Origin of the sequence: Oceanobacter sp. 1_MG-2023, from assembly GCF_030689025.1 — a bacterium.
Classification (GTDB): Bacteria; Pseudomonadota; Gammaproteobacteria; order Pseudomonadales; family Oceanobacteraceae; genus Oceanobacter.
In genome coordinates, this window is sequence record NZ_JAUYWA010000003.1 from 167,972 (window position 1) to 225,642 (window position 57,671).

The following is a 57,671-nucleotide window of genomic DNA, read 5'->3' on the forward strand; positions in this document are numbered from 1 at the left end:
TCGCGAAGCTTTATGCCAGCAACGAGTAATGGCTTCCTTTTAGGTGAGAATGAAATAGACCGGGTTTTAAATGAGGGTGGGGGTGTCGGCTTAATATTAGCTCTATTCAAGTGGCTGGTAATTGTTATCGGGTTGCTAAGTGCCTGGAGAATATTTAAAAAAAATAACGAGTTTTTGCCTTTGTCTATTTGGTTGGTAATTGCTATTCAGTTACCTACAGGTACCATTATTGGTCAGCTTTCAATTCATGCCTTTGTTTTGCTTTTACTTGGGTTGGGTTTTTCTACTTTAGCTTGTTGGCAAACTGAAAAAAATAGAAGGCAAGGGTTAATAAAATGAAGATTTTAATTGTTGCCAATTATGCGTTAAGTCATCAAGAGAGTATGCAACGCTTTGCCAAAATGCTTGAAGATGGCTTGTTGACAGAAGGCCATGAAGTTCAAGTGATTCGTCCTGAAGCAATACTATGTAAAGGAAGTCAGGCAGAGCATGGCTTAAATAAATGGCTAGGGTATATCGATCGATTTATTCTATTCCGCTGGCAATTAAAACAAGCAGCCCGATGGGCTGATGTAGTTCATATCTGCGATCATTCAAATGCAATGTATGCCAAATGGGTTAATAGGCCTTCTTTGGTAACTTGCCATGACCTGATGGCTATTCAAAGTGCGTTGGGGTTGATAAAAATAAACAAAACAGGGTTCACCGGGCGAATATTCCAGCAATGGATTGCTTCTGGGCTGCAGGTATGTAGTCATGTAGCTTGTGTATCTAAAAATACACAAGATGAATTAATTAAAACATTAGAAGTTCCAGTAGAAAAAACATCTATTGCCTACAATGCACTAAATTATCCTTATTCTCCCATGCTACAGGATCAGGCCTGGGCATTAATTCACAAACGATTACCTGATTTAAAGCCTCCCTACTTTTTTCACTTGGGGGGGAATCAATGGTATAAAAATCGTAAAGGTGTCGTCGAGATTTATTATAAATTGATTCAACACCCAGAATATAGTGATCATAGGTTGGTTTTGGCGGGTAAACCTTGGCCTGATGATTTAAAAGATAAAATAAGTACGCTTGCAATAAAAAACCAGGTTGTTGAAATCAATGATTTAACCAATGAAGAGATTCGTGCCTTTTACTCAGTGGCTGAAGCATTAATTTTTCCATCTCTTCAGGAAGGTTTTGGCTGGCCAATTGCTGAAGCACAAGCCTGTGGTTGTAAGGTAATTACAACAGGGCGAGCACCTATGACAGAAGTAGGAGGTGATGCAGCTATATATATAGAACCTGAACGCCTGGACGAGGCTGCTGAAATTATTTTTAGCCAATTACATGCCGAAGACAATTTAGAATATAAATCTCTTGAGAATGCCAAACGCTTTTCAATGAAATTTATGATTGCATCGTATGAGGCTGGATATAACCAGATCTACTCGATAGAAGATGAGAATATAAAATGAAAGTATTGCACGTTATTAGCTCTTTAAGTTTGGAAGGTGGAGGTCCTGCACAAGGTGTTAGAAATCTTACATCTTTTTATGCAAGTATGAATGTTTCACCAACTGTATTAACTTTGGATGATAAAGATGATAGTTTAGGAAATATAGATCACTTGGAGGTTATTCGACTAGGTAAAGGTAAAGGTATTTTTTCATATCATCCTGAATTAGTTGAATGGCTCAAGAGACATTCTCATGAATATAATTCTGTAGTTGTGCATGGCTTATGGCAATACCATGGTTATGCGGTTTATAAAGCGTTAAAAAAATCAAATATTCCTTATTATGTATTTCCACATGGTATGTTAGATCCATGGTTTAAACATGCCTACCCATTAAAGCATTTGAAAAAATATATATACTGGTTTTTAGCACAGTATTCTGTTTTGAAAAATTCCAAAGCAGTATTGTTTACTTGTGAAGAAGAAAAGCTGTTGGCCCGTGAGTCTTTTTGGCCTTATCGGGTGAATGAAAGTGTGGTGAATTATGGTACTACAATTACAGAAATAGCCAAAAATTCTAAGTCTGATGACTTTTACACTAAATATCCAGAATTGAAAAACAAAATAATTTTTTTGTTTTTAAGTCGTATTCACGAAAAGAAAGGTTGTGATTTATTAATTCAAGCTTTTGCTAAAATTGCCAAATCAAATTCTGATTTACATTTGGTGATGGCCGGTCCGGATCAGACAGGTTGGCAAGCGGATTTGGAAAAAATCGCTGATGATTATTGCATTGCAGATCGTATTACTTGGACAGGCATGATTAAAAACGAAATGAAGTGGGGAGCGATCAAAGCTGCAGAAGTTTTTATATTGCCATCACATCAAGAAAACTTTGGTATCTCTGTGGCGGAGGCCCTTGCTGTTGGGACACCTGTTTTAATTTCTAGTAAAGTTAATATTTGGCGTGAAATTAAAGAGATGAATGCTGGCCTCGTTGGTGATGATACCCTTGAAGGTACTCAAAAACTTCTCCAAGCCTGGTTGGATTTGTCAGAAAATGAAAAACAAATCATCAAACAAAATACCGTGGCTTGTTATAAGCAAAAGTTTGATATTTCCCAGGCTGCAAAAAATTTAATTGAATTGATTCGGATAAATTAATTGATAAGACAGATTTTTATAGGTGGTTGAGTTTTAATTCATTGATGAGGAGTTGGGTTCTTCCAGTGACCAATGTCATCAGTTTGGTTCGTGATCGTTCAAATATTGTGGTTATTAGTTGGATTCAGGTGGTATGAGTTGATTTTGTAGAAATTTTATTTGGATAATTTTTCAAACTCTGATTTTATCTCATATTTTACATGGATAAGGAAAAATATAATAGGGTGGGGATTGTGAGAGTAGGTATTTTGACATTTCATTTTAGTGATAATTATGGTGCGCTTTTTCAAGCTTATGCATTGAAGCGTTGGTTTGACCAGCGTGGAGATGAAGCTTATTTCATTGAATACCATCCCGAGTATGTTGAGGCTGGAGGGAATATTGGTTTAAATGATTTGTTTAGTAAAGCTGCTCTGAAAGTGATTTTCCTGAAAGTTGCCAAGGTTTATCAAAAATTGATTTCTCCTGATGGTTTTTCTGATTCTATGGATGATTTCCGCTTGAAATACTTAGGAATCAATGATAATGCCGCCAAAGGTATAGGAGACGCACTCAAAGATACTCGATTGCGTGATACGGATATGATTGTTTGTGGTAGTGATCAGATTTGGAATCCTTCTGCTCATTATGGGGTGGATTCAGTATATTTTCTTGATTTTCTTCAGGGCAGTAAAGTACGACGTATTGCTTATGCTCCAAGCTTTGGATCTAATGTCTTAGATGATCAACATTCGGAAAGTGTAGGGGATCTTATTTCCAAGCTTGATGCTGTTTCAATAAGAGAGGAATCTGGGGCGGCCATTATAGAGAAAATTGCAAATATTCAGGTCCCTGTTGTACCTGATCCAACTTTGTTGCCTGTAGATTTCACTCCCATTCTGGAAAAATATCCTGAGAATTATGGAAATTACTGTTTTTGTTATTATTTACGTTCGTCAGTAGGAGTGAAGGAAACAGCTAATTATTTAAAAACAACTGAAAAAATGAGGATTATTTGTCCTAATAATCCTCATCGGCGGTGGAAGGAAGTGGGAGAGACAGTATATCCCTCACCGGGTCAATGGTTGGGTTTGCTTAAGGATAGTAGTATTGTAGTTACTAACTCCTTTCATGGTGTTGCGCTTTCTATTGTGAATCAGAAGAAGTTTGTATATGTAGCATTACGTGGAAATAAAAAGAAAATGAATGCGAGAGCATTTAATTTATTAAAAATGACAGGGTTGGAAGAAAGAATTGTTAATGAATTTTGTGATATAGAAAAAGTGTTGTCTACTCCGATAGATTGGAAAAAATCAGAGAAGTTAATTGTAGATATGCAAAAGAAAGGTGTTAACTTTCTTGAGGAACAAGTCAAAATGGTGGAGGCTGGCTATGAATGATGAACTTCCACGCAAGTTATATTCTAATGAATTATCTAAATCAAATAAGATAGCGCGTTTAATTTGGTCTCTTGTTTGGCTATTATTTTTTCGATTAACCCCCAGGTGGGCATTAAATGGTTGGCGTCTTTTTATTTTGCGCTGCTTTGGTGCGAAAATTGGTATTGGTTGTAGAGTTCTACCAAGTTGTAAAATATGGGCCCCATGGAATTTAACAATGGGGTGCTATTCTGTTTTGGGTGAAGGAGTTGATTGTTATACAATGGATAAAATATCTATTGGAAACTATACGACAGTCTCACAGCGGAGTTTTTTATGTGGTGGAACGCATGATATAGCATATAAATCAATCCCTTTGGTGACATTGCCTATAAGTATTGGTGATTATTGCTGGGTATGTGCAGAGGCATTTGTAGGACCAGGCATAACATTGAATGATTACTCTGTAGTTGCTGCTAGAGCTGTTGTTTTAAAAAATGTCGGGACTAGAGAAGTAGTTGGTGGGAACCCTGCGAAGTTTATAAAATTTCGCACATTAGTTGATGTGGATAAATGAAAATGACTAATAATTTGATTGCTTTGCATGATGTTGTTGATGGTGGCTTCTGTGTTGGATGTGGTGCTTGTGCGATAGGAACAAATATTGAAATAAAATTGAATCAATATGGTGAGTACCAACCTGATTTTACAAGTGTTAGCGAGTATGAAGATCTTACTGCAGCTGGTTTGGGAGTAGTATGTCCTAGCCTTAACCCAAGTGTAAATGAAAATGAAATAGGCAAAAGGCTTTTTTCTAATGAAGCTCAGTATAATGAGAAATTAGGTTATACTATTCAGTCATATGCGGGGTATGTAAAGGAAGGAAAATTCAGGTCCAAAGGTACATCTGGTGGAATGGGGACGTGGATTCTTGCAGAATTATTAAGGCAAGGATTTATTGATGGTGTCATTCATGTGAAAGAGTCTGAACGGTCAAGCGCTTCAGACCCGTATTATGTATATGGAATAAGTAATAATTTGTATGAAATTCAGGAGAATTCAAAAACCAGATACCATGTTGTTGAATTCTCTCAAGTATTAGAGCAGGCTCTTGCTCGGGGGGGGAGGTATGCATTTATTGGGGTTCCATGTATGGTTAAGGCTCTTCGGCGCTTGCAAATTGAAGATGAGAAAATAGCAGATGCTGTCCCTTTTGCAGTTGCTTTGGTGTGTGGGCATCTGAAGAGTGTAAATTGGAGTAATTCTCTTGCTTGGGGGGCTGGAATCAATCCCGAAAATGCGACACATATTCAATATCGAACCAAAGGACCAGATATACCTGCGAGAGCATACGTATTCCAGGCTACGGATTATAATAATAAAGTTTATCAAAAGGACTCTGCTGAAGTTGTCGGTGGAAAATTTAATGCTGGTGCTTTGATGTTACCAGCTTGTGAGTTTTGCGATGATGTTGTTGGGGAGACTTCCGATTTGACTATTGGTGATGCTTGGCTGCCCAGGTTTGAGTCAGATAGTCATGGGACTAACCTACTTGTCGTTCGGAACGTTGAAATCAATAGAATACTTAAAAATGCGGCTAGTGAAGGGCGTGTATCAATCATTTCTTTATCTAATGATGAGGCCGCCAGCTCTCAAAGTGGTGGTTTCCGTCAACGGCGAGAAGGTTTGTCGTATAGACTTCAGCGTGAGGGAGACTCAGGCAGAGCTCTACCAGTAAAGCGGGTCAATCCTTCTGAATATTCAATTAGTAATGAGCGTAAGAAAATATACGACTTGCGGACTACTGTTACGATAAAATCACGAAAATTGTTTTTTGAAGCATTGGAAAAAAATGATTATGATGTTTATGTTAATGGTATGAATAAAGAGGTTGCGTCGTTACGTCGAATGGAAATGCGGAATTCATTTTTTTCTCTTTTTTTTAACAAGGTCAATAGAAAGTTGAGAGCTTTTTTTAGGAGGTGATCAATGATTACTGTAATTATATTGACTTATAATGAAGCTGTTCATATTGAAAGGTGTATTTCTAGTGTTGCCTTGTTGGGGGCCAGGATAGTTGTTGTTGATTCTTTTTCCTCTGATGGAACAGAGGCTATTGCAAGGTCCATGCATGTTGATTTTTATAAAAACAAATTCATTAATCAGTCATTTCAATTTCAATGGGCAATGGATAATTGTGATATAAGAACTGAATGGGTTCTACGTTTGGATGCGGATGAAACCATTGATGCTGACCTGGTTATTAATATTCGTAAATTTATCGAAAATGATGGTTTTGGGAATAATGCTGCAGTTTTTCAGAGAAAACATATTTTTTTAGGGAAATGGGTGAAGCATGGTGGACGTTACCCTTTGCCAATGCTGAGACTGTTTCGACGGGGATGTGCCCATGTTGAGCAGCGCTGGATGGATGAACATATTGTGTTGGATTCTGGTACGTCGACTGTCCTGAAAGGTGGATTTTCTGATGATAATCTTAATTCAGTTGGTTGGTTTATAGATAAACACAATAAATATGCTACCCGTGAAATGGTAGATATAAAACTCCATGAACTTTATGAAACAGGCTCTGAAATTACCAGCTGTACAAGCACTTCGATAAAATTGAAACGCCTTTTGAAGGAGCGTTTATATATGGGATTGCCTTACTTTGTTCGCCCTGTCTTGTATTTTTTGTATCGCTATTTTATTCAGCTTGGGTTTTTGGATGGCGCACGCGGTTTTGCTTATCATTTTATGCAAGGTTTATGGTATCGAGCATTGGTTGATTTGAAATGTATGGAAGTTGATCGGATTTTTAATGGTTGTCAAACGATTGAAGAAAAACATCAGAAATTGGAAGAGTATTCCGGGTTTGGATTGGAGAAACCGATAGAATGAATGTCGTAATTTACAGCCTGAATTACTCTCCTGAGTTAACTGGTATTGGTAAATACAATGGTGAAATGGCTCCTTGGTTAGCTTCTCAGGGATATTCTGTCGATGTGATTACCGCACCGCCATATTATCCTGAATGGAAAGTACATACTGGGTTTTCCAATAAAAAATTTGACTCTAATACACAAAATAATGTCACCGTGCATCGTTGCCCTTTGTATGTACCGACGACTCTTTCTACTATAAAACGCTTGATTCATTTAGCATCTTTTGCCTTTACCTCTGCGTTCAAATTATTTTCTCTGTGGAATAAAAAGCCAAGTGTTGTTTTTGTGGTTGAGCCAACACTGTTTTGTGTACCGATGGCCTTGCTGTTTTGTAAATTGCGTGGTGCCAAAGCCGTATTACATATTCAGGATTATGAAGTCGATGCCATGTTGGGCCTGGGAATGGCGGGGAGTCCTTCCGGCCGGGTTGGCCGTGTAGCGTATGTTATTGAATCCTGGCTGATGAGACGGTTCGACAAGGTTTCCAGTATTTCCTACAGTATGCTCGATAAAGCCAAGACAAAAGGCGTTGATGCAGCGCAGTTGTTGTTCTTCCCTAATTGGTCGGATACGTCGTTTGTGCACCCTGGTGTCGATGGTACTGCGCTACGAAAAGCATGGGGAATTTCTCCAGAAGATCAGGTTGTGTTGTATGCAGGGAACATTGGCGCCAAACAAGGTCTTGAGTTGGTTGTTGAGGCTGCAGAACGTTTCCAATCAAGGCCCAATGTTAAGTTTTTTCTGGTAGGCTCTGGGGCCTACGTTGATGCTCTGAAGTCCATGGTTGTCGAACGAACGTTAGATAATGTGGAATTCAAGCCATTGCAAGCCTGGGAGGATGTACCTGCGATGCTTGCGATGGCAGATGTACATTTGGTTATTCAACGCAAAGGTGCGGCCGATTCTGTGTTGCCTTCCAAATTGACCAATATTTTGTCTGCTGGCGGGTTTAGTGTGATTACTGCAGAAGGACATACTGAGCTGGGTAAATTGGCTGAGGAGTTTCCGGGTGTTTATACATGCGTAGATCCGGAAAACATCGAGGCTTTTTGTGAGGGGTTAACCTCGGAGTTGGCTCGTTCAAGCGGTGTGAACACTGTTGCACGTGTGTATGCTGAAGAAAATTTAAACAAAGATGCAATTCTGGGTCGCTTTGCCAGTGATCTGTCTGAGTTGTCTGCTAAATGCTGATTTGAACTATAGAAAGGATTAAAAAATGTCCAAGAAAGTTGCCTTGATCACTGGTGTTACTGGCCAGGATGGTTCCTACCTTGCTGAGTTTCTACTGGAGAAAGGGTATGAAGTTCACGGTATCAAGCGCCGTGCTTCTTTGTTTAATACGGCACGAGTAGATCATATCTATCAGGATCGCCACGAAGAAAATGTCAGCTTCTTTATGCACTATGGTGATCTGACTGATACATCCAATTTAACTCGCATCCTGAAAGAAGTTCAGCCAGACGAAGTCTACAACCTGGGTGCTCAGTCTCACGTTGCCGTGTCATTTGAAGCGCCAGAATATACTGCGGATGTTGATGCCATGGGCACGTTGCGCTTGTTGGAGGCGATCCGTTTTCTGGGTCTGGAAAAGAAAACCCGTTTCTATCAGGCCTCTACATCCGAACTATACGGCCTGGTACAGGAAATTCCTCAAAAAGAAACGACGCCTTTTTATCCCCGTTCACCTTATGCTGTGGCAAAAATGTATGCCTATTGGATTACGGTCAACTATCGTGAGTCGTATGGTATGTATGCATGTAACGGCATATTGTTTAATCACGAATCTCCTCGTCGTGGTGAAACCTTTGTAACACGCAAGATTACCCGGGCTTTGGCTAATATTTCCCAAGGATTGGAGAAGTGTTTGTATTTGGGCAATATGGATGCACTGAGAGATTGGGGGCATGCCAAGGATTATGTCCGGATGCAATGGATGATGTTGCAACAAGAGCAGCCTGAAGACTTTGTTATCGCTACTGGTACTCAAATTACTGTGCGTGAATTTGTCACTCTGTCTGCAAAAGAGCTGGGTATTACTCTGGGTTTCGAGGGTGAGGGCGTCGAAGAAAAAGCAATTGTTGCAGCGATTGCTGACGAAGCCTTGTGTCCAGGGATTGCTGTAGGGGATGTGATTGTTCAGGTTGACCCTAAATACTTCCGTCCTGCAGAAGTTGAAACATTGTTGGGTGATCCTTCCAATGCCAAAAGCAAATTGGGTTGGGTGCCGGAAATCACGGTCGAAACCATGTGTGCAGAAATGGTGCAACACGACTTACAAAAAGCCAAACAACATGCGTTGCTTAAGTCTCATGGTTACGATGTGAATGTTTCTCTGGAAGGTTAATAGGCAAGTATCATGAAGCGTATTTTTGTTGCTGGTCATAAAGGCATGGTTGGTTCTGCGATTGTGCGACAGTTACAGAAAGACGCCGGCGTTGAGCTGATTACAAGAGACCGTAATCAGCTCAATCTGCTTTGTCAGGCAGATGTTCAGGCGTTTTTTGAAAAAGAAAACATCGATCAGGTATATCTTGCGGCTGCCAAGGTTGGCGGGATTGTTGCCAATAATACTTACCCGGCAGATTTTATTTACGAAAACCTGATGATTGAATGCAATATTGTGCATTCTGCACACTTGGCGGGTGTTCAGAACCTGTTGTTCCTCGGGTCATCCTGTATTTATCCCAAATTGGCAGAGCAGCCAATGGCAGAGTCGGCTTTGTTGACCGGCACGCTAGAGCCGACCAATGAGCCATATGCGGTGGCTAAAATTGCCGGTATCAAGTTGTGCGAATCGTATAACCGTCAGCATGGACGGAATTATCGCAGTGTCATGCCGACCAATCTGTATGGGGAAAATGATAATTTTCACCCAAGTAATTCCCATGTTATTCCTGCCTTGATGCGACGTTTTCACGAAGCCAAGGAACAGAGTGCTGAAGAAGTTGCGGTGTGGGGTTCTGGTAAACCCATGCGGGAGTTCTTGCATGTGGATGATATGGCTGCAGCCTCTGTTTTTGTGATGAATGTTGACCAGGCGACCTATGAATCTTGCACTCAGCCCATGCTTTCCCACATAAATGTAGGCACCGGTGTGGATTGTACGATTGCAGAGCTGGCGCTGACCATGGCTGAAGTCGTTGGCTTTGAAGGGCGTGTGACTTTTGATGCCAGCAAACCCGATGGCGCACCACGCAAGTTGATGAACGTTGATACTTTGCGTAATTTGGGTTGGTCCTACAATATTGATTTGAAGGATGGTCTGGCGAGCACTTATCAATGGTTCCTGGATAATCAGGGTAGTTTCCGAGGTTAATGGGTGATGGTGCCTGATGGATTGGTTAAGCCCAGATTGTTTTAAAAATATAGTAGAGAATACACCTTTAATTTCTGTCGACTTTGTAGTCAGAAATATTAGCGGTGAGGTTCTTTTAGGCCAGCGCCTGAACCGGCCGGCCAAGGGGTTCTGGTTTGTCCCGGGTGGGCGGATTCTAAAAAATGAAACGCTTGCAGATGCGTTTCTTCGCTTGACGAAAGCAGAGTTGGGCCAAGTTTTTGAAATTACGTCAGCTCGATACCTTGGTCTGTATGAACACTTTTATACCGATAGTGTTTTTGGCGTACAGCCTGATACTCATTATGTAGTGAATGCATTCGAGTTGATTGTGACGACAACGCTGAACTTGCCCAAAACGCAACACAACCAATACCAATGGCTGAGCGAGTCTGATTTGCTCCAGCGCGACGATGTTCACTGCCATACCAAGTGGTACTTCGAATCGAATAAAGGATATAAAGCATGATACCTGTCATCATGGCCGGTGGCTCCGGCACTCGTTTGTGGCCTCTGTCTCGAACGGCCTATCCCAAGCAGTTTTTGAAGCTGAGTGGGCAATTAACCATGTTGCAGCAAACAGCGGCACGCCTGGATGGCTTGTCAAATCAGGATCCTGTGGTGATTTGTAATGAAGCGCATCGTTTTCTGGTGGCGGAACAAATGCTGTTGGGTGGTAAAAAGACATCAATTATTCTTGAACCTGTTGGCCGTAATACGGCACCAGCGATTGCATTGGCTGCATTGCAGGTGTTGAAAAACCTGCCTGATGGTGAAGATGCGCCGGTACTACTGATTCTGGCTGCTGACCATGTGATTCAGGATATTGAGGCATTCCAGTCTGCGGCAGAGCAGCTGTTACCGGCCGTAAAAGCAGGCCAGTTTGGTACTTTGGGTATTGTGCCCACTGAAGCGGCGACGGGATATGGTTATATTCAGGCGGGAGCGGAAGTTGATGGTGGCTGTCTGGCTGTACAGCAATTTGTTGAGAAGCCAGATGCAGCAACAGCGCAAACATACTTGGGTGCCGGAAATTATTTCTGGAACAGTGGCATGTTTATGGTGCGGGCTGATCGTTATCTGGAAGAACTGGAGCGCTTCCGTCCGGATATTCATGCTGCCTGTGTGAAAGCGATGTCAGCCACGGCAGAAGATATGGACTTTGTTCGGGTCGATGCTGAATCTTTTGCGGAATGCCCGGATGAGTCCATTGATTACGCCATTATGGAGCCTCTGTCGGCTTTGGATGGCGATGCGGCTCAGGTTGTGGTTGCACCCTTGGATGCAGGTTGGAGCGATGTGGGTAGCTGGTCTGCTCTCTGGGATATTGCTGATAAATGCGAAAACGGTAATGCCACTCTGGGGAGCGGTGACGTTATTCTGGAAGATACCACCAACAGCTTTGTCTATAGCGGTGCTCGCCTGGTGACGACATTGGGCCTGGATGGTGTGGTTGTGGTCGATACACCAGATGCCTTGTTGGTTGCCAGTAAAGACAAGGTGCAAGAAGTCAAAAGAATTGTGGCTCAAATCAAGCAACAGGGGCGCTCTGAGTTCGAACAGCACCGGGAAGTCTATCGCCCCTGGGGTAAATACGATTCCGTCGATAATGGCGAACGTTACCAGGTTAAATGTATTACGGTTAAGCCAGGTGCAAAATTATCGGTCCAAATGCATCATCATCGGGCTGAGCACTGGATTGTGGTATCTGGTACGGCAAAAGTAACCAATGGTGAAGAAACGTATCTGGTGACAGAAAACGAGTCCACTTATATTCCTATCGGTCAGGTGCATGCACTGGAAAACCCCGGTGTGATTGAGCTTGAAATGATCGAAGTACAGTCCGGATCGTATCTTGGAGAAGACGATATTGTACGTTTCAAAGACTTGTACGGCCGAGCCTGATAGGCGCCCTGATTTATCAGTCAGCTTTATAATGGAATATCAAAAACAGATAGAAAGGTGTGGGTAATTGATGTTGTTAACTTCCAATAATATCCTGGTGGCCAGTGGTATCCAGTTTGGCACCAGTGGCGCTCGTGGTCTGGTTGAACAATTTACTGATCCAGTGTGTGCTGCGTTTACACAGGCCTTTCTGCATGTAATGAAGCAGGAGTTTACTGTTGAGCGGGTGGCGCTGGGGATTGATCGCCGCCCCAGCAGTCCAGCAATGGCTGCTGCGTGTGCTGCAGCTGCCGTGAAGCTGGGTGTCGAAGTCGATTATTATGGCGTGTTACCTACGCCAGCGCTGGCTTTGCAAGCCATGCAGGATGGTGTTCCAGCTATTGTGATTACGGGTAGTCATATCCCTTTTGATCGAAATGGCATCAAGTTTTATCGCCCGGATGGTGAAATCACCAAGGTGGATGAGCAGGCTATTCTACAGGCTGAGGTCGAGGTTTCATCGGTACTGCCATTGTTGCCAGACGAATCGGTTAAAGCGCGTCAATTGTATATGGAGCGCTATACACACTTGTTTGCGGCGGATTTGCTACAGGGCAAGCGTATTGGTTTATATGAACATTCCGCCGCCGGTCGTGAGCTGAATGCGGATGTACTCAGAAGTCTGGGGGCTGAGGTGATTTCTCTGGGGCGCACCGATACCTTTGTGCCTATCGATACCGAAGCTGTCTCTGAAGAAGATCAACAACAGGCGCTGGCCTGGTCGGCTGAATACAATCTGGATGCGATTTTCTCAACCGATGGTGACGGCGATCGCCCTTTGATCGCAGACGAGCATGGTCATTGGCTCAGAGGGGATATTCTTGGATTGTTGTGTGCCCGGGCATTGAATATCCAGGCGTTGGCGGTGCCAGTCAGTTGTAATACCGCGATTGAAAAAAGCGGTTCATTTGCTGAGGTAAAACGTACGCGTATTGGTTCGCCTTATGTGATTGAGGGGATGGCGGATTTGGCAAAGCAATTTGACCGGGTTGCGGGTTTTGAAGCCAACGGTGGGTTTTTATTACAAAGTGCCGTGTCTATGGAGAATTCAGTTATTGCTCCACTGCCCACTCGTGATGCGCTGTTGCCTGCACTGATGTTGCTGGCCGGTAGTGCATTGCAGGGCAAACCAGTCAGTGCGTTGTTGGCTGAATTACCCGAGCGCTTTACCGCCAGCGATCGCATCAAGGATGTACCAACCACTAGCAGTAAGGCATTAATTGCCAATTGGGCCAATAATCTTGATGCGATGCTGGAGTCATTGCATTTGCCCGGTGAGGCGATAACGGTGGATACAACCGATGGCTTGCGGGTTACCTTGTCTTCTGGTGATATTGTGCATTTGCGGCCATCGGGTAATGCGCCAGAATTGCGTTGTTATGCCGAGGCAGATGATTATATAAAAGCGAAGACATTGGTTAATCAGTGTCTGGAGCGAGTACAACGGATCGTTAGTGGGTAGGTTGTACTCGTGTCGCTAACGCTTGTGGGCTTGATAATTTTATTTATTGTTTATGGATACATGTTATGAAAATCGCCATTGCAGGCACAGGTTATGTCGGGTTGTCCAATGCCATGTTGCTGGCCCAACACAATGAAGTTGTTGCTCTGGATGTGATTCCAGAGAAAGTCGAGATGTTGAACCGGAAGCAGTCTCCTATCGTGGATGCTGAGATTGAGCATTATCTGGCCGAAAAACCGCTGAACTTTCGTGCGACGCTAGATAGACAAGAAGCTTATGCCGATGCCTCTTATGTTGTGATTGCAACACCTACGGATTACGACACGGCAACCAACTACTTTAATACCTCTACGGTAGAGAGTGTGGTTCGGGATGTGATGGCAATCAATCCTACCGCTGTGATGGTGGTAAAATCGACGGTTCCAGTAGGCTTTACGAAGCGCTTGAAGGAGGAATTGAACTGCACCAATGTGATTTTTTCGCCAGAGTTTTTACGTGAAGGCAAGGCACTGTACGATAACCTGTATCCTTCACGGATTATTATCGGTGAGCGTTCTGAACGTGCCCAGGTGTTTGCCAAATTGCTGTCCGATGCCGCGATCAAGCAGGATATTGATGTACTGTTTACCGATTCAACCGAAGCGGAAGCCGTGAAGTTGTTTTCCAATACGTATCTGGCGATGCGTGTAGCGTATTTTAATGAGCTGGACAGTTACGCAGAAACCCATGGTCTGAACACCCGTCAGATTATCGAAGGGGTTGGCCTTGACCCTCGGATTGGCTCTCACTACAACAATCCATCATTTGGTTATGGTGGTTATTGTTTGCCGAAAGATACCAAGCAGTTGTTGGCCAATTTTGAAGAAGTACCAAGTAATCTGGTGAGAGCCATTGTGGATGCCAACAGAACTCGTAAAGATCATATTGCAGACGCTATCTTGCGACGGAGTCCCAAAGTAGTTGGCATTTATCGTTTGGTGATGAAGTCGGACTCAGACAACTTCAGAGCGTCGGCGATCCAGGGCATCATGAAGCGTATCAAGGCCAAGGGTGTTGAAGTTGTGGTTTATGAACCGGTGCTTCAAGAAGAGCATTTCTTCCACTCTCGGGTCATTCGTGACCTGGATGCGTTCAAGCAGACATGTGATGTAATTGTGGCGAATCGTTTGTCAGCGGATCTTGAAGGGGTTGAAGACAAGGTGTACACCCGGGATTTATTTGGTGGGGATGCTTGATTAGTAACCATTGGTTTTTATTAATATTGCAAAACTCGGCTAACGGACTAGCCAGCAGGACATCTGAATAAAAAAGATCGTACCGTTTGGGGTGATGTCCTTTTGGGTTGTCTCAGGGAGCTGAGGCGACAGCATCCGGCGAGCCGGACAATGAACAGGATCGTACACGTATTGGTTTTGAGGTAGGCAGTGTCCGGGCATTACTGGTCTCGCATTGTCATATTGATCACGTTGGGCGTATTCCTTATTTGCTGGCGGCTGGATTTGATGGGCCAATCTATGCAACTTCGGCAACCTGTGAATTGCTGCCGATGGTGATTGAATATGCACTTAAAGTCGGGGTGACTCGTAATCGTTTGATTATCGATGGGGTAGTCAGGGCGCTGGCGTCGCAACTGGTACCGATGGATTATGATCACTGGTTTGATGTTGCGGGTTTTGAGCAGTCTTCAGCACCGGTGAAGGCCCGTTTTCGGGTGGCTAGGCATATCCTTGGATCAGCATATATTGAGTTGGATATTGGTACTGAGCGCCTGACTCGTGATCGCAAGCGAGTCATTTTTTCCGGTGATCTGGGGGCCCCATATTCCCCGTTATTAGCGGCTCCCAGGGCCCCTTATCGAGCTGATACCCTGGTTATTGAAAGTACCTATGGTGATCGTCTCCATGAAAGTCGTCGGCTCAGGCGACAACGATTGCAGGGGGCGCTGGAGCATTGCTTGCAAGATGGCGGGAGTATCCTGATTCCGGCATTTTCGATTGGTCGCACTCAGGAATTGCTGTACGAGCTGGAGGATATTTTCTACCGAGTGAACCGGTCTGCTGCTGAACCTTCACTGTTGCATGAATATCTGGATGTGATTATTGATTCACCCCTGGCGGCTGAGTTTACACGTCAGTATCGCCGTTTGAGTCGCCTGTGGGATGCGGAGGCGCGAGGGCGTTTGGCGCGAGGTCGTCATCCATTGTCATTTGAGCAATTATTAACGATCAATTTCCATGAAGAACATCTACAAACGGTAGACTACTTGCGACGTACTGGCAGGCCAGCGATTGTCATTGCTGCCAGTGGCATGTGTGCTGGCGGGCGTATTGTGAATTACTTGAAAGCACTGCTGCCCGATAAACGCACAGATGTACTGTTTGTAGGCTATCAGGCCAAAGGGACACCTGGGCGGGATATCCAGTACTGGGGGCCGAAGGGAGGGTACGTGGTTTTGGATGGAGAGCGTGTAACCATTCGAGCCAATATTCAGACCTTGTCAGGGTACAGTGCCCACGCGGATCAGCAAGACTTGATCAACTTTGTCAGGCGGATGCGATATCCGCCGCTGGATATCCGGATTGTGCATGGCGACTCCGTTGCCAAGCAGGCACTGAAAAGCCGGTTACAGACGGTGTTGCCTGATGCTAGAGTGGTTATAGCGGCAGTTGCGGAGTAACTCGTTTTTCGGGAGAGTGAGGGTTTTTCTGGAGGATAATTTCCTGGGCTGTGGTCCGGCGCACGATGTGTGTATCAGAAAATAGTTTCCGTCAGTGTTTTTGGTTGCTGCTACTGGGCTGTCTGAGGAGGAATTGATGTTGTTGCTGTTTTAAAGTGATAGACACTTCACGGTGTAGTCGAGCTAATTTTGCTAGCTGCAGTGGGTAACGACTGTAAGATTGATGTTGTTTTCCATGTGATGGCTGGATTGGACGGGCCGCCAAAGATACCAGCCTGGGTGCAAGTAAAAGCCTGGGTACGGAGAAGTAGGTAAACAGTAAATCAGAAGTAGATGGATAGGCATGGTTATGGATGTGTTCAGGTTGGGTCAAACAATGTTAATGAGAGACGTGTGATGACAGCTCAGGGAATGATTCGATCGTATCAAAATACTTATAGCGCTCTGTTTCGTTTATTGGATGTTGTGCTGATCCTGGGGCTGTTAGCACTGTGTTTGTGGGCTTATAGCCAGCCCATGACCTCCGTGTATGTGTCGACTGGTCTGCTGGCAGCCGTGGCTTACTTGTTGATGGCTGAATCCTTTGGGGTGTATCGGTCCTGGCGTGGCACTTCGGCTCTGCGTATTCTTTCTGTTGCAGGGACGGTGTGGGTGCTGGTTTGTGTCGGTTTGATGGCACTTGCCTTTTTTGCCAAGGTAACGGCTGATTATTCCCGAGTGGTGATGGGGGGTTGGATGTTGTCCAGCCTGCTGTTGTTGATGCTGTGGCGCTTGGGGTTTGGTCGTTTTCTGGGGTATTTGCGAGCCAAGGGGGTTAACACCCGCCGAGCAGCCATCGTTGGTGTTAATGAATGTGCCCTGGCCATGCGCGAGCAATTGGAATCTATCCCTGAGCTGGGTTATGAATTTGGTGGTTTCTTTGATGATCGAAGCAGTAATCGGGTACTGGAAGAGTATCCGGACATTCACTTGGAAGGCCGCATTAATGAACTGATCACCCGCACGCGTAACGGCGAGTTCGAGGTGATTTTTCTGGCGCTGCCGCTCAAGGCCCAAGGCCGCATAGATGAAATTTTGCAGCATTGTGGGGATACCACCGCATCTGTTCATCTGATACCGGACTTTTTTACCTACAACCTGATTCATGCTCGCTTGAGTGAAGTGGGCAATATGCAAACCATCAGTGTTTACGATACCCCTATCTTTGGTTTTAACGACGTCCTGAAGCGCCTGTTTGACGTGACGTTTTCTCTTTGTGTGTTGAGTGTGATTGCTCTGCCTATGCTGATTATTGCTGCTGCGGTAAAGTACACCTCGCCCGGCCCAGTGCTCTTCAAGCAGTATCGATACGGGTTGGATGGCCGCAAGATTCAGGTGTGGAAATTCAGAAGCATGAGTGTGATGGAAAATTCCGATACCGTTGTTCAGGCTCGCAAAGGGGATGCACGGATTACCCGTGTTGGGGCATTGATACGCAAGACATCCTTGGATGAACTGCCGCAGTTTATTAATGTGTTGCAGGGGCGTATGTCTGTGGTTGGGCCTCGCCCCCATGCGGTGGCTCATAATGAAGAGTATCGCAAGCTGATTCCCTATTACATGCTGCGTCACAAGGTGAAACCGGGGATCACAGGGTGGGCACAGATTAACGGCTACCGGGGTGAAACAGACACGCTGGATAAAATGTCTGGTCGCGTGGATTATGACCTTGAGTATATTCGAAACTGGTCATTGTGGATGGATGTCAAAATTGTGTTTTTGACCTTTTTCAAAGGTTTTACCGGTAGTCATGTTCACTGATTCGACCCTTGGGGGTGTCCTGATTCTATGCGGATTATTGTGCGATCGAAGTACAGGAGTGATTGGGTGTCAATGATATTTGCTAGCATTGCTGCTTTTAAGTGTGACGTGTTTTTGACTGGAGTCACTCTCTTTCATATATTGTTCACATCCCGAGCGTAGCCTAACGGTCAGTGTTTGTTTTGTAAAAGCAATGGATAGTGAGTGAAGTTTTGTCGGGATTGGGTTGGTTTTTTCGATAATTAATCATTGTACCCAGCCTCTGAAGGCAAGGTATGGTAGTTTGGTTTTGGTGACGATGCTGTTGGAATTTTATGTACGACTGGGTTGTTTTATTGCGCGATACCAGAGAATGACCTGTTCTTGTGGCGACACTGAAAACTATATTGTCGAAGAGTCGTGTTTTAGTGTGAATGGGAATTTGCTCACTGTTAATTTCTGTAAGTAACGGTCATAATTGCCCGAATTTTGGACGCCAGAGACTCTGGCAGACGTAAAACTTATACAAGCCAGTTATGAGAGGATTGATATGAAAGCTTGGCAGCTACCTTTGTTTGCAGTGGCGTCCGTGAGTACGACGGCATATGCAGTTCAACCAGATGGAATTTTGCTTGGAAGTGGGGTGACTTTGCTGCCTGGTGTGGAAGTATCCATCAGTGATGATAGCAACATCTACTTGCAAGAAAATGATGAAGCAGGCTCAACAATTACCACGATTCGACCTAATGTTGGCTTGGCGGCGGACTTGGGCGCTATTCAGCTGGCGGCTTATTATGAAGTGGAAAGTGCTTCCTACGATGCCGACTCTGATGATAATTACCTTGATCAAAATCTGATTTTGGGCTCTGAGATAGAAATGACTTCTCGTCAGGCGATTAGCCTGGATTTTTCCCTGAAGAAAGGGCATGACCCTCGTGGTTCTGGTTCTCTGGAGGGTGAAACAGTTGTTGATCCCAGTGAATATACAGATACCAGCTTTGGCGGTGACTACACTTACGGTGCAGATAGTGCATTCGCCAATGTCACTGTTTATAGTTCGCTTTATAATAAAGAGTATTCCAATAACGAATCAGCCACCGACGATTTGAACTATGACAAAACCACGATTGGCGCTGAGTTGGGATTAAAAGTCAGCTCTGCAACTCGGGTTTTATTTGAGTTACGTAATGCGACTCTGGCCTACGATACCGATACGGCTATTGAAGCAAAAGATGGTAGCATCATGACGTTGCTGGCAGGTGCCAGTTGGGATATTGCTGGTAAAACTACTGGTAATGTAAAAGTTGGTACCACAACTCGCGACTTTGATGGTGCAGATGTAGATAGTGATAGCCGCTTTGCTTGGGAAGCAGGTATTACCTGGTCTCCTAAAACATATTCTGTGCTGAACCTCACTACCAGTGAGTCAGCGAAAGAGACTACGGGCCCAGGTAACTACAATGCCAATCAATTTACCAAGTTGAGCTGGGATCATACCTTTTCTCCAAGGTGGGCTTTGAATGCCAAGTTATCCTTGAATAAGGATAACTTTGTAGTGGCCGATGGTGATGGTGATGATCGTCAAGATACGACGACGGCTATGGGTGTAGAAGGAATTTTCTCACCCAATAAAATGTTGGATGTAACCGCTGGCTTGGAAAAATCTTCCCGAAGTTCTGATGCTTCTGGTCTTGACTATGAATTGCAAGTCTTGTCCGTGGGTCTTAACTTGGCCTTCTGAGTTAACACCTTTTAAAGCTTGTAAATCATCGGTCAGTTTTATGACCGATGATTTTTTTAGTTAGTTGTTTACAGGATGTCCTAATGCTGCGGTTGCCCAGCCTGATTGTTCTTGTTTTTTTCTCCTTCGTCACATTGGCGGATTCTAGTCAGTATCGTTTAGGTGCTGGTGATGTTATTAAAATCAGTGTGTATGATGAACCGGATTTGAGTCTGGATGTACGTATTGGCTTGTCTGGTGAAATTTCTTTTCCATTGTTGGGTGATGTAACCGTTGCTGGACTCAGCCCTAAAGAACTTGAGTTGAATCTGGTCGAACGCTTGAAAGGTCCGTATTTGCTGAATCCCAGTGTAACGGTGTCTATCGTGGAGTATCGGCCGTTTTATGTCACTGGCGAGGTAGCAAGGCCAGGTAACTATGCTTTTCATCCTGGTTTGACGGTTGATAAAGCCATTACTATTGCGGGAGGGTTCACTGAGCGTGCTTCCAAGGGCAAGATTTTTGTGATGCATGACCAAAGCCCTTACGAGTCTATTGCTGAAGATAGTAAACGTAGTGCCGCGAGGAAGTCGGTCAAACTTTACGATGTTGTTCAACCTGGTGATGTGATTACTGTGGAGCAGAGTTTCTTCTGATTGACTTATGAATATGAATGAAAGGACACAGGGATTTGGCGCTTCAGCTTCCCAGTCAGTCGAAGTTATTGATCTGATGTATTATTGGCATGTATTACGTCGCCATTTAACCAAAATTATTGCTCTCAGTGCTGTGGCGACTGTTATTGCCGCTTTGGTGGTGATGTCGATAACACCGATATATAAAGCCACTACCACATTATTGATTGAGGCAGAAGAAGCCAAGATTCTATCGATTGAAGAGGTGTATGGCCTGAATGGTCAGTCATCTGAATATTATCAGACTCAGTTTGAGATTCTGAAGTCTCGGGAACTGGCCAAACGAGTGGTGCTTGAATTAAACCTTGTAGAAACACCGGAATTTAATCCTTTTCACCCTGCGAATAAAAAATCTTTCTCAATCAAGGATTATCTCTTTGGAGAGGAAGAACGTGAGCCTCCTACTGAAGCCAAGGTTCTTACCGCTACTGTTAATAATTTTTGGCATGCAGTTTCCGTTATTCCATTGGGTAAAACCCAACTGGTAAAAATATCGGTTCAAAATCGTAATCCCAAGCTGGCACAAGTAGCGGCGGATGCAATGGCGAATGCCTATATCCAGTCGCAAATGGAAGCCCGTGTGGGTATGACTCAGCAGGCGGCGGTTTGGTTATCGGAGCGTTTGGGCGGGTTAAAAGAACGCTTGGAAGGCTCTGAACACAAGTTGCAAGAGTATCGTGAAGCCAATGGTCTGATTGATGTAGCTGGCGTGGATACCTTGGTGTCCAAGCAGTTGGATGAAATCACAAAGCGGTTGGTAGATGCCAGTTCCAAGCGATTGGAGGCTGAAACTATTTATCAGCAGGTGAATTCCCTGACCGATCGCAGTTACGACAGTTTGAGTAGCTTGCCAGTGATTCTGAGTAACCCCTTGGTGGTTACGTTGCGGGCAAATGAAACCCAGGCGGAATTAAAAGTATCTGAGCTTTCCAAGCGTTATGGTACCAAACACCCCAAAATGATTGCCGCGCAGTCTGACCTGGATGCCGTGCGTGATTCGATGGCAACACAAATGAAGCGAATTGCCACAGGTATTGAAAAGGAGTATATGTCGGCCAAAGTCAAGGAAGCGGCTTTGGAACGCGCATTGGCAGATAAAATCAAGGAGGTGCGTAATTTGAATCGTACAGAATTCACCTTGAATGAATATACTCGTGAAGTGACTGCCAACCGGACCATGTACGAAACATTTTTTAATCGTATACGTGAGACCACGGAAACCGGTGATTTGCAAACCGCCAACGCCCGTATTTCAGATCCGGCAGTTGTGCCAGAAGTACCAATTAAACCAAACAAGAAACTAATGGTCATTTTGACATTCGTTGTCAGTTTGATGTTCGGAGTTGGGCTGGCATTGTTGTTGGACGCATTGGATGCCACTCTCAAAAATGCTGAAGACGTGGAGCGTAAATTGGGTATGCCGTTATTGGGTATGCTACCTATGATTGAAGACTCTGTACTGAAGAAACTGGGGTTTGAAGATGGACGCTTGGTGCGGGCGTTCTCTGATGATGCCTTGCATGGTTTTTCGGAGTCGGTACGGACGTTGCGTACCAGTTTGACGCTGGCTGGTCTGGAGCATTCAGCCAAGGTGGTGCTGTTAACATCGTCGGTGCCTGGTGAAGGGAAAACGACCACTTCTGCCAACTTGGCTGAAGCTTATGGTCAGATGGAAAAAACCTTGCTGATCGATGCTGACATGCGCCGCCCCACTCTGGCGAAGAAATTGGGCTTGCCTCATAACAGTAAAGGTCTGTCGAATGCGGTGGCGTATCCGGATGCACTGGATGAATGTATTCATCACTTGGAAGATTTGAGTATTGATGTTATTCCGTCAGGACCGATTCCTCCAAACCCGCTGGAACTGCTAAGCTCTCGTAATTTTGAGCAATTACTGAACACCTTGCGTGGCCGTTATGATCGTATCATTATCGATACGGCGCCTATGCGCCTGGTCAGCGATGCATTGTATCTTTCAACGCTGGTTGATGGTGTGGTGTACGTTGTGAAAGCGGATGCGACCAAGGATAAATGGGTGAAAGGAAGTCTGAGCAAGCTGGACGATTCAAACGCTCGTATCTTTGGTGTGTTGCTGAATCAGTTGGATGTAAACAAGGAAGCTCGTTACAGTGGCTATGGCTACTACGCTGGTTATTACGATGCCTATGGTTACACCGCTGATGATAAACCGTCCTGATTCCAGGGCGGTTGCTACTGCGAACGCACCCGCGTGGCTGGGTGTGTTCGGACGTTTCTTTTGGCTTTTAGCCCTTCCCGTTGTTGTTGCCTGCATTTATTTATCGTTTGTACATTCTCTTGTACTGATTGGGGAGCGTGCGGAGGTATCAGCCTCTGGAAGTAATGGCTGGCTCGATACTGCAGAGCAGCTGGATATCGTGGGTATTCCTGATATTTATGAAGCAAAAGGTTCTTTTTTGCATCGACAGGGAGTGCTGCTGAGTGATGAAGCACGTAGCGAGATGTTGATGCAGTCGGCGGCTTATTGGGGTAGGGCCGCAGAAATCCGACCGGATTGGCCTTATTACCCCTTGTCGGCTTTATCCGCAGAAATTGCCTATAACGCTCCAGCAGAACGCATTCAGATGCGCTTGGATCAGCTGATGCACATAGCGCCAAATGAACGCGGCTTATACAGAAATCTGTTCCGGTACGCTTTTATTGCCTGGGAGAAATTGCGTGCTGATCAGCAACGCTGGATTATACGTCAGGTTCAATTACCTGGTGGTGATACGTTTAATCGGGCAATTAAAGCAGCCAAGAGTGTTAATCGAATGCCCTTGCTGTGTGCGACTTTGCCGTGGAGTGTTGCTAAGGATATCTGTTATTAGTACTGATGTATGTTTGTCACCACGGCGTACCGTGGTGTGGAATCAGTCTTGTGGCGAGCCTCAGAAATTCTCTGTAGATGTGAACAGCCCAACACGCAGGTCTTTGGCGGTATAAATTTCGCGACCATCTACTTCCATGCTGGCATCCGCAATACCCATGACCAGTTTTTGTTCCATCACACGTTTGATGCTGATGCGATAGGTCACTTTTTTGGCGGTTGGCAGTACTTGGCCACGAAATTTAACCTCACCGCTACCCAGTGCGCGTCCCCGGCCCGGGTTGCCACGCCATCCCAGATAAAATCCAACCAGTTGCCACATGGCGTCCAGGCCAAGGCAGCCAGGCATAACCGGGTCTGTTTCAAAATGACAGTCGAAAAACCACAGGGATGGGTCAATATCCAATTCGGCAACAATTTCACCTTTGCCATAATGTCCGCCTTCGTTGCTGATGTTGGTTATGCGGTCCATCATCAGCATGTTAGGCAATGGCAAACGGGCGTTCCCTTCACCAAAAAGTTGACCGTGACCGCAAGCTAAAAGGGCTTCGCGATCGTAAGAATGTTGGCGAGTCATGCACGCTTCCTCGTTGTTATGGCATGTTCTTCAAAGTGCCGGGTAAGATGACACAGCGTTTTGTTTAACGCTAATGAAGGTTACTTGAAATAAAGGAAATAATGACAATCAACTTCTTCTTGTGAAGACATGAGTCAATTCCTGTTAGTTGGTGTTTACATCTGCGCTGACGTGTTTTGGGTATGGGGTGTGGTGTCAGCATTTCTCAATCAACAGGCTGCCAATGGAGTAGCCTGCCCCGAAGGAGCAAATCAGCCCTTTGTCGCCCGGGTTAAAATCATCATGATGGCGGTGAAAAGCAATAACTGAACCGGCAGAGGCGGTATTGGCAAACTCATCCAGTACAATTGGAGCTTCATGTGGTTCCGGGAGTCGACCAAGCAGCTTTTTGGCTGCAAACAGGTTCATATTGATATTGGCCTGGTGTAACCACATCCGTTTCAGTTCGCTGGCTTGCAGGTGATTGTGCGTCAGTTGGTTTTCAATCAGGTCGGTTACCAGTGGCAGCAATTCCTTGAATACCTTGCGACCTTCCTGTTTGAAGTAGGGTCGGCTCTCCGGCAGGGCATCCTGACAGTGGTCGGTGTAGTTGCCATCACAGCGAATGTTGTCGGAAAAAGATGTGAGTTGTTGGGTGTCGAGAATTTTGAAGCCGGATTTGGGGTGGGCCGCATCAGCCGGTTCGAGAACGGCGGCGGTGGCGACATCACCAAAAATAAAGTGGCTGTCACGTGAAGTCAGATCGACCTGAGGTGTTACAAATTCCGGGTTTACCAATAATGCACGTTTGGCAGTTCCTGCTTTGAGGGCGTTGTAAGCGCTAATCAGCCCAAAGGTAGCCGATGAGCAGGCAATGCCCATGTCGTAGGCGTAACCTGAGCAGCCAAGTCTGTGCTGGATTTCTACAGCGATGGAAGGGTAAGCGCGTTGGTGGTTTGTGCAGGCGACGATCAGCAGGTCGATATCAGCGGCTTGCAGCTTGGCGGCAGCCAAGGCATCGCGAGCGGCTGCCATGCCCATAATAACAGCCTCTGGTGGTTCTCCTGGCTGGGTGGCTGTAAAGGTTGGCCGCATACGTGATGGGTCCAGCATCCCTTGTTTGTGCATGGTGTAACGATGTTGGATGCCGGAGGCTTTTTCAATAAAGGCGGCACTGGAGAGAGGAGCTTCGGTGGCTTGGCCTGCGGTAATGGCGTCGGCATTACGTTGGTTGTGCTGCTCTGCCCAGGTGTTATAAGCACTTACCAACTCCTCGTTGCTGATGCTGTCATTGGGTGTGTACAGGCCGGTGCCTGTGATCAGGATATCTGTCATGTAGGATTACCTTGTTTTTATCTTATTATCGACAGATTGGATTTATATGCCAGATTTTCACGAATGTTTTTCCTCTGGCGTTTTTTGCTGTGATCGATCATGTGAGTACAAGGGAATTAATCCAGTCAGTCTGATGGGGGCTTCTTGTGGTTCGGGATTATTTGATGTTGCTGCGGACAGTCTGGTTGGGTGGTCTCTGGATCTGTACCTGGTTGGTGCGGCCGCTGCTGGGACAGCAAGGGTATTTTCCACAGCATGGCTTGGTGGTAATGCATGGCATGATACTGGTGGGTATCGCTGTGGCGCTATTGATGATTGCTCTGGCTGTGTTTGATGGTGTTTTACACCCCCAATCAAGGATGACCCAGATACTGCTGGCTATGCTGCTGTTGTCATTGGCGTATTTTGGCCTGATGCCCTGGTGGAAGCTGCAGATGATGTTGATGCATGCCCTGTGTGTGCTGGGGGTTGTCTGGGTCATGATTGCACCCCGATCGGTGCTGTGAGCATTTGTCTCGGTCGGGGTGTGAAGTGGAGCCTTGATATTTACAGTTTGTGGTCGCCACGCTGCAGGTTGGACAAATTGATTTTGGCGCGTGGGTTACGGCGTAACAGCAAGGCGGTATTGCCGATTTGCTGTACCAGTATGGCTTTACTAAGCTTTAACAGCTCGGCGATTACTTCTTTTTTCAGATCCCTGTCACCGACCGAAATCTTGATTTTGATCAGTTCATGGTCGTCCAGTGCCCGATTGAGTTCATCGAGTACGTTCTCGCTCAGGCCATTGCTGGCGACGGTAACAATCGGGTTCAGGTTGTGTCCAATAGCGCGATACGCTTTTTTTTGTTCGTTGGTGAGCGGCATTTGTTTGTCCGGCCCTCGGATGAGAGTGTTAAAATGGTTTGCCCCGGTAGCGGGGCCCCTGACAAGCAGGGCATGATGCAAGAGTATATCTGACCGGAAGGCAAACCCCTATGGCGCGATCGAAATCCAGTGCAGGCTGGTTAAAGGAACATGTGGATGATTTTTATGTCCAGAAAGCACAGCAGGATGGTTATCGAACCCGTGCCAGCTATAAACTGATAGAGCTGGATGAAAAAGACCAGCTGATTCGCCCCGGCATGACGGTGATCGATCTGGGATCGGCTCCGGGTGGTTGGTCACAGGTGGTGGTGCAGCGGGTGGGAGAGCGGGGTGTGGTGATTGCCTCTGATATTTTATCTATGGATGCGATAGCCGGTGTTGACTTTATTCAGGGCGATTTTACTGAAGAATCAGTATTTAATGTGTTGATGGAACGCATTGGCTCCAACCCGGTGAGCCTTGTAATTTCAGATATGGCCCCCAACATGAGTGGGGTAAGTTCGATTGATCAGCCCGGTGCGATGTATCTGGTTGAGCTGGCGCTGGATATGGCGCGGCAAGTGTTGAGCCGTGGCGGCAATTTTGTTGCCAAGGTATTTCAGGGAGAAGGGTATGATGATTACCTCAAAGATCTTCGTTCATCCTTTGACAAAGTGCTGATTCGCAAGCCCAAGGCATCCAGGCCACGGTCTCGGGAAGTCTATATTGTTGCGAAAGGTTTCCGTGGCTAGTAGATGCTTGCTAAGCTAAGAAGAATCAAGGCGTCATAAGCCTGTAATAGAGAGGTAGTGCCACCCATGGCAAAGAATTTCGTACTGTGGGCAGTGATTGCTGCGGTCCTGATGATGGTGTTTAACAACTTCCAGAACGTCGGACGTGGTAACGAACTGTCGTATTCAGAATTTATCACTGCTGTTGAAAGCGGCCAGGTTGAACGCGTCACCATCGCGGGTCAGAACATTACTGGCATCAGCAGCAATGGTGAATCGTTTGAAACCGTGCTGCCAGCGTACGACGATAAGCTGATGGATACCCTGCTGAATAATCAAGTGAAGGTAGTGGGTGAGAAGCCAGAGAAACAAGGCTTCTTTACCCAGCTGCTGCTGGCATCCTTGCCAATCCTGATCATTCTGGCGGTATTCATGTTTTTTATGCGGCAGATGCAAGGTGGAGGTTCTGGTCGGGGCGGCCCGATGGCCTTCGGTAAAAGCAAAGCCAAATTGCTGAGCGAAGATCAGATCAAGACGACTTTTGAAGATGTCGCCGGTTGCGACGAAGCCAAGGAAGACGTCAAAGAACTGGTTGAGTTTTTACGTGATCCAGGCAAATACCAACGGCTGGGAGGCAAGATTCCCCGTGGTGTGTTGATGGTGGGTCAACCCGGTACAGGTAAAACCCTGCTGGCGAAAGCCATTGCTGGTGAAGCCAAGGTGCCGTTCTTTTCGATTTCCGGTTCTGATTTTGTCGAAATGTTTGTTGGTGTTGGTGCATCCCGTGTACGGGATATGTTTGATCAGGCCAAGAAGCAGGCTCCTTGCATTATCTTTATTGACGAAATCGATGCCGTTGGCCGCTCCCGTGGCGTTGGCATTGGTGGTGGTAATGATGAGCGTGAACAGACTCTGAACCAGCTGCTGGTTGAGATGGATGGTTTTGAGGTCAATGACGGTATTATCGTTATTGCTGCAACCAACCGTCCGGATGTGCTGGACCCTGCATTGCTGCGTCCTGGTCGTTTTGACCGCCAGGTGGTGGTTGGTTTGCCAGATATCCGGGGGCGTGAGCAGATCCTCAAAGTACACATGCGCAAAGTACCGGTGGCTGACAACGTCAACGCTTCCTTGATTGCCCGTGGTACACCTGGATTTTCAGGTGCGGATCTGGCCAACCTGGTAAACGAGGCAGCCTTGTTTGCTGCACGCGCCAACAGTAATCGCGTCACCATGGAAGAGTTCGAGCAGGCCAAGGACAAAATCCTTATGGGTGCTGAACGCAAGACCATGGTGATGTCGGAGAAAGAAAAAACCAATACAGCCTATCATGAAGCTGGTCATGCCATTGTCGGACGCCTGATGCCGGAGCATGACCCGGTTTACAAGGTTTCCATTATTCCTCGCGGACGAGCATTGGGTGTCACCATGTTCTTGCCAGAGGAAGATCGACATTCGATCAGCAAGCGAGGTATTGAAAGTAATATCTGCTCGCTCTATGGCGGCCGTATTGCTGAAGAGATGACACTGGGCAAGGATGGCGTGACGACTGGCGCTTCCAATGATATTGAGCGCGCGACCAAGTATGCGCGTAATTATGTCACCAAGTGGGGTCTGTCCGAGAAACTCGGCGCACAGCTGTATACCGAGGAAGAACAGCAAGGTTATCTGGGTTCAGGTGGTGGTGGCCAGTTGTCGCACTTGTCTGATGAAACGGCCCGGGTTATCGATGCTGAAATCAAGGATTTGCTGGATACATGCTACAAGCGTTCGGCGGCTATCCTGGAAGAGCATCGGGACAAGCTTGAATTGATGAAAGACGCCTTGATGGAATACGAGACGATTGATGCTGATCAAATCAGTGAAATCATGGCCGGGCACAAGCCTAGCCCACCGAAGTCCTGGGATGATCGTAACTCATCGGGTCCATCCGCACCTGCCAGCGAAGAAAGTCGCGATATGGCAAAGGATCCAAAGGATGATGCCGAAGGAGAGTCAGTCAGCGATCGCTGACCATCTCTGTGAGGCTTGGCAAGGAGCGGCAATGGCCGCTCTTTCCGTTTCTGGGTATTGCCAATAATGTTTGCTGATTATTCAGCCTGATAATGCGATGGCCGGGGTGGATACGCCGGTTCGGTGACAAGTGTGTGGAAAACAGGATGTTTCTCCACTATATCTGAACGGATAAAAATGCAGTGATTCTTCAATGTGGTAAACGCCAACTGTCTCTGGTTCGCCCGGTGGTGATGGGGATTGTGAATACAACGCCGGATTCATTTTCTGATGGTGGCTGTTATAACAGCCTGGATGCCGCTTTGCGTCAGGCCGAGCGACTGGTTCTTGAAGGTGCCGGGATAATCGATGTTGGCGGAGAGTCTACCCGCCCAGGGGCTGATCCGGTGTCTACGGCGGAAGAGCTGGATCGTGTCGTGCCGGTCGTTGAGGCGATAGCCAGAGAGCTGGATGTGGTGATTTCGGTTGATACCAGCACCGCAGCGGTGATCACGGAATCCGCCACGGCGGGTGCCCATATGATCAATGATGTGCGGGCACTGAGTCGTCATGGTGCTATCGAAGCGGCGGCAGCCAGCAGGTTGCCTGTGTGTCTGATGCATATGCAGGGGCAGCCCGATTCCATGCAGCAAGCCCCTTGCTATGAGTCCGTGGTGGATGAAGTCTGCCATTTTCTTGAACAACGCATTGCCGCCTGCGTCGCAGCCGGAATAGATAAAAGCCAATTGCTGATTGATCCGGGTTTTGGTTTTGGTAAAACCTGTGACCATAACTATGAGTTGATGTGTCATCTGCAGCGGCTGAGCCGGTTAGGCTTGCCATTGTTAGCGGGCCTGTCTCGGAAACGTATGATTGCAGAAGTAACCGGTGTGACGGAGCCGGATCAGCGCATGATCGGCAGTGTTGCCGGAGCTGTGATTTGTGCCATGAAGGGTGCGCGCATTTTACGCGTACACGATGTACGGGAGACCGTAGAGGCAATGCAGGTAGTAGCGGCAACTCTGGGGGTGCGTCATGGCTAGACAATATTTTGGTACCGATGGTATCCGCGGCCGGGTGGGTGAGTCACCAATTACTCCTGATTTTGTCATGCGGCTCGGCTGGGCCGCTGGCAAGGTCTTTTCTCGGCAAGGAAAAAGCAAAATCCTGATAGGCAAGGATACCCGTATTTCTGGCTATATGTTTGAGTCGGCGCTCGAAGCCGGGCTGTCGGCGGCGGGGGTGGATATTGCCTTGCTGGGGCCGATTCCAACCCCGGGGATTGCCTATCTGACCCGAACTTTTCGTGCCCAGGCTGGCATTGTTATCAGTGCTTCCCATAACCCTTATTACGATAACGGCATCAAGTTTTTCTCTGGCGTTGGGCAAAAACTGCCTGATGAGACGGAAGGTGCCATTGAGCATTATCTGCAGCAACCCATGGTCTGTGTGGAATCACAGCAGCTAGGTAAGGCTGTCCGGATCAACGATGCCGCTGGCCGTTATACCGAGTTCTGTAAAGGAACGGCCAGTTCGTTGAATTTGCGCGGTTTGAAGATTGTGCTGGATTGCGCACATGGCGCTACCTATGCGATCGCACCTGCGGTGTTTTCCGAGCTGGGAGCTGATATTGTGGTGTTGGGGAATCAGCCCGACGGATTTAATATTAATCGTGAAACTGGCTCCACTGAACCGGAACGATTGCGGTGCAAGGTGCTGGAAGAAAGTGCTGATCTGGGTATCGCGTTTGATGGGGATGGTGACCGGGTGGTTATGGTTGATCATCGTGGTGAACTGGTTGATGGTGACCAGTTGTTGTACATCATGGCGGCTTATGCACAGCAATCCGGTCGTTTGCAGGGAGGGGTGGTCGGAACCCTGATGAGTAATATGGGGCTGGAGCTGGCGATGCAGGAGCTGGATATTCCTTTTGTGCGAGCCAGAGTCGGTGACCGTTATGTGATGCAGAAACTGGATGAGCATGGCTGGCGTCTTGGGGGGGAATCTTCCGGGCATTTGCTGGCGCTGGATGTTCAGACCACTGGGGACGGCATTGTTGCTGCCCTGCAGGTATTGACCGCGCTGATGGAAACAGGCACTTCGTTGCATGACTGGCACAAGCGCATGGCTAAAATGCCTCAGGTGATGATTAATGTGCCCCGCCGCCGGGAGGTAGATATTCAGACATCGGATGTTATCCGTCATGCTGTGATGGATGCCGAATCCACTCTGGCAGGACGAGGCCGGGTGTTGCTGCGCCCCTCCGGGACAGAACCCGTGGTGCGAGTGATGATTGAAGCAGAGGCAGAAGTATTGGCGCAAACACTGGCCAGACAGTTGGCAGATGTCGTCGAAGCAGAACTGGACATCTGAAATGGTTGGAATACAGGTGGTCGAAGTGAGTGTATCCTTTGTGAATATGCGCTTCGGCTTGTTTCGCAGGCACTTCTTGGATAGTATCTGCGCTCTTTGAATTTGGGAGTGTCCTGTGCGTCGCTTGATGATTGCCGGTAACTGGAAAATGAACGCTGCGAGCGACACAACGGCTGCATGGCTTGATGCTGTTGCCGCAGTGAATGCACCGGAGCGCGATCTGGTGGTTTGTCCGCCGTTTCCGTATCTGGGTCAGGTGGTCGCCGGACTTGAACACAGTCAGGTTCAGGTCGGCGCGCAAAATTGTGCCAGTGAAGAAGCAGGTGCCTTCACCGGTGAAGTGTCGGTCGGCATGTTGGCAGACATGGGTTGCCGCTACGTTATTGTCGGTCATTCCGAGCGTCGTGCCCTGTATGCCGAAACTGATACGCTGGTCTTGGAGAAAACCCGTCGAGTACTGGCTGCCGGCATGAAAGCGATCGTTTGTGTTGGCGAAACACTGTCCGAACGGCAGGCGGGTAATGCCGAGCAGGTGGTTGGCACACAGCTGTCACTGTTGCTGGCATCCTTGAGTGATGCTGAATGGCAGTCCGTGATCGTGGCCTATGAGCCGGTTTGGGCGATAGGCACCGGTGAAACGGCAACTCCGGCACAAGCCCAGGCAATACACTTGTTTATACGTGAGCAGTTGGCAGGGCGCGATGCCAGCCTGGCTGCCACAACTCAAATTCTCTATGGCGGTAGCGTAAAAGCAGACAACGCCGGAGAATTGTTTTCTCAACCTGATATCGATGGTGGTCTGGTGGGCGGTGCCTCACTGGATGCTGACCAATTTCTGAAAATTTGCACGGCTTAGGAAAGTATGGAATCTATCATTCTCATTGTTCACATCCTGTTGGCTCTTGGTATCGTTGGTTTTGTGATGTTACAGCAAGGCAAGGGTGCAGACGCCGGTGCTTCATTTGGTGCTGGTGCATCACAAACTGTCTTTGGCAGTGGCGGCTCCGGTAACTTCCTCAGCCATACAACGGCGTATCTGGCGGCAGCTTTTTTTGTTACCAGCTTGGGATTGGGGCTTTATGCCAAGCAAAATGCCGAAAAAATATCGAATATAGGTATTCCTGCCCAGGAAGTGATTGAAAAGCTTGAGAAAGATACCCCACTTGTGGAAGAATACGCGCCTGCTGTGGATGCACCGGAATTGGATGCATCTGCGAGTGATCAACCAAGCGTCGAATAACACGACTGGTTGATCCTCTGGCAAGTCTTTGATGCGGATGTGGTGGAATTGGTAGACACGCCATCTTGAGGGGGTGGTGAGCAATGCTCGTGCGAGTTCGAGTCTCGCTATCCGCACCAATCCAGCTTGAGTAAAAGCGATGTCGTTCGCTTTTACGGTCGAAACGCCCTATAATAAGTCGACTCAAGCTGCCCTAAAGCCCCTCATGTCAGGGGCTTTTTAGTAGCTGTCGTCACAGTCAAACACCGATTTGTGACGAATACCGGATGATAGATAACGTTCGGTGTAAAGATTTGGCAGATCTGTTGTCTGGTCATCAGGCAACAACATCGGGCTGGGCACTAGGTGCCCAGTTTTTGTTTCTGAGAGGTAAAAAATATTGGCTCGTGATGCCCGCTTGCTGGAAATGTTGGCTCCTGTTGTTGAATCAATGGGGTTTGTCTTCTGGGGTCTTGAGCTGGTCGCTCAGGGGCGCCATACGCTGTTGCGGGTGTACATTGACCATGCAGACGGCATTACAGTCGACCATTGTGCGGATGTCAGCCGTCAGATCGGTAGCGTACTGGATGTAGAAGATCCGATTTCTCAGGATTACACCCTGGAAGTCTCTTCCCCTGGTATGGATCGTCCATTGTTCACCATGGATCAGTACGTGCAATCAGTCGGTGAAGAAATCGAACTGCGTTTGCGTATGCCCTTTGATGGACGCCGCAAATTCAAGGGGCGTCTTCAGGGTATCGAGGAACAGGATATTGTGCTGTTGGTTGATAATCATGAATACCTGTTACCTGTCGAGCTGATAGAAAAGGCTCATATTGTTCCCAATTTTGATAACTAAGGTTGCATAGCAGCGAGGCTGGAAGATGAGTAAAGAAATTCTCCTGGTCGCGGAAGCGGTTTCCAACGAAAAAGGCGTATCGCGAGACGTTATTTTTGAGGCCATTGAATCGGCACTGGCCGCCGCCGCGAAGAAACGCTACGAAGATGAAGAAGCGATCATTCGGGTTGATATTGATCGCAAGACTGGTGACTACGATACTTATCGTAGCTGGCTGGTTGTTAGCAATGATGTGGTGCCGGGTCTGGGAGATGAATTGACCTTGCAGGAAGCGCATGACATCGACACCAATCTCCAGCCCGGCGACACCTACGAAGTCAAGGTTGAAAATCCGGATTTTGGTCGTATTGCTGCGCAGGCCGCCAAGCAAATTATTGTTCAGAAAGTACGTGAAGCTGAGCGTGCCCAGATTGTTGAGCAGTATCAGGATCGTGTTGGCGAGATTGTTAACGGTACCGTCAAAAAGGTTACTCGCGACAATGTTATCGTTGATCTTGGCAACAACGCTGAAGGCTTGCTGCCCAAAGATCAGCTGATCGGTCGGGAAATCATGCGCATGGGGGATCGTGTCCGCGCCATCCTGAATGCGGTTCGCCCTGAAAACCGTGGCCCTCAATTGATGTTGAGTCGCACCATTTCAGAGATGCTGATCGAGCTGTTCCGTATTGAAGTACCTGAAATCGCCGAAGAGGTGATTGAAATCAAAGGGGCTTCGCGTGACCCCGGTTCTCGTGCCAAAATTGCTGTCAAAACCAATGACAAGCGTATAGATCCGGTCGGTGCCTGTGTTGGTATGCGCGGAGCACGTGTACAGGCTGTTACCAACGAACTGGGTGGTAGCGAACGGATTGATATCGTGCTCTGGGATGACAACCCGGCACAGCTGGTTATCAATGCCATGGCTCCGGCAGACGTTGCATCCATTGTCATGGATGAAGAAACCAACACCATGGATGTGGCGGTAGAAAGCGACAATCTGGCTCAGGCCATCGGGCGTGGTGGACAAAACGTCCGCCTGGCATCCGAGCTGACGGGCTGGACAATCAATGTCATGACCATCGAAGATGCTGCTGCGAAGCAGGATCAGGAAGCGTCGGCATATATTGATAACTTTATTAACACTCTCGACATCGAAGAAGATTTTGCGGTGTTGCTGGTTGAAGAAGGCTTCACCACGCTGGAAGAAATTGCCTACATCCCGATTGACGAGATGCTGGACATTGAAGAGCTGGATGAAGACATGATTAATGAACTCCGTACTCGCGCCAAAGACGTGCTACTGACCCGGGCTCTGGCCTCGGAAGAGAAGCTCGAACAGTCGCAGCCAGCAGAAGATCTGCTGGAAATGGAGGGCATGGAAAAACATCTGGCGCTGGTATTGGCCAGCAAAGGTATTTGTACGATGGAAGATCTTGCCGAGCAATCCATTGACGACCTGATGGACATTGAGGATATGACCGAGGAGAAAGCGGCGGACCTCATAATGACCGCACGCAAGCCCTGGTTTGAGGGCAATGATTAATCCACTCACTCGGCATAGGAGAAACGCATGGCAGAAGTAACAGTTAAAGAACTCGCCGACGTGGTGGGGACCAGCGTAGATCGCTTGTTGTCCCAAATGAAAGAAGCGGGCCTGCCACAGACCGCAGCAGAACAAAGAGTGTCGGATGAAGAAAAAGCCGGCCTGTTGACCTTTTTGAAAAAGAGCCACGGTGGTGCCAATGAACTGGCACCCCAGAAAATCACTCTGAAACGCAAGGTGACCACAACGTTGAAAACCGGTCAGGGTGGCAAGAAAGCCGTATCGATCGAAGTACGCAAAAAACGTACTTACGTGAAACGGGATGAAATGGATAAAGACGTTGAAACAGCACGTCAGGCAGAAGCAGAACGATTGGCTGCAGAAGCCAAGGCGGCTGACGAAGCGGCTCGAGTTGCTGAACGTCGTGTTGCCGAAGAACGGGCAGCACGTGCTGCGCGCAGTGCAGCCGAAGCTGAATCTCGTGCCCAGGCCGAGGCGGCTAGCAAGCCCATCACACAAACCGCGCGGGTCAGTATTGCTCCGCGTGCTGACTCCAAGGCGGCGCTGGCTGCCAAGGCTGCTGCTGAAAAAGCTGCCGCCGAAAAAGCCGCGGCTGCTGCCAAGGCTGCCAAAGCCGCTGCTGCCGCCAAGGCCAAGCCTGCAGCAGCCAAAACAGAGCCGGCACCCCAGCCTCGCCGTGATGATCGTTCCGCACGCCCCAGCAAGCCGGTTGCTACCGCTCGCGTCAAGGCCAAGCCACTGACTGCTGAAGAAGATGCTGCGCAAAAACGTGCAGAGGCAGAAGCTGCTCAGCAACGTCAGGAAGAGCATCGCAAGAAAGGCAAGGTGGTCGACAAGAAGCGTTCCGATACCCGCGAAAACAGCCGCTATATGGATTCCGAGGGTGGCCAGAATAGCGGTCGTCGTCGCAGCAAGGCTAAAGGCAAGGGCAGCCGTAGCCGTCAGCAACAGCAAAACAACAACGAACACGCTTTTACCCGTCCAACAGCACCGGTTATTCGTGAAGTTGAATTGCCAGAAGCGATTACAGTCGGCGAACTGGCTTCCCGTATGAGTGTTAAAGCCGGTGAAGTGATCAAGAGTCTGATGGGTATGGGCGTTATGGCGACCATCAACCAGACGCTGGATCAGGACACCGCGACTCTGCTGGTTGAAGATATGGGCCACAAGGTGGCGAAGCTGATCTCTGACAATCAGCTGGAAGAAGACGTTACAGACTCCGTATCTTACGAGGGTGAAGAAAAAACCCGGGCGCCGGTCGTAACGGTTATGGGTCACGTTGACCATGGTAAAACGTCGTTGCTTGATCACATTCGTCGTACTCGAGTGGTGGCCGGAGAAGCCGGTGGTATTACCCAGCATATTGGTGCCTACCATGTGCAAACAGATCACGGCATGGTGTCCTTCCTGGATACACCGGGACACGCGGCGTTTACTGCCATGCGTGCTCGTGGTGCCCAGTCAACCGACGTGGTTATTCTGGTGGTTGCCGCCGATGACGGCGTGATGCCTCAAACCGAAGAAGCCGTACAGCATGCCCATGCTGCCGGAGTTCCTCTGGTTGTTGCGATCAACAAAATGGACAAGGAAGGCGCGGATGTTGACCGTGTCAAAAATGAATTGTCCGCTCGTGGCGTACTGCCAGAAGACTGGGGTGGCGATGTACCTTTTATCCCGGTTTCTGCCCATACCGGTCTGGGTATCGACGAGCTGCTGGAAGCGGTGTTGCTGCAAGCCGAAGTACTGGAGCTGAAAGCACACTTCGACGGCCCGGGCTGTGGTGTTATTGTGGAATCCCGTCTTGATAAAGGACGTGGTCCGGTTGCAACCATGCTGGTGCAGAACGGTACGCTGAAAAAAGGCGATATCGTGCTTGCCGGTACCTGTTATGGCCGCGCCCGTGCGCTGCTGGACGAAAACGGCAAGCCGGTTGATGAAGCCGGCCCGTCTATTCCGGTTGCGATCCTGGGTCTGAATGGCACTCCGGATGCTGGTGACAGCTTCATGGTGGTTGAAAACGAGAAGAAAGCCCGCGAAGTGGCGGAATATCGTGAGAACAAGGCCAAAGAGCAGGTACAACAACGTCAGCAAGCCGCAAAACTGGACGCCTTGTTCAGTGGTATGGGCGAAGGTGCTCCAGCGGTACTGAATATCGTCTTGAAAACCGACGTTCGGGGTTCGTTGGAAGCCATTGTGTCTTCCTTGCAGAAGCTGGCTACCGATGAAGTGAAAGTGAACGTGGTATCGTCCGGAGTGGGTGGTATTACGGAAACCGACGTGACTCTTGCGGTTGCTTCCAGTGCGGTTGTTTTCGGCTTTAACGTACGGGCTGACAATGCTGCCCGTCGTATCGTGGAAAACAGCGGCCTGGATATGCGTTATTACAGCGTGATCTACGATCTGCTGGATGATGTGAAACAGGCGATGGCTGGTTTGTTGGCGCCAGAGCTGCGCGAAGAAATCGTTGGTATCGCCGAAGTTCGCGATGTCTTCAACTCACCAAAATTCGGCCAGATTGCTGGTTGTATGGTGACCGAAGGCACAGTGCACCGGAACAAGAAAATCCGTGTGCTGCGTGAAAACGTGGTGATTTATGAAGGTGAGCTGGAATCGTTGCGTCGTTATAAAGATGATGTGGCTGATGTTCGCCAGGGTATGGAGTGTGGTATTGGCGTGAAAAACTATCAGGATGTTCGCCCTGGCGATCAGATTGAAGTATTTGACGTCCGTGAGGTTGCTCGTACTCTGTGATCCATCAAGTACCTTGTGTACTTTGGGTCTGACCCTTTGACAAAGCCCGGCCTTGCCGGGCTTTGGCGTCTGTAGCCTGCGCCCATAGCCGCAGCAAGAGAGAAATATCATGCCAAAAGATTACAGTCGAACCTCCCGTTTGTCGGAACAGATTCAGCGCGAACTGGCCTTGAAAATCCAGTTTGAAATGAAAGATCCGCGCCTGGGAATGGTGACTTTGAATGACGTGCGGGTGGCTAAGGATCTCGGCTATGCCGATATCTATTTCACCGTGATGGGTGCCAAGGGAGAAACCGATCAGGAAATCCAGGCACAGACCGTCGCCATTTTAAATGACGCCGCCGGTTATCTGCGCTCCGAACTGGCCCGTATTCTGACGACTCGTGTGACGCCGATGTTACGTTTCCACTATGATGAAAGCATGGATCGGGGACACCACCTGACTGGCCTGATTCGTCAGGCCCGTGATCAGGACAAGGCCAATCAGGCTTCTGCTGAAGACGACGACGCATAAAGGCGGCTGGGGTGGCGACGCTGAGGCACTACCGTATAAAGACCTGCTGCGGCAAGCACTTAATACTAGCCTCAATGCAGCACCTTCAGTACAATTACAAGTGCCGGTACAAGGCTGATCAAGCCTTGGTTATGGCCAGTATCTGCAGCATTTGACCTTCTCGTGGTTGGTCAGGTCTGCAACGGCATACTACTGTTAATGTGCACGGTAGCGATGTCTTTTTTAACGTCAGGTTTACCTGATGCACATTATGTTGGAGTTATACATGGCATTATCTGCTGAGAAAAAAGCTGAGATCGTTACAGAGTATCAAACTGCCGAAGGTGACACCGGTTCACCGGAAGTTCAGGTTGCCCTGCTGACCCATAACATTCTGGGTTTGCAAGGTCACTTCAAGGAGCATGGCAAAGATCACCACTCCCGTCGCGGTCTGATTCGCATGGTTAACCAGCGTCGTAAGCTGCTGGACTATCTGAAGCGTAAAGATGCTAACCGTTACCTGGATCTGATCCAGCGTTTGGGTCTGCGTCGCTAATCTCGCTTGCAGCAAAAGCCCTCCGGGGCTTTTGTTGTTTCTGTAGCTCGCTTGTGCGGCTGTCTATACTCCCTCTAAATTCTGTTATCACTGTGGTGCCAGCCCCGCAAGAACGCGGTGGTGCTTCTAACCATTTGTCGTTGGTTCCCGTCAGGGAACCCGATATCCCCGTTCTGCTGTCAGCGTGGGGGAAGCCGGCTCGTGCAACGGCCAATGCTTAGAAGCACCGGCGGTGATGCAGCTTCGTTTGATTTACAGGAAAAATGAATACATGAGCAACAAACCTGTCGCTAATACCAGAACGTTCCAACTCGGTAACGACACCATCACGCTTGAAACTGGCCGAATTGCCCGTCAAGCCGATGGTGCGGTACTGGTTACCATGGGTAAAACCCAGGTGCTGGCTACTGTCGTAGCTGCCAAGAAAACCAAACCCGGCCAGGATTTCTTCCCGCTGTCGGTTCATTATCAGGAAAAAATGTACGCTGCAGGCCGTATTCCTGGTGGTTACCTGAAGCGCGAAGGCCGCCCTTCAGAAAAAGAAACACTGACTTCCCGTCTGATTGACCGTCCGATCCGTCCTTTGTTTGCCGATGGCTTCATGAACGAAGTTCAGGTCATCGTCACGGTTATGTCGTCTGAAAAAGATGTTGATCCAGACATGTGCGGCATGATTGCTACCTCCGCTGCCTTGGCAGTATCCGGTGTGCCTTTTAATGGTCCAATCGGTGGTGCACGGGTTGCCTTTATTGAGGACAAGGGTTACATCCTGAACCCGACTCAGACTCAGCTGGAAGATTCCTTGCTGGATATGATCGTTGCCGGTACCAAAGATGCCGTCTTGATGGTGGAATCCGAAGCCGACGAACTGACTGAAGACGAAATGCTGGGTGCTGTACTGTTTGCCCACAAAGGTTTCCAGCCTGCTATCACGGCCATCAGTGAGTGGGTTGAAGAACTGGGTGTCAGCAAATGGGATTGGGCAGCTGAAGCCAAGAACGTTGAGCTGTACGAAGCAGTAAAAGCAGAGACTGCAGCTGCGATCGGTGAAGCCTATACTACGTCTGACAAGATGGAGCGTTACGGCAAGCTGGACGCGATCAAGGCTGACGCGATTACAAAACTGGCTGCAGCAGAAGGCGAAGAAGGTTTCTCCGCTGACGATATCGCTGACATGATGGGCGAGCTGAAATACGAAGTTGTGCGCAAACGCATTATCGATGGCGAGCCACGTATTGACGGCCGTGATAACGATACCGTTCGTCCTCTGACCATCGAGACCGGTGTACTGAACACCACGCACGGTTCAGCTCTGTTCACCCGTGGTGAAACCCAGGCGATTGTTGTGACCACTCTGGGCTCTGCCCGTGATGCACAGATGATCGACTTCCTGCACGGCACCAAGGACGATCCGTTCCTGTTCCACTACAACTTCCCTCCATATTCTGTTGGTGAAGCTGGCCGTCTGGGTACGCCAGGCCGTCGTGAAATTGGTCATGGTCGCCTTGCCCGTCGTGGTATCCAGGCAATGATGCCTACAGCAGACGAATTTCCTTATACCATTCGTATTGTGTCAGAAATCACCGAATCCAACGGTTCTTCTTCCATGGCGTCCGTGTGTGGTGCTTCCCTGGCACTGATGGACGCAGGTGTACCGATCAAGGCCCCGGTTGCTGGTATCGCCATGGGACTGATCAAGGAAGGCGAACAGTTTGCCGTTCTGACTGACATTCTGGGTGACGAAGATCACCTGGGTGATATGGACTTCAAAGTGGCTGGTACTGATGAAGGTATCACTGCCTTGCAGATGGATATCAAGATCGAAGGTATTACCGAGCAAATCATGGAAATTGCTCTGGAAAAAGCCAAAGCAGCCCGTCTGAACATTCTGGGTCAGATGAACACTGTGATTGCTGAGCCACGTACAACACTGGCTGAAAACGCACCGACCATGAGCACCATGAAGATTCCTTCCGATAAAATCCGTGAAGTGATTGGTAAAGGTGGCGCGACCATTCGTGATATTACGGAAAAATCCGGTGCTTCGATCGACATCAATGATGATGGCGAAATCAAGATCTTTGCGGCTGGTAAAGAAGCCTCTGATTTGGCGCGCAGCATGATTGAAGCAATCACTGCGGATATCGAAGTAGGAACTACCTACACAGGTAAAGTCAGCAAAATCGTCGATTTTGGTGCTTTCATCACCGTTCTGCCTGGCAAGGATGGTCTGTTGCACATCTCTCAGATCAGCGAAGAGCGTGTTGAGAACGTGACCGATTACCTGAAAGAAGGTCAAATGGTTAACGTACACGTAATGGATGTTGATCCAAAAGGTCGTGTCAAACTGACCATGAAGGGTGTCGAGCAACCTGCTTGATATCTGAGCGGTGCACCGGTTTCGTTGATTTTTAGCTGACGAAAACGGACTGACTGCTTTCTGAAACCGCCTTCGGGCGGTTTTTTTATGGCTGCTCTCTCACTGTGATTGATACGGCAGGGGTTGATGCACGGCAAGACACCAGAGAGTGGCTGCTCCTAGACTAATAAAGTAGCTGAAATCCGCTGCAGTAATAACAGCCTGCTCGCCGATGACCGGTTCAGATTGCGCCGGGTATGGATCCATTAAAACGATGGCGCAGGTGGGTTTTATTCTGTTTTTTGTGTTGGCAGCGGGTGGATGTGTCTTTAACTGTTGGCAATGATTGGTCTGGAGAGCGTGATGGCACGTGAACGAATGGTACTCAAAGAAACCGGCGGCAGTCTGGATGTTAGCTCGGACGCCGGTCGGTTGTCTCGTGCGCTGGCACAGGCCGGTTGTTCTGTGCCGATGAGTCGGGTGACGGAAGCCTTGTGGGTGGCCGAGCGGTTGTCTGATCAGCTGTATGACCGTATTCCGGCGCTGCAACGACAAGCCGGGTTTTTATCCATGCCAGGTTCCGCCGCTCAGTGGCAGGTACTGATGCAACTGGCCGCTGCGGGTATGTTGATCAACCACCTGACGGGCAAGCGCCGCGACTGGTTATCGGCTCTGCCAGGCATGGGAGCGGCGCTGGAAATCTGGCAGTTACTTACTGGCAGTGCAAACCGTGCCCGCCAACAGCGTTATCCGTTAACTCTTGATGGCTGGACTCGTTTTGAACAGGAATTTGGCCGGGATACGGAGCAACAGATTCTGCCTGGCCCCTGGATTTCGCCTGAACTGATGGGAGCCAGAGCACCGCTGGATACCTTGGTAACTCAGGCTGTCCATCAACCGTTACCAGGAGAAGTGGCCTTGCTGGTGATGGATGGTGATATTGACGAATTAAAAGAGCGAATGGGACGCACTCTGGCTTGGTGGTCCCGGCAGGATAGCGGTGTATTGATTCCGGTCTGGGTTGCGGACAATGGTCAGCAGCCCGTGGATAGTGATGAGCTGTTATTAACCGATGCCAGACCAGTCAATATTGCTTGTGCATTGCTGGAAGCTGAGGCGGAGTGGCCGTTGCGACAGACTGCCGATATACACTGGTTGCCCTGGCTTACGCTGGTGTGCCAGCCGGTTATTGCAGTCGCAATTGAGCCAGCAGCCAGTACCGGTTGGCCTGCCAAGGCTGCAGTACTACGACAGCCGCGTCAGCCATTACGACCTTTTATGGTAACGGTGAACCGTCCAGACCCGCATTGGCAAGGTGCGCAACAACCGCATGACGTGTTGTCAGTGCTGGATCGTTACTTCGCCGATATCTGTGAAATTAATCCGGCATTACGGCCTCGGCTGGCGAGCCACCTTGGTGCTGTACAAAAGACATTGCCGATCAGCTGTGAGCGGTTGGGGCTTCGCAGTGCCGGAACAGCCGGGGCTTTGCTTCATCATCACGATGGTGAATTACTGGTCAATGCCTGCTTGGGCAATCAGATGGGCATCAATATGCTGGTGACACACGAGTCTGCCGGTCTTGCCATACTGGAGCCGGTGTTACAGGCGATTGCCTTTGCTCGTCGGCAAAAGCTGGATGATGAAGCCGCCCCCTGGGCTGGCTTGCCACTGGTTTGTCGTCATGACCCTGCCGCTCCTGAAATGACAGAACTCTTGTTGTCGCAAAGTGCCGATCAGATGCGGGTGCTGTTGATCCCGGATGGCAATACTGCGCAGGCGGCTTTAAAGAGCTGCTACGGTGAGACTGGAGTGGTGATGCAGCTAGTCATTCCGGATGGCCCGGTTGCCTCTATTATGACACCGGCGATGGCAGAGCAGTTGGTCAGTCATGGGGCTGTGTGTTTGCATGGGCATTGTGCTGCGGAAATTCAGCTGGTGGCCAGTGGTTATCAGTCTTTGCAGCAGGCATTACAGATCAGTGAGCGCTTGCAACAGCATCAACGGCCACATTCATTGGTGTACTTGCTGGAGCCTGGCCGGTTTCGCCACGCCAGGGATTCAGCCGAAGCCGGTTGTCAGGTTGACGATCAAATTATCAGTGGTCTGTTCCCCGAGATTGTACGTCAGCGTCTGGTTTTCTGTGATATGCGCCCGGAAGTGTTTATTGGGCATTGTCGTCGCCTGCATCTGGATAGCAGTCAGGTACTGGGATTCAGTAATCACCCTGCGGCGCGGCTGGGCGAAATACCACAAGCGAATGCATGCAGCTGGTTGCACGGCCTGGTTCGGTTGGCGTTATCTTTGGGGTTGCCAGAAGCAAGCTGGTTGACGGAGTCGGAATGGCAGTCGTTACAGCGATAACGTTGATCTGACACACCGGGACGGTGGTAAGGGTTTGCAGTCATAGTGACTGGTGTTGTGGCTGGTGTTGTGGCTGTCTGAGTGCAGGGCTGGAAAAGAATAGAAAGCTTGATATCAGAACTGAATAGCCAGCATCTGAAGAAGATCAGCCATCAGGGTCAGGAGCTGACACCTGATGGCTGGAAACCATCAAAACGATATTACATCGTCTTACATATGGCCGGTTTCTTCGTAACGTTGGTGCCAGCTTAATGCTTCACCCAGCAAATGCGGAGTATGCATGCCACGACCACTGGCGCAGGCGCGATCAAAGTAATCGCGCAAGGCTGGGCGGAAGGCTGGATCGGCACATTTTTCTATAATGACGTGTGCACGCTGTCTTGGAGACAGGCCGCGCAAATCCGCCAGACCGTGTTCGGTAACCAGAATCTTGACGTCGTGTTCCGTGTGGTCAACGTGAGAAACCATTGGCACGATGGCAGAGATGGCACCATTTTTGGCGGTTGATGGCGTTACAAAAATTGACAGATAACCGTTACGGGCGAAGTCACCAGAACCACCAATACCGTTCATCATACGGCTACCCATAATGTGGGTAGAGTTGACGTTGCCGTACATATCGGCTTCGATCAGGCCATTCATGGCGATCACTCCCAAACGACGAATCAGTTCCGGGTGGTTACTGATGTCTTGCTGACGCAAGATGATCCGCTCCCGGTAGAAGTCGATGTTATTGTTCAGCTCGTCCATGGCGGTCGGACTGAGTGAGAAAGCGGTAGAAGATGCGGCTGCCAGAGTGCCGGATTTCAGCATGGCCAGCATGCCGTCCTGGATTACTTCGGTAAAAGCAGTCAGCTGTTTGAATGGGCCGGCATCAAGACCTTCCAGTACGGCGTTAGGAATGTTGCCCACACCGGATTGAATTGGCAGCAATTCTTTCGGCATACGTCCCAGAGCAATTTCCTGCTCGAAGAATTCGAGGATATGGCCGGCAATGCGGCGCGAAATTTCATCTGGTGGGTTAAACGCTGAATTGCGATCGGGAGCGTGGCTTTCAACAACCGCAATGACTTTCTCGGTTGGGCAATCCAGATAATGCTTGCCAATACGGTCGGTAGGCTTGCTGATCTGGATAGGTTTGCGGTTCGGCGGCAAGGCAGTACCGTAGTAGATATCGTGCATGCCTTCCAGACCAGCACTTTGAGCGCTGTTGACTTCCAGAATGATGTGGTCAGCTTGTTCGATCCAGGTCTTGTTGTTACCAACCGCAGAGGAAGGGATCAGGCGACCATCTTCAAGTACACCAGTGACTTCGATGACGGCAATGTTCATTTTGCCAAGGAAGCCGGACCAGGCGTACTGGGATACTTCGGACAGGTGGATATCGATGTAATCCATGCTGCCGTTATTGATTTTTTCACGGCAGATTGGATCTGATTGGAAAGGCAAACGCATATTGATGCCGTTGACGGCCGCCAGCTTACCATCCAGTTCCGGTGCGGTTGACGCGCCAGTCCAGATGTTGATGCGGAATTCTTCGCCAGCGTTGTTCAGTTTTTCTATACGATCAGCCAAAGCAGCAGGAATGGCTTTAGGGTAACCTGCGCCAGTAAAGCCGCTCATGCCAACGGTGCTGCCAGCAGGTATCAGTGCGGCGGCGTCTTCGGCAGACATAAGTCGATCAGAGAGTGCCGTGCAGAGCATGCGTGAATCTGTAGCCATAGAAAAGTCCCGGTTATATAAAGAGTAATATCCGATTGGCGTATTTCATGTCTTTTTTATGCCAATACGTGCCAAATAGTATGGCTTTATGCGTGCTAAGTACCATCTTTCGGTATCGACTTAAGTCTATAAAAACAGTGTGTTGAATAAAATGACATAATTGTCAGGTGGTTTTTTGGCAAAACGGGCGGGAAATACAGCTGTAAGCGTAAAACGCTAAGGGCAGGGCGGGCCTAGCTTATACGTTGCGGTATTGGCTGTCGGTGATACGTTAGTTAGATATACAAAAGACAGTAGAGAACAGCACCGGTGCAAGCCTTGCAGTCGTTAGTTTTGCACCGATGCTGTTCTCTCAAAGACTACTGGGCGATAGACTGGTTCACCACCGCCAAAACGGCATTCATGCTGGCGCTTAATGTGTCTTCGTCTTCTGCCGCGCCAGTGTAGCGTTGGCCATTGATATTGGCCTGGATAAAGGCGACAGCCCCGGCATCCGAACCTTCACCGGATGATTGCTCATCAAATTGCACGATCTGGACCGATACACCTAATGCGCGGTGGATGGCGTCAGTAAAGGCACTGATCGCACCGTTGCCGTGCCCGTGCAAGCTGATCAGGTTGCTGCCGTCGTTAAGGCAAGCCTGAACGGCGGTCTGGCTGCCACTGCCTTCAAGGGTGTAGCTGTCGAGTTGCAACTGGCCATGGCTGGTCATAAAGGTGCGGCGGAACAAGCTGACGATATCGTCGGTTTGCAGTTCGCTGGCACTGCGTTCAGCCAATGCCTGCACAGGTTGGGCCAGTTCAATCTGTACCCAGCGTGGCAAGGTGATGGCCATTTCCTGCTCAAGCAAATAACTGGCTCCTCCTTTGCCCGACTGGCTGTTGACCCGGATGACAGACTGGTAGCTGCGACCGATATCTTCCGGATTGATTGGCAAATAAGCGACATCCCAGTGTTCACTCGCTGTTTGCACGGCGAGGCATTTACGGATGGCATCTTGGTGGCTACCGGAAAAAGCGGTATATACCAGTTCTCCAAGCCAGGGGTGGCGCGGATGGGTCTTGATATTGGTACAGGCTTCGACGGTGCTGATAATGTCGTCAGCCATGCTGATATCCAACTGCGGGTCGATACCCTGGCTATAGAGGTTCATGGCCATGGTGACGATATCCATATTCCCGGTGCGCTCACCATTGCCCAGCAAGGTGCCTTCTATACGATCGGCTCCGGCCAGAATGGCCATTTCCGCTGCGGCTATGGCACAACCCCGGTCGTTATGGGTGTGGATGCTGATTAACAGGCTATCGCGTTTTTCAACATGATCACAAAACCATTCAATTTGATCAGCAAATACATTGGGCATGGCCGATTCAACCGTGGCAGGAAGGTTGAGGATGATTTTTTTCTCGGGAGTGGGCTGCCAAACATCAATGACGGCATTACACACCTCGACGGCGAAGTCGACTTCCGTACCGGAAAAGCTTTCTGGTGAATATTGGAAGGTCCAGTCTGTTGCCGGATAGTCCCGTGCGACTTGCTGTACCTTGGCAGCGCCTTTGCGGGCAATGTCGATGATACCGGCCTTGTCGAGGTTAAAGACTTTCTGACGCTGGACCGGAGAGGTTGAGTTGTACACGTGCACCACGGCGCGGCGCACACCATCAAGGGCTTCGTAGGTGCGTTCGATCAGATCATTACGCGCCTGTACCAACACCTGGATCGTGACATCATCCGGAATACGATTTTCTTCGATCAACCAGCGGACAAAGTCGAAGTCCGGTTGTGATGCAGCAGGGAAGCCGACTTCAATTTCCTTGAAGCCCATATCGACCAATAAGTGCCACATTGCCTGTTTCTGGCTAACGTTCATGGGCTCAATCAACGCCTGGTTACCATCACGCAGGTCGACAGAGCACCACAGCGGAGCCGCCTTGATTTCCGCATTGGGCCAGCGGCGATCGCTTTTCCGGATAACAGGAAAACGCGGGTATTTTTCCGGATTGAAGTCCGGGTTGCTGTATTTATGATGACTCATGGTGGCTCCGTACTGGTATTCAGATTGCTGTGATGAAACTGGGTACAGTGTAAAGTGAAGTACGGGATGAAAGATTGTTAATTGTTGTGGTTTTGCACGGTTGTTTTTGTGAATATTGTTCTATATCTTGAATTGTTGGTGATAAATTGCTGAGTTGCTTTTAGGCTTGGTAAAAGATGCTTTTTCTGCGGCTTCCTCAAAGATATTGATGGAGAGATTTGCATGAGTCGATCTGCTCGTGACCTGGTTGTTCTGGATCGTACCGATCGGCGTATTCTGGCGCTGTTGCAGCAGCATGGAGCCTTGTCGAACCTGGAGCTGGCTGATCAGGTTGGCTTGTCTCCCTCGCCCTGTTCTCGCCGGGTCAAGGCATTGCAGGACAGCGGCGTGATTGAAGGGTATCGTGCTCATGTCAGCGCCCGAAAACTGGGCCTGGATTTGCTGGCGTTGATACATATTAATATGGACAAACATACACCGGAACGATTTGCTACCTTTGAGGCTGCGGTGGATGCTTGCCCTGAAGTACTGGAGTGTTATCTGATTACCGGTCAGTCGGCAGACTATGTACTCAAGGTTATTGTCCGTGATATGGAAGCCTTTCAGCAATTATTGCTTGGAACGCTGACTCGTATTGAAGGTGTCAGCGGTGTTCATTCCAGTTTTGTAATGCGTAAGGTGGTCGATCGCAGTGCTTTGCCACTGGATTAGCAGGCCAGTGTTGTGATGCAGTGTCGTTTTTGCCGAGAGTCCGCTCCAAACAGCGGCAGCGGAGGCGGCTATACTCAGGTAGAACCAGCGGAATCAGGCAATGGCAACTGTGATACCTCAATTTCCTTCAGCAGCAAGTAAACTGACAGGCTACATTCTTATATGCAGCCTGGTTCTCAGTGTGCTGTTCAGTGCAGTACAAATTCGCATCGATTATCTAATAGAAAAAGAACGTTTTCAGACCAATCTGGATACCTTGCTGGTGTATCAGAGCGATCAGCTGGCATTGGCACTGCAGCAATACCATAACACCGCCGTTCAGCTGATTTTTGAAGGGTTGATGCTGAATCGCTCCATTGTGTCAGTGTATGTCGACGATGACTTGTCTGGTTATAGCCAGCGGCGTGGACTGTCGGCTGATGATCTGAAAAATGATCTGCTGCAGCCTTACTTGCTGGAAAAAACAGTCGACCTGTTCGGCAATAATCTGGTGGAAGCACATTTTGAAAAAATAGGCAGTTTGACCGTCTGGATTGATAAGCGTGAAATTCATACCGAGTTTCGAGAACGAGCAGCGATGACCATGGCACTGGAGGTGGTACGTAACCTTTTGCTGGTGCTGGCGCTGGTGGTGATTTTCTATCAGCGACTGACTCGCCCGCTGGGTGAGCTGATTCGGCAACTCCAGGGGATTGTCCCAGGTTGTACTGAGCAGCCCCCGGTGACATGTCAGGAAAGGCTGTGTGAATTGCAGGCATTAACGGGCAAGATCAATTACTTGTTAACGTCTACAGCAGCGGAGCTGCGGCGTTGCCAGCAAGAGGAGCAAAATGCTCGTCAAGAGCAGCAAGTGCTGGAACATGAGATGCAGGCCTGTAACAGGGCGTTAAAAAACAGCAAGAGCCAGCTGCAGCAGCGTTTTGATGAACTGGAGCGTACCCAGCGACTGTTGTCTCACTCGCAGCAAATGGCATCGTTGGGGTATTTGGTTGCGGCCATTACAGAAGAATCCAACCAGCCACTGGCCGAGTCTGAGCAGCAAGTGAAGCAATGGCTGGCATCCGATGGTCGCGATCATCCTCCGGGCCAGCTGGTCAGGCTCAGAACCAATCTGGAGCAAGTCCACCGGAGAATCAACGAACTACATGTTCTGGCCAGCCCAGAGCCTCGACAGAGCCTGGATCTGGCTGCCTTGATGCAGAAGGTGGTCGCGGAGCAGTCGCTCAATGAACGTATCAACCTGGTAATTGAAACAACGCCTATCCCCGGAATTGAATGTGTTGAGAGTCAGGTTCGTCTGGCATTTCGGCAGCTGCTTGCCAATGCCCGTGAAGCCCTTGGAAGTGAGCCGGGCAAGATAACCATTCGCCTCGAAACCGTGAACGACACGGTATGTGTATCCATCCGGGATACCGGGGAGGGCATGGATGCTACCGCGGTGAACAGCTGGATCCATGCGGATTGGGGAGTGCCGGAAAACGGCTTGGGGTTGGCTGAGGTCGCTATTGTGATGGCTTATCATAGTGGGGATTTGACCATTGATAGTGAGTTGGGAGTCGGTACCCAGGTGCTGTTGACATTTCCTGTGGCAACGTTATCGAGCAGTGCCAGCTCTGCGGCAAGTTGATTTGCCGAATGGCTGTGAATGATTTAGCGTTGCGGTAGCAACAATGAGGAATCACATGGCCAAGCAAAAAAACAGCGGTGGACTGGTCTATTCCACTGAAATTGGACGTACCTGCCCCGCATGTCGGGAAGCCGTGGCACAGTGTCGCTGCGGAGAGCCAGAGCAACCCCAGGGCGACGGGATTGTGCGTCTGGCACGAGAAACCAAAGGGCGTGGTGGCAAGGTCGTGACTCTGGTGACCGGAGTGCCGCTGATCGGAGCCGAGCTTAAGACACTGGCCAAAGAGCTGAAAAAGAAATGTGGCGTTGGTGGTGTACTCAAGGATGGTGTTATTGAAATTCAGGGGGAGCAGCGTGATTTGCTGATGTCTGAGCTGACCCGGCGTGGTTTTACGGTGAAAAAATCTGGCGGATAATAAGCCCGATACATGACACTGCCTCATCAAACGAATGACGATCTGATGAATTGCCCGCCAGGTTTGATGTACTTCAAAGCTGGCCCAACAACCTGATTATTTGTTTTGCCAACACGATAAGCTGATGACTTCAATAGCATGCCGGAGTCTGCGCTAATGGAAGAAATCAGCTTGTTTCTGGAACGCGGCGGTGAAGTGATTTACCCCATTATGGCGGTTATCTTTTTACTCTGGGCGTACCTGATCGAACGCACCTTGTATGTGGTGGCAGTGCATCCGGCCCGATGCGCCATTGCACAGCAGGAATGGTGTTCCCGTTCTTGTAAACACAGCTGGATCTCTCGACAGATTCATCAGGAACTGCTGGCCAGTTTGACGATGGGGCTGGATGCAGGATTCAGTACTATCCGGATGTTTATTGTTATTTGTCCTCTGCTGGGTTTGCTGGGGACGGTCACAGGCATGATTGAAGTATTTGATGTCATGGTGCAACTCGGTGCCGGTAGCCCCAAACCCATGGCGGCTGGTATTTCCAAAGCCATCTTGTCAACGGTTGCCGGTATGGTGGGCGCGATCACAGGCTTGCTGGCACAAACCGTCTTGAGGCGGATTATTGAACACGAAAAACGGCGCATCAAAACGGTACTGGCTTTCGATTAGGCAGTGGGTATCATGCTGCCTGTTTTAACAGTACAGACGCCAAACCATGGGTTTAATAACCGTCGTGAGAGAAATAACAGCCGCAGGCAAAATCAGTGAGTCATAGGCCGATGTCATCACAATCGCTGATCCGCAGTGATGAAGAAGCCATGACCCTGGCGCTGGCCTTGGCGCAAACCGCTGCTGACGATGGTGAAGTACCGGTCGGTGCCGTGGTTGTGCTGAATGGTCAGGTGATTGGTCGTGGACGTAATCGCCAGATTACCGATCTTGACCCCAGTGCCCATGCCGAAATGCTGGCAATACGTGAAGCTGCCGCCACCATTGGTAACTACCGGCTCAGTGGTGCTTGCCTGTACGTTACCCTGGAACCCTGTACCATGTGTTATGGCTTGTTGGTTCACAGTCGTATCGAACGTCTGGTGTATGGGGCATCTGAACCGAAATCCGGTGCAGTTCACAGCGCCATACCGTTAGCCGCTAATCCTGTCTTTAACCATACCTTCCAGATTGAGAGTGGTGTGATGGCGGCAGAGTGTGGCCAGATGCTGTCGGCTTTCTTTGCTGCACGGCGAGCGGCGCGCAAACGCCTGAAAGCGCTTGCCCGACAACCGGACACTTCCGACACTCCCATTCAAGAGGAACCGGATGCATCGGACCATCATGCAGGCAAGCCGTCAGGCTGCGATGCTGGCGGAGAGACGGCTTGTTAAGTTAAAGTGCATTTGGGCGTTATTTATAAAGCGCGCAGCTACAGGTATCAGCAAAAGCCTGCCATCCGGTATTTTGGATCTGGTTTGGGGTTACCATCAAAAACGCCCCGCAAGAGCGAGGCGTTAGTCGGAGACTGAGAGATACGTCAGTCAGAGTCGGGGAGCGGGCCAGCACTATCAGGCGTTATCAACGGCCTGATTCAGCATGGTGTAAAGCTCATCTTTCAGTGCAACACGACGCACCTTCAGCGTTTCAAGACGTTCATCAGAAGCAGCTTCTTTTTGTTCTTCTATATGGCGTATTTCCTTGTCCAGCACATCGTATTCTTCGAACAGCTTGGCGAAATGACGGTCATTCATCTTCAAATCACGAATCTGTTCACTCAACTCTGGAAAATCGTGGTGCAGGTCATGGGCTTCTATCGGCATGTAAATCTCCTTGGTGACTGCATTCAGGATAACGCCGGCCAGTAAGGCAGTCTTGATACAGGTCAGATTCAAAGACAATGGCTATGCTGCGTGGAAGGCTGTTGTAATCGTGAAATTACAAGCATGAGCCGGAGATCTTATGCTTGGGCTTGTATTGCCTTTTTCTGGTTGGCTGATCCGCGCAAGCTCTTTCCGTAGGGGTTATATTTTGTGCAAACTGCTTAGCTCTGAATAAGGTGTTTGGCAGTGGTCATTTTTTATCGTAAAGGCTCTGGGCCTTCATTCATCTGGACCTTAATTCATAAGGAAGCAGTGTAGACTTTATTTGTTTTTATTTATCAAGAGTGGAATCCTGATAGTTATTAAGAATTGTAGGGTCCGGTATATTTGTTACAGTACACACATGGATGCGACGGATTATGGGCTTTGCTCATAAACATCCCACAACCCTAGTGGTCGAGGCTCTGCCCGGTAATGGTGATTCCGGATTTGGAATAGGCTCTAGCTTATTCCCCGAAGGACTCCTTAAGGAGTCCTTTGTTATTTTTGGCTCCTGGATCTAAGCACTTTCGCCAAAATGTTCTCCAATCTGATTTTTTTCAGTTTCTCTCGAATCTCGATTGGGTAAGCGCTAGTAACGTGAAGTCTTAACTTCTTTTCCGACCTGAATACAGCAAACGTAACCTTGTAATAAGTTTCTCTACCATTGACTTGTCCGATTGGTATGGTTGCATAGTCACTGTGGCCTGCATGCCCAATGTAGGCTGAATGAAGCTCTTCAATAATTTTTCGAAGTCCTTTCGACAGTTCATATCGATGTATGTGGAACGGTCGAGGATCTTTGGGGTGATAGTATTGCCATTCGCCACAATCATTTAACGCTGGTTCTTCTTTGCAAAAGCAGTGATGGCTGTAGGTTACATAAACAGTATGCCCCGAAGGGTAAGTAACAGCGTGCGCATTTAAATGCGATAAATCAAAACTTTCCCCGTTAGGGTGATTAAAACCTTTCCACTTTTGAATGTGGGGGTCATTTGGCCCAGGGTTGAAAAGTTTTTTCTTCGACATTGTTCTGCTTGGTGATTACAAAGTCGTCAGTATGATCTGATTTGGATTCAGCATAAAGACACAGTGCTTTAATTATGGGGCGCTACCGTCCCCATACCTGCCTCGGTAGGCACTTAATCACCGCTGTAGTGGTCAACTAATAACTGCTGCGTGAGATTCAGGATAAAAACCCTCAGTGAATCAACCACTTGGGGTTTCTTATTTAGGTGTAGTGGTCAATGTGTGTCATACCACATACTGATTGCCGTCGATTGTATGCCGTTATGGCACACAGTAATGGGGTGATTGGTTTAATCTGAAGGTAGGCGATAAATGAATGTTGGGTATTTCCAGGTGTCCATAAAAATAAAAAACCCCAAGTGAATTAATCACTTGGGGTTTCGTATTTGGTGGAGATGGCGGGAGTTGAACCCGCGTCCGCCAATCCTCCACTAGGAGATCTACATGCTTAGCCGTCTCTATTCATTTAGTTCGTCACGGCCCGAGGGGCAGGGCGTTCAGAACGAGCTCGATTGGTTTTAACTCTTCAACTCCGAGCGAAGCATCCAAGCGATCCTATAGGGCTTAGCCCTCGTCCCCCTGTTATAGGCACCGGGGTTCAGAGGTAAGCTGCAATTAAGCAGCTAGTGCGTAGTTTTCGTCGTTTGCGACTATATAAATGTAAAACGTTTGATTTACGAGATCGTCTTACCCTCTCGGCATGCACCACTAGCTTTGTAATCAACGTCGAATCCGGATCATCCCCAAAATCGGTGTTGTTCAGGCTTGTGAGCCCAGGGCAACAGCCCTTCTGTCCAGTCAGAAACTCAGAGGCTTTTTTATCGGCCAGGTTCCCTTGCGGGTAATGTTCTGACTGTTGTAGCAACGCAGTATTTCGCGTAGCCAGAGCGGAACTATACGTCTATCCGTGGGTTTTGCCAAGTACCTATCGAACCAGTACCTGGAAAACAGGATAAATCAGCGTACCGAGTGCTTCATGATGCGTTCTTTTTGTTTGGCCCAGTCGCGGTCCTTGCTGGCGGCGCGTTTGTCGTGGGACTGTTTGCCTTTGGCCAGGGCGATTTCGGCCTTGACGCGATGGCCTTTCCAGTAAAGGGCGGTGCAGACGCAGGTATAGCCTTTGGCCAGTACTTTTTGCTCCAGCCGTTCGATTTCACGGGCGTGGAGCAGCAGTTTGCGCTCTCGTCTGGGTTCCGCAATGATGTGGCTGGATGCCTGGTTCAGCGGTGTAATCAGTGCGCCGGTGAGCCACACTTCGCCTTTGTGGAAGGTGACGTATGAATCCAGTAGCTGGCACTTGCCTTCTCGCAGTGCTTTGACTTCCCAGCCGCTGAGCATCACTCCAGCTTCTTGCTTGTCTTCAAGGAAATAGTCATGGCGAGCCCGTTTGTTCAAGGCGATGGTCGAGCTGGCGGCTTTTGGCTTTTTTTTGGTACTCATACTGTCAACAGGAATGTCTCTGGGCGGTGTGGGACTTGTCTGGTCGGATGCTGTGGCATCAGCGTCTGTTTTTGGCGTTGTTCTCAACTTGATACAGCTGAAGAATTTTTAACAATACAGCCACAGGTTGGTCAGGAGAATAACATGAATTCAGATAAAACCGGTATGAGTGGTGTGAGGTGTTGATTGGGATCTGGATTCTGACTGCGTTGCCAGCCTGGGGAACATTCGCTGGCCAGTAGTGAACGGGTCATTATGGCGTGTTTTTTTATCAAGGAGCTTTGGCGTGGAAGAATGGAAGGCCACACGCAGGGTTTTCTCTCAGCTAACATTTTATTGCCACTCAGTGGTATTCTTTGCGCAGTTTTTGTTGGCTGGGTTGTCTGTTGCCCGTGGCTGTTGGGCTGTTTTTGATGAATGGTTTACGGTATCGATGTTGCCTTGGCGGCGGTTAAGTCAGCGGTTTTTCAACTTTATTCAAGAGGTATCATGACCACCATTACGCGCAGTGCGCTGGTGATGTTCAGTGCAGAGCAGATGTTCGATCTGGTGAATGACGTTCGCCGCTATCCGGAGTTTCTGGATGGTTGTCGACAGACTGAGGTGATTGACGAGGGTGAGGATTTTATCAAGGCTCGGCTGACGATCGCCAAGGCTGGCATTAATCAGAGTTTTAGTACCCACAATCGTCTGGTCAAGCCGGAGCGGATGGAAATGGAGCTGCTGGACGGCCCATTTACCCGTTTTCATGGTATTTGGCATTTTCAAAAATTGTCGGAGGAAGCCTGCAAGGTATCCCTGGATATGGAATTTGAAGTGGCAAACAAACTGACCGGTGTTGCTTTGGGGGTCGCCTTCAAACAGGTGGCTAATATGATGGTTGATTCGTTTGTGAAGCGAGCTCAGGTGGTGTATGGCTGACACAATAACGGTTGAAGTGGCGTACGCGTTGCCGGAAAAACAGCGGATTCTGGTGGTGCAAGTCCCTGCCGGGAGTAGTTTGCTGGAAGCTGCCCGGCTCTCTGGTATTCAACGGGAATTTCCTTCATTGGATCTGGAGTCCGCCAAAATGGGTATTTTTGGCAAGGCGGTGAGAAATTTGGCTGAGGCGGTTCAGGACGGCGATCGCATTGAGATTTACCGTCCGCTGATTATCGACCCGAAGCAGGCGCGAGCCAATCGTGCCGCCAAGGCAAAGGCGTAGCCTGCTTGCCCTGGCGTGATTTTGACGCATTACTGGGTGAGTTCGACCGGGATGGTATTGACGGAGGTTTCTTCCTGGGGCAGAGAATCCAGCTGGCTCTGCTCTGAGAACGTCGCGTTGGGCAGCGTGCCGGTGTAGTTCATATAATTGCCCTGATCATCAAAAAATACCTGGATGTGATATTGCTTGGTGATTTCGTCACGCTCTTCCAGCGTATAGATATAATCCCAGCGTTGGCTGTTGAATGGATTTTGCAGTACCGGGGTGCCCATCACGAATTCAACCTGGTGCGCCGTCATGCCAGCATGTAGCTGATCCAGCATATCCTGGGTGACGATATTGCCCTGCTGAATGTTCAGCTTGTGTACACCTGGGAAAACGCAGCCGGAAAGGGTTGCAAAACCAAGTAAAAAAGTCAGAATTGTCGCTCGCATCATTCAGCTGTTGTCTCGTCCGGAGGTTTGCGTTTTTGCATTGATGGACGATGATACCTGATGAACCAAGTCGCTGTGAAATATTCGAGGGTTGCAATGTCCGATCAAAATCTGGAGTTGCGTAAAGCAGGTCTGAAAGTCACTCTGCCAAGAATCAAAATCTTGAGCATTCTGGAATGTAATCCGGAAGCGCATCTGAGTGCTGAAGATGTCTATAAATCATTGATTGAGGCAGGTGAAGATGTTGGGCTGGCAACTGTTTATCGGGTGCTGACCCAGTTTGAGGGCGCTGGACTGGTGACTCGCCATAATTTTGATGGTGGTCATTCTGTGTTTGAGCTGGATAAAGGAGGTCACCACGACCATATGGTAGATGTTGATTCTGGCACAGTGGTTGAATTTACCAATGAAGAAATCGAGCGGTTGCAGCATGAAATTGCAGCACAGCACGGTTACGATCTGGTTGATCACAGCCTGGTGCTTTATATCCGCAAGAAGAAGTAATCCGTATTGGCCAATGTCAGATGATGACATTGGTTTTATAGGGGAGATGAGGGGGCTGTGATGTGTCTCCCCAGATATGGCGGCCTTGGCCGCTTTTTACCAACGTCGGCCGTTGGCAGATTTGTGCCTTTGTGCCGAAGCCTCTGTAACATCGGTGACGACATTCGTCGTTGCTGCCTGTTTTCCTTTCTCTGATAGCGCTTCTGTGTGGTTTGCCGCTCTGGTTATTTGACGGTTGGCGGTGCTGTAATCTTGCCTGGTTAATGAATATTCATGCTGGGCCGTATCATTCTATTGCTTTGTCAGCCAGCGCTACGCCTGTTTGACCAGTGCCAGCATCTCTTTGGCATGAGTCATGGTGCTGTGTGTGATATCAACACCTCCCAGCATACGAGCAATTTCCTGAGTCCGTTGGGTGTCGCCGAGTTCTGTAATACGCGTGTGAGTGTATTCATCGCCAGAAATCTTACTGACCATAAAGTGCTGATGTGCTTGCGCAGCCACCTGGGGCTGGTGGGTGACGCACATGACCTGGCCGCGTTCACCAAGAGCACGCATCAGGCGGCCCACCCGCTCAGCGGTGCCACCGCCAATACCAACGTCTACTTCATCAAAAATCAGGCAGGCAATATCGCTGGTGGCTGCGGTGACGACCTGAATCGCCAGGCTGATTCGTGACAGCTCACCTCCGGAGGCGACTTTGGCCAGCGGTCCGGCAGGCATCCCCGGGTTGGTTTGAACCATAAAACGGATCTGGTCGATGCCGTGCTTGCCTGCTTCACTCAGTGACAGCGGGTTGATATGGGTTTCAAACCGGGTGCGCCCCAGTGCCATGGCATCAAATTGATCGCATACGTTGGCATCCAACCTGGCGGCGGCCTGGATGCGTGCCTGGCTCAATGTCTGCGCTTCGGTCAAGTAGCGCTGTTCCAGTGCGATCACTTGCTCTTGCAGCTCTGCGAGGTCTTCGTCTGACATGCTTAGTTCGGCAAGTGCGGCTTCTTGCTGCTGCCAGTGATCGTACAGCTCGGTCGGTTGGATCTGATGCTTGCGTGCCATGCTGAAAATATCACTGAGACGTTGCTCTACCTGCTGTAGCCGGTGGGGGTTAATGTCTACCTGCTCCAGATAGTGACGTAACGAGTGACCTGCTTCCTCGAGCAGTATCTGGGCTTGCTGCATCAAGTCACGTGCTTCTGTCAGGCTGGTGTGCTGGTCATCAATACGCAAGAGTTGCTGATAGGCAACCCAGGCCATCTGGGCTGCTCCCTGGCTGTCACCGTCGTCACCTGTGCTGGCGGCCAGTGCCTGTTGTCCGCCCAGTAACATGGATTCTGCATTGGCCAGGCGCTTATGCT

52 protein-coding genes, 1 tRNA gene and 1 other RNA gene (2 of these 54 running past the window's edge) are annotated in these 57,671 nt (G+C 48.8%); 43 read left to right on the top strand and 11 right to left on the bottom strand.

Features of this window, described 5'->3' with window-relative positions; all coding sequences use genetic code 11:
- The 20 genes from Q8W22_RS03565 to Q8W22_RS03660 form a co-directional block, all read left to right on the top strand.
- On the top strand, positions 1-339 hold the end of the coding sequence (locus Q8W22_RS03565; protein ID WP_305451623.1) for an O-antigen ligase family protein. The gene continues 1,011 nt to the left of window position 1, outside the view; the window shows 339 of its 1,350 coding nt (coding positions 1,012-1,350); its start codon lies off the left edge, out of view; its stop codon occupies positions 337-339.
- Positions 336-1,469: a glycosyltransferase family 1 protein gene (locus tag Q8W22_RS03570; protein WP_305451624.1), complete on the top strand. Its 1,134-nt coding sequence runs from the start codon at positions 336-338 to the stop codon at positions 1,467-1,469. Before Q8W22_RS03565 ends, Q8W22_RS03570 begins: the two co-directional genes overlap by 4 nt.
- Entirely contained in the window at positions 1,466-2,614 is a 1,149-nt protein-coding gene (locus Q8W22_RS03575) for a glycosyltransferase (protein ID WP_305451625.1), read from the top strand. Before Q8W22_RS03570 ends, Q8W22_RS03575 begins: the two co-directional genes overlap by 4 nt.
- A 200-nt stretch (positions 2,615-2,814) precedes the next feature.
- Positions 2,815-3,993 (top strand): polysaccharide pyruvyl transferase family protein, encoded by a 1,179-nt coding sequence (locus tag Q8W22_RS03580; RefSeq protein WP_305451627.1) that lies wholly within the window; start codon positions 2,815-2,817, stop codon positions 3,991-3,993.
- Positions 3,986-4,549 (top strand): hypothetical protein, encoded by a 564-nt coding sequence (locus Q8W22_RS03585; RefSeq protein WP_305451628.1) that lies wholly within the window; start codon positions 3,986-3,988, stop codon positions 4,547-4,549. The genes Q8W22_RS03580 and Q8W22_RS03585 overlap by 8 nt, the downstream gene beginning before the upstream one ends.
- Before the next feature lie 2 nt (positions 4,550-4,551).
- Positions 4,552-5,958 carry a Coenzyme F420 hydrogenase/dehydrogenase, beta subunit C-terminal domain gene (locus Q8W22_RS03590; protein ID WP_305451629.1) on the top strand — a complete coding sequence of 469 codons (1,407 nt, stop codon included), beginning with the start codon at positions 4,552-4,554 and terminating at the stop codon, positions 5,956-5,958.
- 3 nt (positions 5,959-5,961) lie between these two features.
- Positions 5,962-6,873, top strand: a complete 912-nt coding sequence (locus Q8W22_RS03595) for a glycosyltransferase family 2 protein (RefSeq protein ID WP_305451630.1) — start codon at positions 5,962-5,964, stop codon at positions 6,871-6,873.
- Positions 6,870-8,108, top strand: a complete 1,239-nt coding sequence (locus tag Q8W22_RS03600) for a glycosyltransferase WbuB (RefSeq protein ID WP_305451631.1) — start codon at positions 6,870-6,872, stop codon at positions 8,106-8,108. Before Q8W22_RS03595 ends, Q8W22_RS03600 begins: the two co-directional genes overlap by 4 nt.
- A 25-nt stretch (positions 8,109-8,133) precedes the next feature.
- Entirely contained in the window at positions 8,134-9,261 is a 1,128-nt protein-coding gene (gene gmd / locus Q8W22_RS03605; protein ID WP_305451632.1) for a GDP-mannose 4,6-dehydratase, read from the top strand.
- Positions 9,262-9,273: 12 nt separating this feature from the next.
- Positions 9,274-10,233, top strand: a complete 960-nt coding sequence (locus Q8W22_RS03610; protein WP_305451633.1) for a GDP-L-fucose synthase — start codon at positions 9,274-9,276, stop codon at positions 10,231-10,233.
- Between the two features lie 16 nt (positions 10,234-10,249).
- On the top strand, positions 10,250-10,720 hold the full coding sequence (locus tag Q8W22_RS03615; RefSeq protein ID WP_305451634.1) for a GDP-mannose mannosyl hydrolase: 471 nt from the start codon (positions 10,250-10,252) through the stop codon (positions 10,718-10,720).
- A complete protein-coding gene (locus Q8W22_RS03620) occupies positions 10,717-12,156 on the top strand; it encodes a mannose-1-phosphate guanylyltransferase/mannose-6-phosphate isomerase (RefSeq protein ID WP_305451635.1) in 1,440 nt (479 codons plus the stop codon). Before Q8W22_RS03615 ends, Q8W22_RS03620 begins: the two co-directional genes overlap by 4 nt.
- A gap of 70 nt (positions 12,157-12,226) precedes the next feature.
- Positions 12,227-13,657 carry a phosphomannomutase gene (locus tag Q8W22_RS03625; RefSeq protein ID WP_305451636.1) on the top strand — a complete coding sequence of 477 codons (1,431 nt, stop codon included), beginning with the start codon at positions 12,227-12,229 and terminating at the stop codon, positions 13,655-13,657.
- A 65-nt stretch (positions 13,658-13,722) separates the two neighbouring features.
- A complete protein-coding gene (locus tag Q8W22_RS03630; protein WP_305451637.1) occupies positions 13,723-14,892 on the top strand; it encodes a nucleotide sugar dehydrogenase in 1,170 nt (389 codons plus the stop codon).
- 107 nt (positions 14,893-14,999) lie between these two features.
- Complete coding sequence (locus Q8W22_RS03635) at positions 15,000-16,334, top strand: MBL fold metallo-hydrolase (RefSeq protein ID WP_305451638.1); 1,335 nt, start codon at positions 15,000-15,002, stop codon at positions 16,332-16,334.
- Positions 16,335-16,730: 396 nt separating this feature from the next.
- Positions 16,731-18,134, top strand: coding sequence for an undecaprenyl-phosphate glucose phosphotransferase (locus Q8W22_RS03640; protein ID WP_305451639.1), 1,404 nt, complete (start codon positions 16,731-16,733; stop codon positions 18,132-18,134).
- Between the two features lie 529 nt (positions 18,135-18,663).
- Positions 18,664-19,854, top strand: a complete 1,191-nt coding sequence (locus tag Q8W22_RS03645; RefSeq protein WP_305451640.1) for an outer membrane beta-barrel protein — start codon at positions 18,664-18,666, stop codon at positions 19,852-19,854.
- 83 nt (positions 19,855-19,937) lie between these two features.
- On the top strand, positions 19,938-20,489 hold the full coding sequence (locus Q8W22_RS03650; protein ID WP_305451641.1) for a polysaccharide biosynthesis/export family protein: 552 nt from the start codon (positions 19,938-19,940) through the stop codon (positions 20,487-20,489).
- Positions 20,490-20,496: 7 nt separating this feature from the next.
- Positions 20,497-22,725 (top strand): polysaccharide biosynthesis tyrosine autokinase, encoded by a 2,229-nt coding sequence (locus Q8W22_RS03655; protein ID WP_305451642.1) that lies wholly within the window; start codon positions 20,497-20,499, stop codon positions 22,723-22,725.
- On the top strand, positions 22,688-23,377 hold the full coding sequence (locus tag Q8W22_RS03660; protein ID WP_305451643.1) for a hypothetical protein: 690 nt from the start codon (positions 22,688-22,690) through the stop codon (positions 23,375-23,377). The genes Q8W22_RS03655 and Q8W22_RS03660 overlap by 38 nt, the downstream gene beginning before the upstream one ends.
- Positions 23,378-23,437: 60 nt before the next feature.
- Here the strand turns inward: Q8W22_RS03660 and fabA are convergent, their stop codons facing one another.
- Positions 23,438-23,953: a 3-hydroxyacyl-[acyl-carrier-protein] dehydratase FabA gene (gene fabA / locus Q8W22_RS03665; RefSeq protein ID WP_303431822.1), complete on the bottom strand. Its 516-nt coding sequence runs from the start codon at positions 23,951-23,953 to the stop codon at positions 23,438-23,440.
- A gap of 195 nt (positions 23,954-24,148) precedes the next feature.
- The gene (locus tag Q8W22_RS03670) at positions 24,149-25,267 is read right to left on the bottom strand and encodes a beta-ketoacyl-ACP synthase III (protein ID WP_305413963.1); all 1,119 of its coding nucleotides are present in this window, start codon (positions 25,265-25,267) and stop codon (positions 24,149-24,151) included.
- A 164-nt stretch (positions 25,268-25,431) separates the two neighbouring features.
- Here Q8W22_RS03670 and Q8W22_RS03675 point away from each other — a divergent pair, with 164 nt between their 5' ends.
- A complete protein-coding gene (locus tag Q8W22_RS03675) occupies positions 25,432-25,773 on the top strand; it encodes a hypothetical protein (protein ID WP_305413965.1) in 342 nt (113 codons plus the stop codon).
- 40 nt (positions 25,774-25,813) lie between these two features.
- Here Q8W22_RS03675 and Q8W22_RS03680 read toward each other — a convergent pair whose 3' ends face one another.
- A complete protein-coding gene (locus Q8W22_RS03680; RefSeq protein WP_303431825.1) occupies positions 25,814-26,131 on the bottom strand; it encodes a YhbY family RNA-binding protein in 318 nt (105 codons plus the stop codon).
- Positions 26,132-26,241: 110 nt separating this feature from the next.
- Between Q8W22_RS03680 and rlmE the strand changes: the two genes are divergently transcribed.
- From rlmE to Q8W22_RS03750, 14 genes are all read left to right on the top strand, one after another.
- A complete protein-coding gene (gene rlmE / locus Q8W22_RS03685; protein ID WP_303431826.1) occupies positions 26,242-26,862 on the top strand; it encodes a 23S rRNA (uridine(2552)-2'-O)-methyltransferase RlmE in 621 nt (206 codons plus the stop codon).
- Positions 26,863-26,928: 66 nt separating this feature from the next.
- The gene (ftsH, locus tag Q8W22_RS03690; RefSeq protein ID WP_303431827.1) at positions 26,929-28,854 is read left to right on the top strand and encodes an ATP-dependent zinc metalloprotease FtsH; all 1,926 of its coding nucleotides are present in this window, start codon (positions 26,929-26,931) and stop codon (positions 28,852-28,854) included.
- Between the two features lie 182 nt (positions 28,855-29,036).
- Positions 29,037-29,876, top strand: coding sequence for a dihydropteroate synthase (gene folP / locus Q8W22_RS03695; RefSeq protein WP_305451644.1), 840 nt, complete (start codon positions 29,037-29,039; stop codon positions 29,874-29,876).
- Complete coding sequence (gene glmM, locus Q8W22_RS03700) at positions 29,869-31,206, top strand: phosphoglucosamine mutase (RefSeq protein WP_305451645.1); 1,338 nt, start codon at positions 29,869-29,871, stop codon at positions 31,204-31,206. Before folP ends, glmM begins: the two co-directional genes overlap by 8 nt.
- A gap of 115 nt (positions 31,207-31,321) precedes the next feature.
- A complete protein-coding gene (tpiA, locus tag Q8W22_RS03705; protein ID WP_303431830.1) occupies positions 31,322-32,062 on the top strand; it encodes a triose-phosphate isomerase in 741 nt (246 codons plus the stop codon).
- 6 nt (positions 32,063-32,068) lie between these two features.
- Positions 32,069-32,446, top strand: a complete 378-nt coding sequence (gene secG, locus Q8W22_RS03710) for a preprotein translocase subunit SecG (RefSeq protein WP_303431831.1) — start codon at positions 32,069-32,071, stop codon at positions 32,444-32,446.
- 33 nt (positions 32,447-32,479) lie between these two features.
- Positions 32,480-32,565 (top strand) — tRNA-Leu (locus Q8W22_RS03715).
- 257 nt (positions 32,566-32,822) lie between these two features.
- Positions 32,823-33,284, top strand: a complete 462-nt coding sequence (gene rimP, locus Q8W22_RS03720) for a ribosome maturation factor RimP (protein ID WP_303431909.1) — start codon at positions 32,823-32,825, stop codon at positions 33,282-33,284.
- Positions 33,285-33,309: 25 nt separating this feature from the next.
- Positions 33,310-34,806 (top strand): transcription termination factor NusA, encoded by a 1,497-nt coding sequence (nusA, locus tag Q8W22_RS03725; protein WP_303431832.1) that lies wholly within the window; start codon positions 33,310-33,312, stop codon positions 34,804-34,806.
- A 27-nt stretch (positions 34,807-34,833) separates the two neighbouring features.
- Positions 34,834-37,578, top strand: coding sequence for a translation initiation factor IF-2 (infB, locus tag Q8W22_RS03730; protein WP_303431833.1), 2,745 nt, complete (start codon positions 34,834-34,836; stop codon positions 37,576-37,578).
- A 109-nt stretch (positions 37,579-37,687) separates the two neighbouring features.
- Complete coding sequence (gene rbfA / locus Q8W22_RS03735; RefSeq protein WP_303431834.1) at positions 37,688-38,092, top strand: 30S ribosome-binding factor RbfA; 405 nt, start codon at positions 37,688-37,690, stop codon at positions 38,090-38,092.
- A 265-nt stretch (positions 38,093-38,357) separates the two neighbouring features.
- Positions 38,358-38,627, top strand: coding sequence for a 30S ribosomal protein S15 (rpsO, locus tag Q8W22_RS03740; protein ID WP_303431835.1), 270 nt, complete (start codon positions 38,358-38,360; stop codon positions 38,625-38,627).
- Positions 38,628-38,898: 271 nt separating this feature from the next.
- Positions 38,899-41,007, top strand: a complete 2,109-nt coding sequence (gene pnp / locus Q8W22_RS03745) for a polyribonucleotide nucleotidyltransferase (protein ID WP_305451646.1) — start codon at positions 38,899-38,901, stop codon at positions 41,005-41,007.
- 342 nt (positions 41,008-41,349) lie between these two features.
- Positions 41,350-43,350, top strand: a complete 2,001-nt coding sequence (locus Q8W22_RS03750) for a hypothetical protein (protein WP_305451647.1) — start codon at positions 41,350-41,352, stop codon at positions 43,348-43,350.
- Between the two features lie 210 nt (positions 43,351-43,560).
- Here Q8W22_RS03750 and Q8W22_RS03755 read toward each other — a convergent pair whose 3' ends face one another.
- The gene (locus tag Q8W22_RS03755; RefSeq protein WP_303431838.1) at positions 43,561-45,072 is read right to left on the bottom strand and encodes an acetyl-CoA hydrolase/transferase family protein; all 1,512 of its coding nucleotides are present in this window, start codon (positions 45,070-45,072) and stop codon (positions 43,561-43,563) included.
- Between the two features lie 359 nt (positions 45,073-45,431).
- Positions 45,432-47,108 (bottom strand): 2-isopropylmalate synthase, encoded by a 1,677-nt coding sequence (locus tag Q8W22_RS03760; protein ID WP_305451648.1) that lies wholly within the window; start codon positions 47,106-47,108, stop codon positions 45,432-45,434.
- 222 nt (positions 47,109-47,330) lie between these two features.
- Between Q8W22_RS03760 and Q8W22_RS03765 the strand changes: the two genes are divergently transcribed.
- From Q8W22_RS03765 to tadA, 5 genes are all read left to right on the top strand, one after another.
- The gene (locus Q8W22_RS03765) at positions 47,331-47,819 is read left to right on the top strand and encodes an Lrp/AsnC family transcriptional regulator (protein ID WP_305413973.1); all 489 of its coding nucleotides are present in this window, start codon (positions 47,331-47,333) and stop codon (positions 47,817-47,819) included.
- Between the two features lie 100 nt (positions 47,820-47,919).
- Positions 47,920-49,446 (top strand): sensor histidine kinase, encoded by a 1,527-nt coding sequence (locus Q8W22_RS03770; RefSeq protein WP_305451649.1) that lies wholly within the window; start codon positions 47,920-47,922, stop codon positions 49,444-49,446.
- A 55-nt stretch (positions 49,447-49,501) separates the two neighbouring features.
- Positions 49,502-49,861 (top strand): translation initiation factor Sui1, encoded by a 360-nt coding sequence (locus Q8W22_RS03775; RefSeq protein WP_303431842.1) that lies wholly within the window; start codon positions 49,502-49,504, stop codon positions 49,859-49,861.
- Positions 49,862-50,017: 156 nt separating this feature from the next.
- The gene (locus tag Q8W22_RS03780) at positions 50,018-50,521 is read left to right on the top strand and encodes a MotA/TolQ/ExbB proton channel family protein (protein ID WP_305451650.1); all 504 of its coding nucleotides are present in this window, start codon (positions 50,018-50,020) and stop codon (positions 50,519-50,521) included.
- Between the two features lie 110 nt (positions 50,522-50,631).
- Positions 50,632-51,234, top strand: coding sequence for a tRNA adenosine(34) deaminase TadA (tadA, locus tag Q8W22_RS03785; RefSeq protein ID WP_370694161.1), 603 nt, complete (start codon positions 50,632-50,634; stop codon positions 51,232-51,234).
- A 177-nt stretch (positions 51,235-51,411) separates the two neighbouring features.
- Here tadA and Q8W22_RS03790 read toward each other — a convergent pair whose 3' ends face one another.
- The 4 genes from Q8W22_RS03790 to smpB all read right to left on the bottom strand — a co-directional run bounded on the left by Q8W22_RS03790 (position 51,412) and on the right by smpB (position 54,171).
- Positions 51,412-51,663, bottom strand: a complete 252-nt coding sequence (locus tag Q8W22_RS03790; protein ID WP_303431844.1) for a YdcH family protein — start codon at positions 51,661-51,663, stop codon at positions 51,412-51,414.
- 540 nt (positions 51,664-52,203) lie between these two features.
- Positions 52,204-52,731 carry a stationary phase growth adaptation protein gene (locus Q8W22_RS03795; protein WP_305451651.1) on the bottom strand — a complete coding sequence of 176 codons (528 nt, stop codon included), beginning with the start codon at positions 52,729-52,731 and terminating at the stop codon, positions 52,204-52,206.
- A 387-nt stretch (positions 52,732-53,118) separates the two neighbouring features.
- Positions 53,119-53,476: a transfer-messenger RNA gene (ssrA, locus tag Q8W22_RS03800) on the bottom strand.
- A gap of 212 nt (positions 53,477-53,688) precedes the next feature.
- Positions 53,689-54,171 (bottom strand): SsrA-binding protein SmpB, encoded by a 483-nt coding sequence (gene smpB, locus Q8W22_RS03805; RefSeq protein ID WP_303431845.1) that lies wholly within the window; start codon positions 54,169-54,171, stop codon positions 53,689-53,691.
- Between the two features lie 489 nt (positions 54,172-54,660).
- On the opposite strand from smpB, the gene Q8W22_RS03810 reads away from it, so the two are divergent.
- Complete coding sequence (locus tag Q8W22_RS03810) at positions 54,661-55,092, top strand: type II toxin-antitoxin system RatA family toxin (RefSeq protein ID WP_303431846.1); 432 nt, start codon at positions 54,661-54,663, stop codon at positions 55,090-55,092.
- Positions 55,085-55,375, top strand: a complete 291-nt coding sequence (locus Q8W22_RS03815; protein WP_303431847.1) for an RnfH family protein — start codon at positions 55,085-55,087, stop codon at positions 55,373-55,375. Before Q8W22_RS03810 ends, Q8W22_RS03815 begins: the two co-directional genes overlap by 8 nt.
- Before the next feature lie 29 nt (positions 55,376-55,404).
- Here the strand turns inward: Q8W22_RS03815 and Q8W22_RS03820 are convergent, their stop codons facing one another.
- Positions 55,405-55,812 carry an outer membrane protein assembly factor BamE gene (locus Q8W22_RS03820; RefSeq protein ID WP_303431848.1) on the bottom strand — a complete coding sequence of 136 codons (408 nt, stop codon included), beginning with the start codon at positions 55,810-55,812 and terminating at the stop codon, positions 55,405-55,407.
- Between the two features lie 93 nt (positions 55,813-55,905).
- On the opposite strand from Q8W22_RS03820, the gene fur reads away from it, so the two are divergent.
- The gene (fur, locus tag Q8W22_RS03825) at positions 55,906-56,313 is read left to right on the top strand and encodes a ferric iron uptake transcriptional regulator (RefSeq protein WP_303431849.1); all 408 of its coding nucleotides are present in this window, start codon (positions 55,906-55,908) and stop codon (positions 56,311-56,313) included.
- A gap of 312 nt (positions 56,314-56,625) precedes the next feature.
- Here the strand turns inward: fur and recN are convergent, their stop codons facing one another.
- On the bottom strand, positions 56,626-57,671 hold the 3' portion of the coding sequence (gene recN / locus Q8W22_RS03830) for a DNA repair protein RecN (RefSeq protein ID WP_305451652.1). Its footprint extends 634 nt past the window's final position; 1,046 of the gene's 1,680 nt are visible here — the last part of the coding sequence; its start codon lies off the right edge, out of view; it ends in the stop codon at positions 56,626-56,628.

Excerpts from the sequence above, each read along its gene's own strand:
- Q8W22_RS03570 (WP_305451624.1), top strand. The coding sequence starts at position 336 with ATGAAGATTTTAATTGTTGCCAATTATGCGTTAAGTCATCAAGAGAGT.
- Q8W22_RS03575 (WP_305451625.1), top strand. The coding sequence starts at position 1,466 with ATGAAAGTATTGCACGTTATTAGCTCTTTAAGTTTGGAAGGTGGAGGT.
- Q8W22_RS03580 (WP_305451627.1), top strand. The coding sequence starts at position 2,815 with ATGGATAAGGAAAAATATAATAGGGTGGGGATTGTGAGAGTAGGTATT.
- Q8W22_RS03585 (WP_305451628.1), top strand. The coding sequence starts at position 3,986 with ATGAATGATGAACTTCCACGCAAGTTATATTCTAATGAATTATCTAAA.
- Q8W22_RS03590 (WP_305451629.1), top strand. The coding sequence starts at position 4,552 with ATGACTAATAATTTGATTGCTTTGCATGATGTTGTTGATGGTGGCTTC.
- Q8W22_RS03595 (WP_305451630.1), top strand. The coding sequence starts at position 5,962 with ATGATTACTGTAATTATATTGACTTATAATGAAGCTGTTCATATTGAA.
- Q8W22_RS03600 (WP_305451631.1), top strand. The coding sequence starts at position 6,870 with ATGAATGTCGTAATTTACAGCCTGAATTACTCTCCTGAGTTAACTGGT.
- gmd (WP_305451632.1), top strand. The coding sequence starts at position 8,134 with ATGTCCAAGAAAGTTGCCTTGATCACTGGTGTTACTGGCCAGGATGGT.
- Q8W22_RS03610 (WP_305451633.1), top strand. The coding sequence starts at position 9,274 with ATGAAGCGTATTTTTGTTGCTGGTCATAAAGGCATGGTTGGTTCTGCG.
- Q8W22_RS03615 (WP_305451634.1), top strand. The coding sequence starts at position 10,250 with ATGGATTGGTTAAGCCCAGATTGTTTTAAAAATATAGTAGAGAATACA.
- Q8W22_RS03620 (WP_305451635.1), top strand. The coding sequence starts at position 10,717 with ATGATACCTGTCATCATGGCCGGTGGCTCCGGCACTCGTTTGTGGCCT.
- Q8W22_RS03625 (WP_305451636.1), top strand. The coding sequence starts at position 12,227 with ATGTTGTTAACTTCCAATAATATCCTGGTGGCCAGTGGTATCCAGTTT.
- Q8W22_RS03630 (WP_305451637.1), top strand. The coding sequence starts at position 13,723 with ATGAAAATCGCCATTGCAGGCACAGGTTATGTCGGGTTGTCCAATGCC.
- Q8W22_RS03640 (WP_305451639.1), top strand. The coding sequence starts at position 16,731 with ATGACAGCTCAGGGAATGATTCGATCGTATCAAAATACTTATAGCGCT.
- Q8W22_RS03645 (WP_305451640.1), top strand. The coding sequence starts at position 18,664 with ATGAAAGCTTGGCAGCTACCTTTGTTTGCAGTGGCGTCCGTGAGTACG.
- Q8W22_RS03650 (WP_305451641.1), top strand. The coding sequence starts at position 19,938 with ATGCTGCGGTTGCCCAGCCTGATTGTTCTTGTTTTTTTCTCCTTCGTC.
- Q8W22_RS03655 (WP_305451642.1), top strand. The coding sequence starts at position 20,497 with ATGAATATGAATGAAAGGACACAGGGATTTGGCGCTTCAGCTTCCCAG.
- Q8W22_RS03660 (WP_305451643.1), top strand. The coding sequence starts at position 22,688 with ATGCCTATGGTTACACCGCTGATGATAAACCGTCCTGATTCCAGGGCG.
- fabA (WP_303431822.1), bottom strand. The coding sequence starts at position 23,953 with ATGACTCGCCAACATTCTTACGATCGCGAAGCCCTTTTAGCTTGCGGT.
- Q8W22_RS03670 (WP_305413963.1), bottom strand. The coding sequence starts at position 25,267 with ATGACAGATATCCTGATCACAGGCACCGGCCTGTACACACCCAATGAC.
- Q8W22_RS03675 (WP_305413965.1), top strand. The coding sequence starts at position 25,432 with ATGTTGCTGCGGACAGTCTGGTTGGGTGGTCTCTGGATCTGTACCTGG.
- Q8W22_RS03680 (WP_303431825.1), bottom strand. The coding sequence starts at position 26,131 with ATGCCGCTCACCAACGAACAAAAAAAAGCGTATCGCGCTATTGGACAC.
- rlmE (WP_303431826.1), top strand. The coding sequence starts at position 26,242 with ATGGCGCGATCGAAATCCAGTGCAGGCTGGTTAAAGGAACATGTGGAT.
- ftsH (WP_303431827.1), top strand. The coding sequence starts at position 26,929 with ATGGCAAAGAATTTCGTACTGTGGGCAGTGATTGCTGCGGTCCTGATG.
- glmM (WP_305451645.1), top strand. The coding sequence starts at position 29,869 with ATGGCTAGACAATATTTTGGTACCGATGGTATCCGCGGCCGGGTGGGT.
- secG (WP_303431831.1), top strand. The coding sequence starts at position 32,069 with ATGGAATCTATCATTCTCATTGTTCACATCCTGTTGGCTCTTGGTATC.
- nusA (WP_303431832.1), top strand. The coding sequence starts at position 33,310 with ATGAGTAAAGAAATTCTCCTGGTCGCGGAAGCGGTTTCCAACGAAAAA.
- infB (WP_303431833.1), top strand. The coding sequence starts at position 34,834 with ATGGCAGAAGTAACAGTTAAAGAACTCGCCGACGTGGTGGGGACCAGC.
- rbfA (WP_303431834.1), top strand. The coding sequence starts at position 37,688 with ATGCCAAAAGATTACAGTCGAACCTCCCGTTTGTCGGAACAGATTCAG.
- rpsO (WP_303431835.1), top strand. The coding sequence starts at position 38,358 with ATGGCATTATCTGCTGAGAAAAAAGCTGAGATCGTTACAGAGTATCAA.
- pnp (WP_305451646.1), top strand. The coding sequence starts at position 38,899 with ATGAGCAACAAACCTGTCGCTAATACCAGAACGTTCCAACTCGGTAAC.
- Q8W22_RS03750 (WP_305451647.1), top strand. The coding sequence starts at position 41,350 with ATGGCACGTGAACGAATGGTACTCAAAGAAACCGGCGGCAGTCTGGAT.
- Q8W22_RS03755 (WP_303431838.1), bottom strand. The coding sequence starts at position 45,072 with ATGGCTACAGATTCACGCATGCTCTGCACGGCACTCTCTGATCGACTT.
- Q8W22_RS03760 (WP_305451648.1), bottom strand. The coding sequence starts at position 47,108 with ATGAGTCATCATAAATACAGCAACCCGGACTTCAATCCGGAAAAATAC.
- Q8W22_RS03765 (WP_305413973.1), top strand. The coding sequence starts at position 47,331 with ATGAGTCGATCTGCTCGTGACCTGGTTGTTCTGGATCGTACCGATCGG.
- Q8W22_RS03770 (WP_305451649.1), top strand. The coding sequence starts at position 47,920 with ATGGCAACTGTGATACCTCAATTTCCTTCAGCAGCAAGTAAACTGACA.
- Q8W22_RS03775 (WP_303431842.1), top strand. The coding sequence starts at position 49,502 with ATGGCCAAGCAAAAAAACAGCGGTGGACTGGTCTATTCCACTGAAATT.
- Q8W22_RS03780 (WP_305451650.1), top strand. The coding sequence starts at position 50,018 with ATGGAAGAAATCAGCTTGTTTCTGGAACGCGGCGGTGAAGTGATTTAC.
- tadA (WP_370694161.1), top strand. The coding sequence starts at position 50,632 with ATGTCATCACAATCGCTGATCCGCAGTGATGAAGAAGCCATGACCCTG.
- Q8W22_RS03790 (WP_303431844.1), bottom strand. The coding sequence starts at position 51,663 with ATGCCGATAGAAGCCCATGACCTGCACCACGATTTTCCAGAGTTGAGT.
- Q8W22_RS03795 (WP_305451651.1), bottom strand. The coding sequence starts at position 52,731 with ATGTCGAAGAAAAAACTTTTCAACCCTGGGCCAAATGACCCCCACATT.
- smpB (WP_303431845.1), bottom strand. The coding sequence starts at position 54,171 with ATGAGTACCAAAAAAAAGCCAAAAGCCGCCAGCTCGACCATCGCCTTG.
- Q8W22_RS03810 (WP_303431846.1), top strand. The coding sequence starts at position 54,661 with ATGACCACCATTACGCGCAGTGCGCTGGTGATGTTCAGTGCAGAGCAG.
- Q8W22_RS03815 (WP_303431847.1), top strand. The coding sequence starts at position 55,085 with ATGGCTGACACAATAACGGTTGAAGTGGCGTACGCGTTGCCGGAAAAA.
- Q8W22_RS03820 (WP_303431848.1), bottom strand. The coding sequence starts at position 55,812 with ATGATGCGAGCGACAATTCTGACTTTTTTACTTGGTTTTGCAACCCTT.
- fur (WP_303431849.1), top strand. The coding sequence starts at position 55,906 with ATGTCCGATCAAAATCTGGAGTTGCGTAAAGCAGGTCTGAAAGTCACT.